Genomic DNA, 57671 nt, shown 5'->3' with positions numbered 1-57671 from the left:
TCTTCTAATTCAGCTTCTGTTACTTTAAAAGTATCATCCATATTATTTATAAGTAAAAATGCAGACAATTTATCATCCGAGATGGAAATACTGATGTAATAATCTAAAGGCATGTTCCTCTCAAGCATGGAATTCCACCCTTCAACTTTAGCAAGTTTATGTTATGTATCCTGGAATAGCTGATTCTTAAACCGGCTAAGTACGCCCTTTAAACGAAGAATCGCTTTCGAATGTAGTTGCGAAATGCGTGAAGGAGATAAACTCATAACTTCGGCGATTTCACTTAAAGAGAGTTCCTCGAAATAAAATAACGAAACCACAGTACGTTCCTTCTCTGTCAAACGTTCAATAGCTTTGGCAAGCGAGTCTTTCAAATAAAACTCATTCACTTGAAACTCCGGATTTTTCGCTTTTTCATCGATAAGCAATGAGAGCCGCGTTTCCGAATCTTCTTCTCGAATTGGATCATCGATCGAACACACTGTCGTAATAGAGATATCTTGAAGCATCTGTTGGAAATCCTGCTCACTGACCTGCAAGTATGCGCTAATCTCGGCATCAGTTACAGAACGAAGATACTGTTGTTCAAGCTTTTGATAAGCATCTTCAACCTTTTTGGCCTTTTCTCGAACTGAGCGCGGGACCCAATCTCCTTGCCTAAGGCCATCAATAATGGAGCCACGGATTCGCCAAGATGCGTAAGTTTCAAATTGTAGACCGCGTGCATAATCAAATTTCTCTACGGCATCAATAAGACCCATCACGCCATAGCTGGACAGGTCTTCTTTCGAGACGCTTTTAGGTAGTCCTATGGCGAGACGTCCTGAAACATAATCGACTAAAGGCAAGTAACTCTCAATCAATGCCTGCTTAGCGGGAACCCAGCCTTCCTCTTTCCACTGCTTCCATAAGTCGAAATTCGCTAGTTGTGATTGCTTTTGTTCGATCATGATTTACGTTTCACCATCCTTAGTCTTCTGACATTCGCCTTAAGGCACCAGCCAGTTGTTCAGGGTTCAGATTATTCTTGGTGACTAACTTAGGTGGATTCAGTGGTGAAAATTGCATGTCAGCTGATGACGGCGCATGATTATTGCCCAAGCTAGCTTTTAACAGTTCTCGCGTTTCTTCATCTTCGTCTGGAGTCGTCAGATCCAACGTTTGACCGACGGATGAATCTGATGTCAAATTCGTATGTTGTGGGTGGGCTACCGCGTGTTCAGCCCCAATCATCAGCCCTAGCACCCAGCGAAAACCAAAAGTAAGAATAAATAATATTAGAAAACTGTATACCGTTTTCAGACAGGAAGTTAGCAATAAATTATTGCCAATCGATAAGCCAAAAGTTAATAAACCTGCCAACCCTGCCACAATAAAATTTAGTCGAATGGTACCCATCATCATTAAATTTCTTTCACTCCTAATTGAACACTTCGAATGACTAGAATACCGGTTTCACTATTAAACTCTATCGTTCGGCCGTAATTCGCTCCCGTATCCTCCGCACGAATTGGAATTCTGTATTTATTCAACATTTCTTTACAGGATTCAACATTTCTCGGGCCAATTCTCATCGTATCATTATTTCCTGCGAATGCAAACATTTGGGCACCGCCGGCAAGCTTAGCCTCAAGCTTACTAACACTAGCTCCGAGCTGCTCCATTCGGGAGATTAACTCAGGAATGGCGGTGTCCGCATATTTCGCAATGTTTAACGAACCTTCCCGGGCGATTTCTGAGGATGGCAACATGACATGCGCCATTCCCGCTACTTTCGCGCGGCTATCATAAAGCGTAACCCCTACGCATGAGCCTAGACCTGTTGTTTTCAACACACCTGTCAGGTGAGCAACATTCAAGTCAGCCATGCCTACTTTAATCAAATTATCTTGGGTCATGAAGAATCTACTCCTAATGCCGAAAATATTTTGCCAAACGATTCCGGATCAGGAATTAGGAAGAAATGCCCTTGTACTTCACTTTCCCCTTCCAAAAATTTGGTGTCAATGAGGAGAGCCTGATCTCCCATTTGACCAAATTGCAATAAACCATAACTTAATATGGCACCTGCCATATCGATCGCTAATGCTGGGACTGTAGGCTGCATGTTCAAGTTAGTAAAATCAGCAAGAGAAGAAAGATAGGATCCGGCAAGAATATTGCCTATTTCGTTTAAAGCAGATAGCTCCAGCTCCGAATATTCTTCTTGATCCTCAATTTTCAAGCCAATCAGATCCCGCAGTATATTCTTGGCGGCATCCAAATTAAGGATAAAGAACATATTCCCTGGAGCGTCTCCTTCTACTCGTAAGAAAATGGCCAGAACAACCGTCTCAGCCCCGCCAACACTTTCACAAATTTCTTCAAAAGGAAGCATCCTGACTTTGGGTACAAGCATATCGATCGGTTTGTCCAATAGTGTAGATAGGGCGGTAGCCGCATGCCCCGCACCTATATTGCCAACTTCCTTGAGAACATCCATTTGAAAATCTGCCAACTGACTAAAAACGTCCACAAGTTAGTCCCCTAATCTTTCTAACTGTAAAATTTCGTCGCGATTTAAAACCTGCTCTAAATTAAGCAGCACTAGCAATCTTTCCTCACCAACACGAGCTATTCCATCCAGATATTTCGCTTTGATTCCGCCAACAATTTCAGGTGGAGTATCAATGTTATCCGTATCCAGATCAATCACGTCATTAGCTGAATCTACGATTAATCCCACTTCAAACTCGCCTGCTGACACGATGATAATTCGAGAAGCATCGGAAATCGCTTGCTCTTCAAGTCCAAAACGTGAGCGCAGATTGATAATCGGAATGACTACACCACGAAGATTAATCACACCTTTAACGAATTCAGGTGCTTTGGGGACACGTGTCATTGGCTGCATTCTTTCAATCGTTCTGACTTTCTCGACTTCCACGCCATACTCTTCCGATCCAAGTGCGAAGACGATTACTTTTTTTTCTTCTCCCATTGTAAGATCCTCCTTAAAATTATGTAGTTATTTAATCAATGCGTTTGGATCAATAATCAAAGCCACTTGCCCATCTCCAAGAATCGTAGCACCTGAGATCGCAAATAGTCCTGTTAAATACTTACCTAATGTTTTGAGAACAATCTCTTGTTGGCCGATAAATTCATCAACCATCAAAGCAACTTGCTTGTCCCCTTTGCGAACAACCACAATTTCGGTTTCCTCTTCCAGATCCTCATTGAAATCCGGCACTTCAAACAATGTGCTCAAAGATACGAGAGGAATAACGGATTTGCGGTAATCCACCATTTTGTTGCCATGGATGTTGCGAATTTGACTCTTCTGAATCGCAGAAGTTTCCACGATAGAGGATAACGGAATCGCATATTTCTCGCTGCCAAGCCGTACTAACATAGCCGAAATAATAGAAAGTGTAAGCGGAAGCTGAACAGAAAATTTACTTCCTATGCCGGGCTTCGAATCCACTTGCACATGTCCGCCAAGCATTTGAATTTTGGTTTTCACGACATCAAGTCCTACGCCGCGACCGGAAATATCAGAAATTTTTTCGGCAGTACTGAAGCCTGAGGCGAACAATAGGTTGTAAACTTCCTTATCCGTCAGCTTTGCAGCTTGCTCAGCAGTAACAAGTCCATTTTTCAGTGCTGTTTTTAATACTTTCTCTCTATAAATGCCTCTTCCATCTTCTTCAATTTCGATAAATACATGATTGCCGCTATGGAAGGCACGAAGTTGGATCGTTCCATGTTCGCTTTTCCCTACAGCTAAACGATCACTGATTGACTCAATACCATGATCTACTGCGTTACGCAGCAAGTGGACAAGCGGGTCGCCAATCTCATCGATAACAGTACGGTCTAACTCCGTCTCCGCACCTGTAATCACTAAATCTACTTTCTTATCTAGTGATTTCGCCAGATCTCTGATCATCCGCGGGAAACGGTTGAATACAGAGTCTACCGGCACCATGCGAAGTTTAAGCACAATATTTTGCAAGTCGCTGCTTACTCTAGACATGTGTTCGACGGTTTCTGTTAAATCATTGCGCTTAACTTCACTCGCCAGTTGTTCTAAACGTACACGGTCAATCAGCAACTCGCTAAAAAGATTCATTAATGCGTCAAGACGCTCAATATCAACGCGAATTGTACGGCTTGCAACAGGTGCTCCGCCAGCTGCCGGTTTAGCTGCTGCTGCCACTGGTTCTGCCGCAATCGGAGTACTCGCAACAGCAACAACCGGAGTTGGTGCCTCTACAGCTGCTACAGCAGCAGCGATTTCTTGCCTTGCTGCCTCAACTTCACTGCGAGGACGTGATAATTCTACTAATGACTCAGAATCAACTGTAATAATTACAGCAGATTCAATCTCTGAAACATTAAGAATTTCTTTTTCTAGGGTTGCGTGATCAACTTTCGATATAAAATAGAGCGAGAATGAGCGATCGAATTTCTCTTGCTCGATCTCTTGCACAGATGGCGTCGCTTTGACGATCTCACCCATTCTTTCCAATGCATCAAAAACCATATAGGCACGCGCGGCTTTTAGTACACAGTTCTCATTGACGTTAACTTCTACGTAGAAAACAAGAAAACCCGCATCAATGGATTGCTGAAGAATGGAAAATTGAAATTCGTCTACTTCAATGCCTTTAGCAGGTTCCTTAACTGCCGCAACAACGGTTGTTGAAGCTGTTTTGTATTCTCCAGTCACAATGGACCTCAGAGATACGACAATCGGAGTAACATCCGCTTTTCCTGTGCCACCTTGGATAATGTCTTCTACCATAGACTCTAAGGAGTCTAAACTTTTAAAAATACAGTCAAAAATGAAAGAATTCATTTCGATTTTACTGTTGCGAACCATATCCAAAACGTTTTCCATTTCATGCGTGAGAGATGCAATATCCTCAAATCCCATTGTTGCAGACATGCCCTTCAACGTATGTGCAGAACGAAAAATATTATGTACAATGCTAATATCTTGAGGGTTGCTTTCTAAACTTAGTAAGTTCTCATTCAAAGATTGCAAGTGTTCTTTCGACTCATCGATAAACATGGATAAATATTGACTAAGTTCCAAAACCACACACCTCCAATAGGATCTTTAAGTAACTTGCTTGCATTGTTCCATCAATCAAGGAAGTACACATTGCGTCAAGCGGGCAGCAATACCATGCTGCGGAAGTACATGCATAGCCGCTTGCATCTCTACGGCAGCCCGAGGCATGCCATAAACTACACACGTTTCTTCAGACTCCGCAATGGTTGTTTCCGCACCCGATTGCCTTAAAGAAAGCATTCCTCTGGCGCCATCGCTACCCATCCCCGTCATCAGGACGATGTGCCTCTTCAACTCATTCAGGCCAAGCAAGGACTCAAAGAGGGCATCCACCGAAGGACGGTGGCCAGAACGAGGATCTTCTTTTGTTAATTTAATTTTGTATGTATGATTAAAATCTTTGTATACAATCATATGCCAACCTCCCGGAGCAACATAAGCCGTTGCCGTTTTGAGAACATCCCCCTCTGCTGCTTCTACAACTTGAATCTGAGAGATGTCGTTCAAACGCTGAGCTAATGACTTCGTGAAATTAGGCGGCATATGTTGGACAATCAGGATTGGAGCAGGAAACCCTGCCGGGATATTGGAGATCACTTGGTGCAAGGCTCGTGGCCCGCCCGTAGAAGTTCCAATTGCAACAAGATGCTCAAATTTCGGTGAACACTCTGTAATTGTTTTTTTTGCATCTAATTGCTTCAGCGTACTGACTTTATTAACTTGAAGTGGTGTTAAATTACTTCTAGCTGCCACGGTTGGTTGCTGAATGGGCTGAAATGATCTCAACTTGGTTCGAACAGCCATTTGCAGCTTTTCGTGCAGCAGCTGCTTCACTTTATATAAGTCCAATGAGATCGAACCCGATGGCTTTCGAATAAAGTCGACAGCACCCCATTCAAGCGCTTTAATCGTTTCTGCGGCCCCTTCCTCAGTTAAAGAGCTTATCATGATAACCGGAGTTGGCTGCTCCGCCATAATCCGCTGCAGGGCATCCAACCCGTTCATCACAGGCATTTCTACATCCATTGTGACGGCATCAGGTCGTAAAAGCTTCACTTGCTCAATCGCTTCTTGTCCGTTTTTGGCTGTTCCAATGATGTTATACTGAGGATTATCTGAAATCAGATCGCTAATTATTTTTCGCATAAAGACGGAGTCATCTACAACTAGTATGTTATATTGTGCCATGGTGTTCCCCTCCCTTTATGAGCTAATTCGACATAACTCGCGAAATTCCTATTTCAAAAGTCGCATCATTTTATTCAAGAAACCCTTGACACCGGGTGAAGAAGTATCAACGACGTGATAACCTTTGATATAATCGACTACAAGCGACTGCAAGCTTCTAGCTGCGAGCGAGTTTGGGAAAGCAATGGTAAAGGGAACTTGCCTTTTGACAGCTTTTGACACAGAAGCATCATCTTCCACAAAGCCTAGTGTAGGAATCTGGATGCCTAAGAATTGTTTGGCCACCAAAGCGATTTTGTCCGCAGTTTGCTTGCCTTCTTTTCGATCCGTAACCCGGTTTATGATTAACTTAAAGGACACATCGTGGCCCATCGAATTAACCATTTTGATGATGGCATAAGCATCCGTAATGGAAGTTGGTTCTGGGGTCGTTACTACGAAAGTTTCCTCAGCCGCCAGAATGAATTTCAATGTTTCTTTTGACAAACCAGCACCTGTGTCAAAAATGATGAAATCCACATAACCGTTAAGCTGCATAACTTGCTCGGCAAAGTAATCCAGCTCGTCTTCCGTTAAACGAAGCAGATCGTTGAAACCAGAGCCGCCTGCAATGAAATCTAAATCATTCGAACCTTTTTGGATGATTTCCCAAATGGTTTTTTCCTTTTTCAACAAATGATACAAATTGTACTTAGAGGAAATGCCCATCAGCACATCAATATTGGCAAGCCCTAAGTCGGCATCAAAAACAAGAACCTTATAACCTTGGGACTGAAGCGCTAAAGCAAAGTTCAGCGTAACATTCGATTTCCCTACGCCGCCCTTTCCGCTAGTCACGGTAATAATCCTGGTCGTTTTTGTGCCTTTATCATTCTGAATTTGAACCAGGTTCCGTAACCCTTCTGCTTGATCCTTCATGCTCTAGGTTCCTCCAATAACAAATCAATGATTTGCCGCTCATCCAATTCCGTAATGTCATCCGGCACGCTCTGACCATTGGTCACATACGAGATCTGAAGGGAGAACTCATGAACAATATTAACAATAGCTCCGTAAGAATCCGTTTCATCCATTTTGGTGAAAATGACTTTATCCAGCTTAAATTTGTTAAAGTTGTTCGTAATTGCCTTCATATCTCTGTATTTCGTTGTTAAGCTAAGCACGAGGATCGTCTCGCTGCTGCCTTGTGTCTTGAGCAATGAATTGAGCTCCGAGACGTACATTTCATTACGAAAATTGCGACCGGCTGTATCCATGAAAATAACATCACAATCCGCTAAATTTTGAAATGCTTTTATTAAATCTTGCGGGGAAAACACAACTTCTAATGGAACGTTCAAAATGGTGGCATACGTTTTTAATTGTTCGATAGCCGCAATACGGTAAGTATCTGAAGTAATAAAACCAACCTTGCGTTGATATTTCAGTACTTGTTCAGCAGCCAACTTCGCAATCGTAGTTGTCTTACCGACTCCGGTCGGCCCCACAAAATGAACAACACGCGTATTCGGTGAAATTTTCTTGCCATGGTCGGACTGAAAAACTTGACCCAGCTTAGCTTTCACCAGTTGTAACGCACTTTCTTCTGTCACCGGCTCATCGGCTAGTTGAAAATCAGAGATAGTCTCATCCATAATTTGACGTATTAGCTTCGGGTCTACTTCTTGATCACTTAATCGCTGTTCAAGTTTTTGAAGAGGCTCAGGGAGCGCGAACACATCCGAAGCTTGTGTTAACTTCTTCATCATTTCTTTCATCTGTTTAAGTTCCTCAATAAGCTGCTCATCCTTTTGGTAGCTGATCTTATTAGGCGCATTAACCGATGCAGGTGTATAGGTTTGTTGCGGCGTTTGAGTAAAAGTTGATGGTGCATCTGCACTAAATTTTGCAGCAATAGGTTCATTTACTGCTGAAACATTCACGAGTACATCCGGAACTTCCGGAAAATCGGACTGATGAGGCTGAGACTTTGCGGCATACACGTGAGAAATCACTGGCTGCTGCTTCTGTTGCTGAAGTTGTGGTGTCACCTTGGGTGAAATCGGTGCTGCATTCGAATTCGTATTATCAATAGCAGCTATGACTTCTATCTTTTTCTTGCCAAACATACCAAGAAATCCGCCTGTGCGAATTTCTTTGGTGTTAAGAATCACTGCATCCTTCCCTAAATCAGTGCGAATTTTCTGCAACGCATCAGGCATGGAATCAACAACATATCTTTTTACTCTCATAAATTGACTACCCCCATGCTCTGAATTTCTACGCTAGGCTCTAGTTCGCTGTATGATAAAACGGGAATATCTTGCAGCGTTCTTTCAAGCAGTTGTCTTAAGTACATACGAATCGTTGGAGAGGTTAAAATAACAGGCTGTTGCCCGGATTGAATTAATTTGCTTACCTGTTCGCTTACGCGATGATAAATAATTTGGGATGAGGACGGGTCGAGCGCCAAATAACTTCCCTGATCGGACTGCTGTACGGAATCAGCAATTTTCTTTTCTACTGACGGGCCAACTGTAATGACTTTCAGTGAATCCCCCAGTGACGTGAATTGCTGCGTAATCTGTCTGGATAATGATTGTCTGACATATTCCGTCAAGATCTCAGGGTCTTTCGTGTAAGATCCATAATCGGCAAGTGTCTCTAGAATAGTAACCAAGTCGCGAACGGAGATTTTCTCCTTAAGCAGCTTAGCCAACACTTTTTGAACATCACCAATCGACAATACGGAAGGGATAAGATCATCCACAAGCGCAGGATAAGATTCACGAACATTGTCGATGAGCGCTTTCGTTTCTTGGCGTCCAAGAAGCTCATGTGTGTGTTTCTTAATAACTTCTGTAAGATGAGTAGCTACTACAGAAGGAGGATCAACAACCGTGTATCCGGATAACTCGGCTCGCTCTTTCGTCACTTCATCAATCCAGATGGCAGGCAATCCAAAAGCAGGCTCTGTTGTTTCAATACCAGAAATTGAATCATCATCAATTCCCGGGCTCATGGCCAGATAGTGATTAAGGAGTAGTTCGCCGCGTGCCACCGTATTGCCTTTAATTTTGATGATATACTCGTTCGGGCGCAGTTGAATATTGTCACGTATGCGAATGACTGGTACGACTACCCCTAATTCAAGTGCACATTGCCTACGAATTAATATAATCCGGTCAAGTAAATCTCCACCTTGCTGTGTATCCGCGAGTGGAATTAAGCCGTAACCAAATTCAAATTCAATTGGATCGACTTGCAGTAAGGAGATAACACTTTCGGGACTTCGAACTTCCTCGATTTGCTGCTCTTCCACCAATTGTTCTTCTTTGATGGCTTCTCGTTCCAAGTTCTTTTGCATTTTGTATCCGGCGAAAACCAACAATCCGGCAATCGGAAAAGTCGTAAACCAATGAATCGGTGTAAAAATCCCCAACATCACTAGCGTACCTGCAACAATATAAAGTAGTTTAGGTTGTGAAGTTAGCTGCTTGGTCACATCATGACCCAAGTTTCCTTCTGAAGACGCTCTTGTCACGATAATACCAGCTGCTGTTGAAATCAGTAGTGCTGGAATTTGTGAAACGAGTCCATCCCCAATCGTTAGAATTGAGAAGGTTTGTAGGGCTTCGGAGAAATCCATGCCTTTCATTGTCATCCCAATGATAAAGCCACCAATTAAATTGATGACCAAAATGACAATACCAGCAATAGCATCCCCTTTTACGAATTTGCTGGCACCATCCATGGCTCCGTAGAAATCTGCTTCTCGTTCAATCTTCTGCCTACGCTCCCTGGCTTGAACCTCATTAATCAACCCGGCATTTAAATCCGCGTCGATACTCATTTGTTTACCCGGCATCGCATCGAGCGTAAATCTAGCCGCAACCTCGGCAACGCGCTCAGAACCTTTGGTAATTACGATGAATTGAACTAAGACAAGGATAAGGAATACGACAAATCCTACGACGATATTTCCTTGCGCTACGAAAGAACCAAAAGTTCTGACCACGTCGCCTGCTTCTGCATGAGACAAAATATTTCGCGTTGTAGACACGTTTAGCGCTAACCGAAACAACGTAGTGATCAAAAGCAGAGAAGGGAAAATAGAAAATTGCAAAGCTTCTTGCGTGTTCATGGCAACCAAGATAATCATTAAAGCAATAGAGATATTAATTATTAGAAGAAAATCCAACAAAGGGATTGGAACTGGTACAATCATCATTAAAACAATAGCAATAATGCCTATAAGAACGAACAAATCCTTGACTCTCATTAGATTGTACCCCCCTTCTTATTAATTCGTTTTGCCCTTCATTTTATATACATACGCCAACACTTCTGCGACAGCTTGGAACAGCTCAGCCGGAATTGAGTCTCCTATTTCCACCTGTGCAAAGATCGCACGAGCAAGCGGTTTGTTTTCCATTGTAATAATACCGTTGTTCTTGGCAACTTCTTTGATTTTCAATGCGACGTAATCGGCGCCTTTTGCAATAACGGTAGGGGCTTGCATATTGGTGGAATCATACTTAAGAGCAACTGCAAAGTGAGTTGGATTCGTAATAATAACATCCGCTTTGGGAACTTCCTGCATCATTCGCTGCATCGCCATCTGGCGCTGCTTTGCACGGATCTTTCCTTTAATGAGGGGATCCCCCTCGCTTTTCTTGTACTCATCTTTAATGTCTTGCTTAGACATTTTAAGACTTTTCTCATACTCGTATTTTTGATAAATGTAGTCAAAAATAGCGAGTGCAATTAGAACTGCTCCTATTTTTATCCCCAACTTTAGAGTAAGAGAAGCGATAAACGAGAACGTACTTTCCAATGGAGAATGACCCAAACCCAACAATCTAGCCTTTTCTCCCATTAATGTCGTGTAAACAACATAACCGATAATTGTCATTTTCATTGTAGACTTAAGGAAATCCATCACAGTCCGTAATGAGAAAATACGTTTAAATCCTTCTATAGGATTAATCTTATTAAATTTCATCATCAAGGGCTCACCAATAAACATAAACCCGATTTGCGCGTAATTCCCAATAAACGCAATGATCACCACAAGAAGGAAGATTGGCCCTAATATAAAAAGCCCTTGCATGACCAAGTCTGCGAACAACACCTGAACATTGCTTGCCGTAACATCCATTGTTAGTTGATTCTCGTACACATTTCGAAAAATGTTGATCATCTTCTCTTTCATGTATCCGCCAAACATTAGAAACGACAAGAAAGAAAAGAGCAAAATCAGTGCCGCGGGTAAGTCCATACTTTTCGCAACTTGCCCTTTCTTGCGCGCATCCTGCCTTTTCTTCGCCGTAGCTGGCTCCGTCTTTTCCCCAGCAAACCATTGTAAATCAAGCTGCAAACGACGTTGTTGGGACACGGCTTTCCTCCTACTTAGGGAGATGGTTGCTGTGTTCCGCTAATGATTTGGAGCAACTTCTCCATGTTATCGAAAATGGTTGAGAACAAATATTGGAATTGTGAAATTAATTCCGGAAATAAAACAACGAGCAAGAAAAAGCCCAAAATCATTTTGAGTGGTGCACCGATAACAAAAATGTTAAATTGCGGAGCAACCCTCGTTAATAGCCCTAATCCTAAATCCGTTAGAAAAAGCGCCGCTACAATCGGTGCAGCAAGTTGAAACGAAAGATAAAACATTTTGGCCAAAGAATGAAACAAGAAATCAGAAATTTCACCGCTGTATATCCGAGCAAACAACTCGTTGTCCAACGGAACCCACTTATAACTATCCATGATCGCTCTAAGGAGGTAATGATGGCCGTCAAATGAAAGAAATAACAGAACGGCGATCATATATTTGAGGTTACCTAACATTGGCGCTGAAGCCCCTGTTAGTGGATCTATTACGCTTGCCATGCTGAAGCCAATTTGCATATCCATAAAAGAACCTGCGGTTTGAACGACCGTAAAAAAGAGATAGGCAAGAAAACCAAGCAAAATGCCGATCAGCATTTCACGAATAATCAAAAGAACATATTCACCATCCATGGGAATGGGCTTATCCAACCCCATGCTCGCAAAAATAAGGAAGGAGATGAATACGGAAAATCCGATCTTGAACATCATGGGCACGTTTCTAGAAGATAAAATCGGTACCACGACAAAGAATGATGTAATTCGACAAAAGATAAGCAAAAAAATAGGGATTGCCTGAAAAACTAATGTCATCGCGCTCACAACCTATCCAACGAATTTGTAAAGGTTGTTGAGTAAATTGAACGTAAAATCAACCAAAGTGTTCATGATCCACGGCCCAAAGATGAGGATAGACAACAGTACAGCAACGATTTTCGGAACAAAAGCTAGGGTTTGTTCTTGAATCTGTGTCGTCGCCTGAAAAATACTTATTATAAGACCTACGACAAGCCCAATGACAAGCATGGGAGCACTCGCTTTAAGCACCGTATAAACAGCCTCACCAGCAATTCGTATTACAAATTCCGAACCCATTTCAGAAACCTCCGATATCTTGATCCTCAACTATAGCTTAGGAGTAATGATCTCACCACAAGATACCAGCCATCTACCAAAATAAAAAGTAGAATCTTAAACGGCAATGAAATCATAACAGGTGGCAGCATCATCATCCCCATTGCCATCAAGGTACTGGAAACGACCATATCAATGACCAGGAACGGAATGAATATCATGAATCCCATTTGGAAAGCAGATTTCAACTCACTAATCGCATAAGCAGGAACTAATGAAGTTAGCGGAATATCTTCCACACCTGTAGGTGCCTTTGCCTTGGTGTAATCTAGAAATAACTTTAAATCCTTCTGACGCGTATGCTTGAACATAAACTTCTTCATTGGCAATGAAGCCTTCTCGAAAGCCTGGGTTTGATTAATTTCACCCTTCATGTAGGGTTGAAGAGCTACTTGATTCACTTCTCCTAAAGTTGGAGACATGATAAAGAAGGTTAAAAACAGAGCGAGTCCGATTAGAACCTGGTTAGGTGGCATCTGCTGGGTTCCTAGTGAAGTGCGGACGAAACCGAGCACGATGACGATTCGTGTAAAACTAGTCATTAGAATGAGAAAAGATGGTGCAAGACTCAAAACGGTTAACAGCAGCAATAGTGTGACTGTGTTAGATGACCCTCCGGCTGTCCCTCCAGTGCCAATGTTTACGTTTAAACCTGGAATCGGATTGTTAGGATCCGTCTCCGCAGCTGATGCTGTCAAAGAGAGTAGAAACACAGAAATCAACACAATGAGAAGTGTAAAAACTAGTTTATTTCGTTTCATTCATCATTCAACCGATCTTTTTGTTTTTGATCAGAAAGCCATTCTTCTACATTTCGATTACGATTAGATACACGCTGGAGCTTATCATGAAATACTTGCTGAAAGGCTGAATTTATTTCTACATCTTCTTCGATGTCTTTTTTTCTAGTTGGCAGTTTACTAATCCACTTGCTAACAGATGCGAATCCCATTCGATCATCCTGAGAAGAAATCAGAAGCTCAGTGATGTATGCTACTTCATCGGCGTCATTGATTTTATCCAACAGCTGGATGTTATCTCCGACGCCAACTACGAAGAGCGAATGTCCAATTTCAACGATTTGAATGGATTTATTTTGGCCTAGGGGAACTCCACCTAAAGATCGAATTGAGTTCCCAAACATTGTTCCTCTATTTTTCTTCGCTACGTACCTAATTAGAACATAGAAAAGAAGAATAATTAAAATCAAGAAGAATATGACCTTAAAAATCATACCAAACGTCCCCGTTGGATCGGTACTCGGATAATCCGTTGTTGGAAGTCCTTGTCCGGGTTCTGTTTCAGCAAAACCGACGGACCTTGTATACAACATTGCGGTTAAACCGAGTATGCCTGTTAGCAGTCTTTTCGAGCAGAGTCTTTTCATATCCACAATCCTTTCGGTGTATGTAAGACTCGACCGAACGAAGACGGCTTAACCTAGAGTCTTTTTAATAGCTTCAATAACACGGTCTGCTTGGAAAGGCTTCACGATAAAGTCCTTCGCACCAGCTTGAATGGCATCGATGACCATCGCTTGTTGTCCCATCGCTGAGCACATAATTACTTTCGCGCTTGGTTCAATCTTCTTAATTTCTTTCAAAGCTTGAATACCATCCATCTCTGGCATTGTAATATCCATTGTAATCAGATCCGGTTTCAACTCTTTGTATTTTTCGATAGCTTGTGCACCATCATTCGCTTCTCCACAAACCTCGTAACCATTTTTTGTCAAAATATCACGAATCATCATTCTCATAAAAGCTGCATCATCTACAATTAGAATACGGTTAGCCATGAATAAAGTCCCCCTAAGATTAAATTATTGTAACTTTTGAATTCGTTCCCACTGGTTCACAATGTCGGTTACACGAACTCCGAAGTTTTCATCGATGACAACGACTTCGCCCTTGGCAATCAGCTTATTGTTTACTAAGATGTCTACCGGTTCACCTGCCAGCTTATCCAATTCGATAATCGATCCCTGGGAGAGTTCCAAGATGTCTTTAATCACCTTGTGTGTTCTGCCTAATTCTACAGTTACCTTAAGTGGTATATCCAGTAGTAAATTCAGGTTCGTATCATCCGTTTGCCCTAATCCACCTGATTGCAAATTTCCAAACTGAACAGGTTGGACATTGACATTACGATTTGGCATCCCGCCATAAGAAGCAGGTGGCTGCTGGTACATAGGTTGCTGCGGCGGATACATCGGCTGCCCCATTGGCGGCTGCATGGGTGTTTGCATAGGCTGCTGGTACATAGGTTGTTCATACACAGGCTGCTGTTGTTGATACATTGGTTGCTCATACACAGGTTGAGCAGCTGCAGGGGGCGGTGTATGTACTTCCTGCATAGGTGCTGGTGTAGGCGCCGGCGTTTGTGCAGCAGGTGCAACTTCCATCGAAGAATCAGAATCGCCACCCATGAGGATCGATACCATTTCTTTGGCGAAAGGAACAGGTAATAATTGCATGATATTAGAATCAATAAGGTCGCCAATGATAAGTCGGAACGATATCTTTATAAATACGTCCTCGTCGGGTAGTTTTCCTTCTCCTTTCGACAAATTTAATATGTCGATTCCTGGAGGTGAGATATTGACAAATCGATTAAATATGGTAGACATCGATGTTGCCGAGGATCCCATCATTTGATTCATCGCTTCTTGCACGGCACTAATATGAATTTCGCTTAGATGTTCATCCCCGCCAGTACCGTCTCCACCCATCATTAAGTCAGCAATAACTTGGGCATCGCGCGTTTTGATCACTAACAGGTTAATGCCATCGAAGCCATCCACATAGTTTACATGTACAGCCACATGTGGTTTCGGGAATTGCTCTTGCAATTCATCTTTACTGATAATCGATACCTTTGGCGTCGTGATGTCGACTTTTTTACCAAGCAAGGTAGAAAGAGCTGTAGCTGCGCTGCCAAAAGTGATGTTACCAATTTCACCTAGTGCGTCTTGTTCTAAGGAAGATAAAAAATCTTCAACTTGAGGAGACCCATGAAAAGAAGAGGCTGAGCTATCGTCCGAAGACTGTCTCAATAAAGCATCGATCTCTTCCTGGGACAAATAATCTCTATTATTCGTCATAATCTTCTTCTCCTTCATTTACGATATCTGTAATTTGAACAGCCATCTTTCCTTTTAAGGTACCAGGGCTACCGAGATATTTCAGCTTCTCGCCCACTTTGACTTGAAGCGATTCTTCGACGGATTTTTGCAGTGGGATCACATCGCCGACCGTTAAGCCCAAGAAATCTCGAATGGAAATTTCGGACGAACCCAATTCTGCAATGAGGGGTAGCTTGGTTTTTTCCAAGCGGGATTGAAGTGCTTCCACTTCTTCAGGTGCTCTCGTCTTTTTCTGTGATACAAACCAATGGTGCACAGAAAGTCGAGGCATAATCGGTTCGATGACCACATGCGGTATGCATAAATTAATCATCCCTGTCGTATCACCAATTTTGGTACTCAATGAGATCAATGCGATCGTTTCATTGGGAGAAACAATCTGCATAAACTGTGGATTTGTTTCAAGTGCCTCTAATCTAGGCTGAATATCAATAACAGTTTTCCATGCTTCTTGCAGGCTGTCGAAAGCCCGGCTAAAAATACGTTCCATTACAATGGTTTCAATCTCAGTTAAAGCATTAATCTTCGTAGGCGTTGTACCTGCACCGCCTAACAAACGATCTAACATCGCAAAAGCAACATTGGGATGCACTTCAAGTACCATCCGACCCTCTAAAGGCTCCGCTTCAAAGATGTTCAAAATGGTCATTTTCGGGATCGAACGAATAAATTCATCGTAAGGCAATTGTTCAACCTGAACTACACTAATTTGTACAAACGTACGCAATTGCGCTGAGAAATAAGTGGTTAGGAACCGCGCAAAGTTTTCGTGAATTCGAGTCAAACTTCGAATATGGTCCTTGGAGAAGCGTACAGCTCTTTTAAAATCATAAGCCCTTACTTTCTTCTGCGTCTCTTCTTTTTTGAGTTCATCCGCATCCATTTCGCCAGAGGACAATGCCGCCAACAAGGCATCGATCTCATTTTGCGACAAAACATCAACCATTAGAGTCACCTCCTTTTAGCAAAATCAATAGCAGATTTATTGAAGCACTTTATCAGTTATCCAAATTTGCTTTATTTTACCTTCGTGCAGCAGTGGGTTTAATTTGTTCATTAACGTAGCCGTTAAACTATCCGACCCTTTGCTTCCTTCGATTTGATCCTTCGTTAAATCTCCAAGGGTTTGAACGATCGTCCCTTTCACCGCGGAGTCTAACAAACTGTCAAATTCCGTCTTGCCTTTTGAGTTTTCTAATTCAAATGCGAAACTAATTTTAATGAAATTTTGGCTGCCTGATAAATTGGTCAAAATATCTTTGATGATTGCCGTGTTCGCTTTCACCGCTTCAGCAGAAGGTGCTTTTGTCGGTTTCACACTTGCTACAGCATCTTGTGCTTTTGCCGCAGGATCTTTGGATTGATTACTTTTCTCCATAAAATTCCACAAAACGAATGCAGCGGTCAAAATTAATGTGATAGCAATTAAAATCGATACGATCAGTATGAAAATTTTATTCTTAAACAATTACGAACCCTCCGCATCCCTTGACATAATCGTCGCTCGTACTGAGCCAATTTCCTGCATGTAGGTCCGCACTAAGCCTACCACGACCTCTGCCTTCTCAAGAACTGTGATCTTCTTCCCTGTCGTCAAAGTAATCATGGTGTCTGGCGTCTCTTCAATCAACTCAATCAAAATAGCATTAAGGATGATGGCTTTACCGTTTAAACGAGTGAGAGAAATCATGCTTCTCCTCCTGCATCAGGATAAGGGGAGACTAGCTCCCCTCTGTCATTTCAATGAAAATTAACGTTTAAGATTTACGACCTCTTGAAGCACTTCATCCGAAGTTGTGATAATACGGGAGTTTGCTTGGAAACCACGCTGAGCGATAATCATCTCTGTGAACTCTCCAGTCAAATCTACGTTGGACATTTCTAGCTGTCCAGAAATCAGTGTTCCTGTTCCGGTTTCTGTGTTACCAGGAGCCCCAACCTCAATCGCACCCTCCGGATTAGCATTCGCTGTCATACGATACAGATTGCCGCCAATTTTCTCAAGACCAGACGGGTTAACAACTTTGATTACGCCAATTTTTTGGCCAGTTGCAACGGTAGCGCCTGTGGAATCAACACCGATGATATCACCGTTTTGAGAGATTGAGAACGATACGATATCATCCGGAATCACGATCGGACCAGCACCATCAGCTCCCATGACATGAAGGCCCTCAGCATTCACTAAGTTTCTAGTTGGGTCTAAAGTAAAGTTTCCGGATCTCGTCAAGTATGGAGCATCTGTTTGATCCGTAGTTCCTACTGCAAAAAATCCATCGCCATTAATACGTAAATCCGTAGGAACGTTCGTTGTCATCGCACTTCCAGCGGTATGTACGGTATCAATTGAAGCTACGCTTACACCTAAACCAACTTGCTGAGCATTCACGCCGCCACGGTTCTCATCAGCTGCACTTACGCCGGAAACAGTTTGGCTAAGAATGTCTTTAAACATAACGCGGCTTCCTTTAAATCCGATGGTGTTTACATTTGCGATATTATTACCGATAACATCTAATTTCGTTTGAAAACCACGCATACCTGAAACACCAGAGTATAAAGATCTTAACATCTTACTAGCCTCCTAATCGGATTAAAATAACGTAAACTATGAGCTGCTTCTTTCGCTCCACAGCTCCAGGCCTCCTACGCGGTCGAGCCCGTTTATGTAGATATAATGATTGCACTGTCGATCTGTGTGAAAACATGTTCATTCATCGCGTTCCCGTCAAGCGCCGTAACAACAGTTCGGTTAGGAACATTGACAATCAATGCATTTCCGCCTAAAACCATCAGTGCATCCTTAGCGCCTTTTGCTGCTACCTTATCGATCGCTTTGCTAAGACTATCCAGTTGCTCCGGCTTCAGTTGAATGCCTCGCTCTTTCAGCCTAACTTCTGCATGATGACTGAAACGAACAAATTGCTCCTGAAGAAGCTTTTGAAATGTCGGATTACCGGATGCAGATGTGGGTACCGGTTGCTGTACAGGTGTTCGTCTCGTAGACGCAGGAGAAACCGCATTAGGATAAAGCTGCCCTATGGATATTCTCTCTGTCATTTGGTTTCTCCGGCATCCTCAATCTTCTTGAGTTTGTCCAGAGAAATTTCCACTCCCTTCACATTGGCAAATTGATTGCCGTCCTTGAACGTGATGGAGTCAACAACGCCCGACTTTTCGACAGTAGCTCCGGTGGAGTCCGTCTCATCCCAAGTGATCGATTTTCCAATCAAACCTGAAACAAATCCCAAAGATTGACGCATGAGTTTCATCTCACCGGCCATATTGGTCAATTGTTCAACGGAAGTGAACTGTGCCATCTGGGCAATGAACTCTTTATCTTGTAAAGGTTGTGTTGGGTCTTGATTCTGAAGTTGCGTAATTAAGATTTTAAGAAAATCGTCTTTACCTAACGTATTGTTATCTTTGTCTTTCGTTTTGACATTTTTCCCAGCATTAATTAAATCTGTAACGTTACCTGTGATGGGGTTTGTATCCATACTTTCACCTCCAACTGCATCAAATGGACTCACATTTAGGCAGTTACGTCAAAGGAATTGCCATGTATGGCCGGTCTAACTTGTACGTTAGCATCAATTTCTTGCTCGAAATCAAGGGATTCAACCTCGAATCCGCCAGAATTGTTCTTACTTTGGCGTTGAGGCTGACCAAAAGCTTGCTGCTGACGTTGTTCTTGGAACATGCTGGATTGCATGTTTTGGCTTTGCGTGACTTCAAGCTTTTCAACTTGTAAACCTTGCGTTACAAGAGCTTGTCTCAACTGTGGCAGCTGATTCTCCAGCATCTGCTTAGCTGCTGCGGATTCGGCTGCAAACTGCGCAATAAGCTGGCCATCATGCATCGATATTTTCACATCGATATGCCCTAGATTTTTTGGAAACAACGATAACTTAGCTTCAGAGAGACCATCTGCAAGTGTGATTTTCATGTTTTTAAGAACATGCTCCGTCATTTCTTCAGCGAAATTAGCCGCATTCAGCGTTGGAACAACTGTTTTATCACCAATAGCCTGCTGCGATTGCTGAGTTCGCTGCAAATCAGCGATCGTAACCACTGAGTTAGTAACCGTTTCAGGTTCAGCTGGCAAATCCACAAGATTAGGCAGCGTATCTCCAGATGTAGAAGTAGCTTCTACCTGCGCGGTTAGGAAACCACTTTTCAGGGCAAGAATCTCTAATTTTGACTTTGCAGGTTGGGCGATCGTCACCGAGTTTGTCATATCAACGTTCTGATCTGATGTTTTTTTGCTGCTAAGCTTGTGATGAATTGGCTTATCTGTAGAAGTGACTTCTTTCTTACCTGTGTTAGCTGTATTCATCAAACCTTCCATTGTTTCAACAGCGCTCTCCGTTGTAGCAGCCTCCAAAGTTTGACCTTTCAAGTTCGTCATCAACTCCGGTAATAGTGGTTGGATGACGTTCTGTAGATCTTGATTCAGAAACTTCACAATTGGATTGTCAGGCTGCTGCTTTGACAGGGACGCTAATGCTAGCAGCGTATTTTGAGCTTGCAGGCTTGAAACATCAGTTGCTTGAAGCTTTAGCGTACTTGGAAGAGTAACCAATGTAGTTGATTGAGCTCCACTTAGCGTTTGTAGAAGTTGCTCTGCTTCTTCAAACCATTGCTGAACCTTTGGATCCTGCAATAATTGCTGAGCAAGCGCTGGATTACTGTTCATAGCCTCCAAGACGACTTCAGAAAGCGGCTGATCTTCTGGCTTTGCATCCTGCGTAGCAGTCCCTTGCAGAGGTGCTACCAAACTCTGAAGCATTTGCAACAGCATGTCCAGAGAAACTGCTGGATCTGCAGGATTCGTCTCAGTCTTAGTCGTGCTATCTTGAGATAATTGACCATCCAAGACTTGATTGAAACCATCCTTCGAAGTAGTTCCAGCCGATCCTGCCTTATTCGTCGAAGTAGAAGCAGAGTTTGCAGGTGTTGTCTGTATTTGTACATCCATTTTATTTGTTCACCTCCCTCCTAAGTCAAACGTCGGTTACTGAACAAGCTTAGCTGAAATTGCAGCAGCGATTTCCTTATTCGCATCGGACAAGGCCGACATGACTTTGGAACGGGAAGCATTATCCATGCCACTCAGAATGGCTAATACTTTATCGGGATTAGATTTATTCATTTCGATTAGCACGTTTGAAGCACTTTTGGGAGTCATGTTAGCAAATGTCTGGCCTAAATCCGACTTGCTGACAGATGTCGTCGCTTTTGCTGTGCTTGCTCCATTCGTTGCTAATCTTTCTTGTAAAGCGGCAATCTCTTTATCTCTTACAGGTGTAACGTCTTTAAGCCCCATGGAAGCTTCTGCTGCTTTCGTTGCATCCATTTTCTCCAGAATTGCCCCGCGGCTGTCTGCTTTCATCATGGAGAAGATCAGCACCATTTCTTTCGGTGTAAGTGCTTCAATGATTGGAGCCGCCTTGCTCGGTGTCATTTTTGCATACATATTGGCAAGCTGAGTTATTTGATTCGTGTACTCTTCTTCTGTTTGCGTCTTGTCTTTCAGCTTTTCCTCAAGTTCCGTTATCTTTGCGCTTGCATCTTTGAGTGATTGATCCTTCATCTCCGTTGTTGATTCAGCTTTCTGCAAAGCAGACTGAAGTTCCGCCAATTTGGCATTCAACTTCGTAATCTCATCATCCTTGGTTTTGATGCTTTGTTCAGGAGTTGTCTCTTTACCAGTTCCGCTTACAGCACTTTTTTCTTTCGGAGCAGGAACAATTGCTCCAATCACCGGAGTGTTATGCAACGCTTTCTGAATACTGCTCTTGATATCATAATCAAAGATCGACAGTAACACGAAAAGCAAGACAGCCGTAAACACAAAGGGGATGACAAACCATATCAGAAACCGCTCCAGCGCACTATAAGATGCACCTTCCATGCTTGTATCGGCCATCTCCTTGCTCCTCCTTTACCTTCCTCAATACGAGAGTCGTTTGAACCGGTTTGTTGCCATTTCATCCAGAGCGTCCTGCTCTTTTTTGGCGACAAAGGATTGAAATTGGCCGAATGCCTTTTCCCTAGCTTTCGACCACACCTTCTCATCGATCATTCTTTCCGAAAGATGTTCCTGCTTTTTGAGCACAACATGCTTCGCTTGCTGAACATCTTGATGTTTACGCGCAATTTGCTGATCGACATGGTTCATATATGTTTGCAACATAAGCATCTTCGAAATAGATACTGAATGGCTTGTAGCTGTCACCATTTCCTGGTGCAAGCTCTCTTTTTGTTCAAATAATCCATGTAAATTCGTTTCTTCGTTCCGTAATTGGCCCATTGCCTCAGATAATATCCATTCCGCCTGTGTTCGTTCATTGTTTTTCAAATCGACAATTTGCTGGAAAGAATAACGAAATTGCATTTAGGACCCTCATCCCTTATAAAATTCGTGAATCAATCGTTCTTGAGCTTCTTCATAGGTTAGTTTTTCACTCGTTTTTTGCTTGGTGAAGTCCCATATGGCTTCAATATGATCCATGGCAACATCAATATTTGGATTAGAACCTTTTTGGTACGCCCCGATATTGATAAGGTCTTCCGAATCTTTATATATAGAGAGAAGTCGCTTTAAGTGATCAGCTGCTTCCATGTGTTCAGAAGGCACAATTTCTTTCATTACACGGCTTACACTGGACAAAACATCAATGGCAGGATAATGGCCTTTATTGGCAATGCTGCGGTTTAAAACAATATGACCGTCGAGAATCCCTCGAACAGCATCAGCAATTGGCTCGTTCATATCATCACCGTCAACTAGCACCGTATAAAAAGCAGTAATGGACCCTTTCGGCCCGGTACCTGATCGTTCAAGTAGCCGTGGCAGCATAGCAAAGACCGAAGGCGTATAGCCTCGCGTCGCTGGAGGTTCCCCTACAGCAAGGCCAACTTCACGCTGTGCCATGGCAAAACGAGTGACGGAGTCCATCATCATCATCACATTAAGACCGCGATCACGAAAATACTCAGCAATGCTTGTAGCGATCATTGCTCCTTTGATACGGATAAGCGCAGGCTGATCAGATGTTGCAACGATAACGACTGATCTTGCTAGTCCTTCGGGACCCAGATCTCTTTCGATAAAGTCCAAGACCTCTCTGCCCCGCTCACCGATAAGTGCAATGACGTTAACATCTGCAGACGTATTACGGGCAATCATTCCCATCAGCGTACTTTTACCAACACCAGAACCTGCAAAAATACCAACGCGCTGACCTTTGCCAATTGTCAATAATCCATCAATGCATCGAACACCTACAGAGATTGGATTCAGCACTCTCGGCCGAGTTAGCGGATTGCCCGGCGCATTATTCGTAGAATATTGAGCCATTCTTGAAGGCAGGAACGAACCATCCAATGGTTGTCCCAATCCGTCCAGCACTTTACCAAGAAGTTCATGGCCTACTTGAACAGTAAGTGGTTTCCCTGTACCGACAACATCGCAACCAGGCCCAATAGAGTCCAAATCGCCTAAAGGCATCAGCACGACTTTATTACTGCGAAAACCAACGACTTCCGCTTTCAAAGGCTTATTGGATTTATGCGGGTAAATATAGCAGAGGTCGCCAATGCTCACATCCGGCCCTTCCGATTCAACCGTCAATCCAATCACTTGTGTGACTTTTCCATTAACACGAATGGGGTCGATGGCATGCAAATGTTCTTTGTACTTATCTACTTTTGGTAATGCGCTGCTCATGATCCTGTACCCTCGCTTTGAGTGGCCAACTGTTGCAGAGCTGATTTTATTTCTTTCAGCTGCGTATCGATGCGAGCATCAATACTTCCAAATGAAGAACGAATCACACATCCACGATCTTGCACCGTGGAATCAGGAATAATTTGCAATTCAGCCTGTGAATCAATAGAAGTTAGCAGCTCTTCACGCGCATCTTGAATGTAAGCGAATTGTGAAGGAGATACGCATAAAGCAATGATCCCTTTTTCGCGTCTGCGCGACAGAACGGTTTGAATAAGCTCAACAACCCATTCTGGATTTAAAGTTAACTGTTTGCCTATGATTTTCTCTGCAATGGATGTGCTTAGTTCGATTAAGAATGGCTCAGATTCCTGAATGATCTGCTGCTTAAGTTTGTAGGATTGCTCCAGAATACCTTGAGCTTCCGTTAGCATTTCACTGTATTCCTGTCTAAGCGCTTCTTCAGCTTGAGCAATTCCTTGTTGGTAGCCTTCTTCAAAACCAGCCTGCATGGATTGAGCGACATGTTCTTCATCTTCTGCACGGCGTGTTTGCCACCAACCATTAATTTCTTCCTGCGTTTGTTCACGGAGAGTCGTACATTCCTGCATAGCCTGATGAATCTGCTCATTGGCAAAAGCTTCAGCATCTTGAAGAATTTGATCTTTCAAATTCGTCGCTTCCGTTATTTCCTGCTGTTGTTCGGGAGTTAGCTGATCACTCGCATCAAGATCTCCATTCAAGTGAAATGGTGAGATCGTTTCAACCAATTTCTTATCATCCACAGCATAATAAGCAAATGATTTAATGATATTAGACAATAATATCGTCTCCTCCACCACGTGCAATGATGATTTCACCGGATTCCTCTAGGCGGCGGATTGTAGCAACAATTCTCGTTTGAGCTTCTTCAACGTCACGCAAACGAACAGGACCCATAAATTCCATTTCTTCCTTGAATGTCTCTGCCATCCGTTTGGACATATTTTTGAATAGCACATCACGCACTTCTTCGCTCGCAACTTTGAGTGCCAGTTGTAAATCAGCATTCTCAATATCACGAATAATTCGTTGTATAGAGCGATTATCAATATTAACGATATCTTCGAAGACAAACATCCGTTTCTTGATCTCTTCAGCCAATTCAGGATCTTGAATTTCCAGAGAATCAAGGATGGTACGCTCCGTCCCCCTGTCAACCCCATTCAAAATTTGAACGATAGACGCAATGCCTCCAGCATTTGTGTAATCCTGTGTAACAGTTGACGAAAGCTTTTGTTCCAATACACGTTCTACCTGACTGATCACTTCTGGAGAAGTGCTGTCCATCAAGGCAATACGTTTCGCAACATCCGCTTGTTTTTCTTGTGGCAACGAAGACAAGATAATAGACGCTTGATCCGCTTGTAAATAGGACAAGACTAACGCAATGGTTTGCGAATTTTCATTTTGAATAAAGTTAAGAATTTGAGCAGGATCCGCTTTTCTGGCAAAGTCAAAAGGTCTCACCTGCAATGTAGCTGTCAGACGGTTAATGATATCGAGTGCTTTCTGAGAACCAAGCGCTTTCTCCAAGATATCCTTAGCGTAAGCAATACCGCCTTGTGAAATAAATTCTTGTGCAAGACAGATCTGATGAAACTCAGAGAGAATCGCTTCTTTTTCGAAAGAATCTACTTTCCTTACATTTGCAATTTCCAGTGTTAACTGCTCAATCTCTTCTTCTCGTAAATGTTTAAATATTTGAGCAGACACCTCAGGGCCTAAACTGATCAAAAGAATGGCTGCCTTTTGTCGTCCGGTTAACCCGTTTACAGCAGCTTTGGCCATACAAGCGCACCTCTATTCGTCTACTAACCAAGTCCGAAGCAGATTAACAAAATCTTCTGGCCGCTTTTTCGCAAGAGTTTCTAACTGCTTACGCACTTGATTGTCATTAGTTACATTTTCAATATCAATCGTTGGAAGTTCCGCTTTATTTGCTGCAATGTTCAGATCTTGTTCCATTAATTGTTGTGCAGCTTTTCTACGTTTTCTAATTGCAAAACCAGCAATCGCACCAATCGCAAGCGCCGCTAGAGCTAGTCCAGCATAAGTTAAGTACGTTGTTGTTTTCGAAGCAAATGTATCAGCTGGCCGTGCAAAAGTATGAGCAAGAACTGTAACTTTTTTCTGCAATTCATCGTCAGTATATGTAACCTTATTATCTGCGAGTGCAGTCCTAACAATATTTACCAAAGCGGTTTGCACAGCAGTTTTTGTCTCTGCAGTTAAAGAAGTCGGATCATCTTTAACCGGTGGTTCAATTCCGACATTAATGCTTAAATCTTTTACTACATACGGTGTTGCCACAATGTCATTCGTAATCCGATTCACTTCGTAGTTTACTGTCTTAGTGTTTTTCTCTGTATTCGATTTACCGGAATTTGATGATCCTGGGTAACCGGGCACATCCGTCGTACCAGTACCAGGAACACCGCCTGTATCTGCTCCGTTATTTTGATAAGACTCGGATGCTTCTTGCAGGGAAATTTCCAGTCCTTTTTGATCTACTTGATTTGGCGCGGAGACGAGCTGTTCTTTACTCTTCTTCTGATCAAAGTTCATGGTAGAGAAAACACTCACATTTACTTTGTCGCGACCAAACATCGTTCCGAGCATGTTCATAATATTTTTCTGCAAATCTTTTTGAAACTTATCGTTAATATCCGACTGGCTTGTCACTAAGCTCGAGGAGGACTGTCCGCCTGATTTGGAAGAAACTAAGCTTTGTCCATACTGATCTGAGATCGTGATATTCTCCACAGGCAGATTTTTGATACTGTGTGAAACCAAGTTATAGATGGTATCAATTTTACCTTGATCCAGTGTGTAACCTTGTTTCATTTGAAGAACAACGGATGCTGTTGCTTTCTCTTCCTGCTGTTGCAAGAAGGGACCATCCTCAGGAAGTGAAATTAGAACCTTCGACCCGGATATGGCTTGATTCGAGTTAATAAGCTGCTGCAACTCGCCTTGAATCGCATTTAAGTATTTTACTTTAAACTCGTTATCTGTGATACCAAATGAACTACTGTTGCTAAAAGCACCGAATCCTAGAGAACCATTTTTGTTCAAACCTTGTGACTCTACACCGAGTTTCACATTCGCTACTTCATTTGTAGGTACTTCGATGCTTTTACCATCAGCACTAAGTTTGTATGGAATTTTAGCTGTATCCAGGTAACCTTTGATCGCAGCCGCGTCGCTTGGCTGAAGTTCGGTAAATGCTAAGGAATATTCCGTCTTAGATAAATTAACACTGATAATTGCAGCCGTAAGAATCAAAAGGGCAACCGTTGCGATAAATGTTATTTTTGTTGTTCTACTATATCGATTCCAATACTGTTTTACTTTTTCCCAGTACTGGAGGAGATTCTCGTTCACTCCGTCACCCCATCGAACCAAAGTTTTAGCAGCATTTGGTTAATTACAGCTGCATTCTCATCATTTCTTGGTAAGCTTCAAGGACTTTATTTCTAACTTGCACCGTAAGTTCCAGACCTAATGATGCTTTTTCGGAAGCAATCGTGAGCTGATGAACGTCTGAAAGCTCTCCTTTAATGAAACTTTGATTCAACTGATCAACTTGTTGTTGTTGGGCATTTAAATTCGTCAGCGCTTCATTCAGAAAGGAGCCGAATTGTTTGCCCAGGTCAGCAGCACCTTCACCGGAGTTGTCTTTGGGTTGAACCGAGCTCATGATATTTATTGGACTATAGCTGATTTTGTCAATCATGCTGCAACCTCCCGATTAATTATCTACCGATCTCTAATGCCTTTGTAATCATGGATTTACTTGCATTAAGCGCTGTAACGTTAGCTTCATAAGATCTTGTCGCTGAAATCATATCAACCATCTCTTTAAGCACATCAACATTGGGCATGTAAACAAATCCATTTGCATCTGCATCAGGATGTGTAGGGTTATATACTTGTTTAAGCGGCGACTGATCCTCGAAGATTTTGTTAACTCGTACTCCTTCGCCTGTTCCATCAGCCATAGCCGATTGCAAAGACTGTGCGAAACTCGGTTGTGATTTTGTTTCAAATGCAACTAACTTCCTCGTGTAGGGTACCCATTTCCCGTCTACAAACTTGGCACGTGTTGTATCCGCATTAGCAATATTCGATGAGACGACATCCATTCTTAAACGTTGCGCAGTCAGTGCTGATGAGCTGATATCAAATCCGTTAGTGAGCCTCATTTGTTATTACTTCCCCCCTAATACTGTGCGCATTTTTTTAAATTCACTGTTCATTTGCTGAATCATTGTATTGTATTTCAGTTGGTTTTTAGCCATTAAAGACATTTCATAGTCCATATCAACATTGTTCATGTTGTTGTTAATCGCTGTCGATTCATCGGTTTTAATTTCTGAATTCGGTAAATTTGTCGATTTGCCTATAAAGAAATGCTTAGGGTTTGTCCGATAACCTTCTATAGAGGGCGTTGATGAATTCATTTCACCTTGCAATAACTCTTCAAACAAAACGTCTGAACGCTTAAAGTAAGGTGTGTCCACATTGGCAACGTTGTTCGCCACCACTTTTTGTCTGAGAGTCGAAGCATCAAGCGAACGCTCCATCAAGTTCCAACTGGGTTTGTCCAACAAAGACATGCACGTTACCCCCTTTCAATAGAGTATTCGACACTATACTTCCACACAGAAAGTATGTATTCCTTCTTATTTCGACATTATTTTCACAAAACAAATAGAAAAAGTTTCCTGTTGTAGAATTTTGTAAGTTCATTGCCTTCCTAATCATCTAAGATATTCGCTTAAGTTACAATAAGAAAAAAGCCCTATCTTTTTTAGCAGACAGGGCTTTTTAATCGTGCCAAGTTATAGTTTCGTTTTTATCTGTTCGATGCTTTGTATTAATTGCTCATTTAAAATTCGAATATAAGTGCCCTTCATACCCAGCGAACGTGTCTCTATAACTCCGGCACTCTCCAGCTTACGAAGTGCATTCACGATTACAGAACGCGTAATCCCAACGCGATCAGCAATTTTACTCGCAACCAAAAGCCCTTCTTTGCCATCCAATTCCTCGAAAATATGCTCTACAGCTTCCATTTCACTAAAGGATAAAGAGCCTATCGCTACTTGAACGACAGCTTTACTTCTTGCTTCTTCTTCGATCTCTTCCGCTCTTTCTCTCAAGATCTCCATAGCGATTACTGTCGAACCATATTCAGCTAATATTAAGTCATCATCAATAAACAGACTTTCATTACGACTTAAGATTAATGTCCCTAACCGGTCACCACCACCGATAATAGGAACTAGCGTCGTATGTGTGTAAGGGAACATGTCTTTCATTTGTTCTGTATAGTAATAATAGGGGCTGCTCGGTTCCGACGTCGACGTCGTTTCCTCTATCTTCAATAGAAGATTGTTGGATTCAGACGGAAATCTGCGTTCAAGCAAAATCGCCTGATTCATTTCAGATGAAACAGGATCATTGGTCGTAGCATAGCCTAGAATCTTCCCTTTACGACTGACGACATAGATATTCGCAATAACAATATCACGAAGAACTTCAGCCATATCCATAAAGCTAACCGCATTCCCTGCTTCCTTTTGCAGCAATCGATTTAGCCTTCTTGTTTTGTTTAATAAACTCATGTAACTGCCTCCTACTTACGTAACCCTGCAATCGCTCATTATAAAATGTATTGACTCAAATCTCTATTCTGAACAATACCGCTCAGTTTTTCGCGCACATATTCCGGATTGATGATGAAAGATTCCAATGTAAGTTCAGGGGCCTCAAAGGAAAGATCCTCAAGCAATTTCTCCAAGATTGTATGCAAGCGACGTGCTCCGATATTTTCCGTGTTCTGATTGACCTCGACCGCAATTCGAGCAATTTCATGAATAGCTTCCTCAGCAAATTCAACGGTTATACCTTCTGTTTGCAACAACGCCGTGTACTGTTTCGTCAGCGCATTTTTGGGCTCCTGCAAAATAGAAACAAAATCTTCAAGCGTTAAATCACTCAGTTCTACCCGAATCGGAAAACGCCCTTGAAGCTCTGGAATTAAATCCGAAGGTTTTGCAATATGGAAAGCTCCTGCACCAATAAATAAAACATAATCGGTTTTCACAGGTCCATATTTGGTTACAACGGTAGAACCTTCTACGATCGGGAGGATGTCGCGCTGTACGCCTTCACGTGAAATATCCGGACCATTTCCGCCGCGGGAACTGCTTGCTACTTTGTCGATTTCATCAATAAAAATGATGCCTGACTGCTCAGCGCGGTGAATGGATTCTTGGATAACATCGTCCATGTCAATCAATTTCTGTGCTTCCTCTTGCGTCAGAACTTTTCTTGCTTCTTTCACGGGAAGCTTGCGTTTCTTCATCTTTTTCGGCATCAAGCTGCCAAACATCTCCTGCATATTCATGCCGGCTTGCTCGTTGCCTTGCCCTGCCAACATATCCAGCATGGAAGGCGATGAATCTTCGACCTCTATCTCGACAATCTCGTTTTCTAATTTACCACTAGTCAATTGTTCAGCGATTTGTGCCCTTTTTGACGAAAGATTTGGATCCGGCGCACTCTCTTCCTGCTCGGGTTGATTTTGGCCCCCAAACAACATTTCAAACGGATTACGCTGCGATTTGGTGCGTGATGGACTTGGAGCCAGCAAAGAAACAATTCGCTCATTGGCTAATTTCTCTGCACGGTCTTTGACTGCTTCCATGCGTTCCGATTTAACCATACGAATAGAGGTTTCAATTAAATCCCTTACCATCGATTCGACGTCACGGCCAACGTAACCTACCTCTGTAAATTTGGTTGCCTCCACTTTAATAAAAGGGGCTCCAACCAATTTTGCCAGTCTGCGTGCAATCTCAGTCTTACCTACGCCTGTTGGTCCAATCATCAGAATGTTTTTGGGAACAATCTCATCCCGCATGGCTTCATCCACCAGATTTCTCCGATAACGATTCCGCAAAGCAATAGCAACCGATTTTTTCGCTTTCTTCTGACCTACAATGTATCGATCTAATTCCTGTACAATTTGTTTAGGTGTTAGGGAGCTGTTTGCCATTCGGGTACCCTCCTAAAAAAGTGCGTAATCAATTCTGATTTACTCGATTTCTTCGACAATAATATTATGATTCGTGAACACGCAAATTTCAGCAGCTGTTGTAAGAGCAGCATGAGCAATCTCTTTGGCACTTAGCGATGGTGCATGCCGATGTAATGCTCTACCCGCCGCCAATGCGAAACTGCCGCCAGAACCAATCGCCAGAATGCCATCATCCGGTTCAATAATTTCCCCATTGCCTGAGAGAAGCAATAAACCCGTAGCATCCATAACAATCATCATTGCTTCTAATCGACGTAATACGCGGTCTTGCCGCCAATCCTTCGTGAGTTCGACTGCAGCACGTTGTAAATTACCATGGTGTTCTTCGAGCTTGCCTTCAAACTTTTCAAAAAGGGTAATCGCATCAGCTACTGATCCTGCAAAACCTGCGATCACTTTCCCTCTATGTAAACGCCTCACCTTTTTGGCACTACTCTTCATAATCATACTGTTGCCAAATGTAACCTGGCCATCTCCGGCAATTGCACCTTTACCTTGATGACGAATGGCAAAAATAGTTGTCGCATGGAATTGCGCCTGACTGGCATCCATCTCTTCTCACTCCTCCAATGGAATCTTACACCGGAAAACAAAAACTTGACTTGGTTTCGACCTAATAAAAAGAGATAAACCTCTAGCGAGGTCAATTTCACAATTAAGACCGCATCTAGAGGTAAATGTATGAGAAAACGAATGAATAATAATTCAAAACATAATTATAGTAACACAGTGAATAGTGTGATTACAACCTATTCAGCAATTGTTTTCGAAAAATTCTGAATACTCTCTATTGCACGATTAGCCAGCTTCTCGTATTTTTCTTTTTTGTTCCGAATCCGTTCCGGAAGTTGTGGGAGCAATCCGAAATTGGCATTCATCGGTTGAAAATGTTTAAAGTCAGCTGTCGTAATGTAATGCGCCATGCTGCCTAATGTTGTTTCCTCCGGGAGCACCAAGCATGATTGCCCTTTTGCCAATCGGCCGGCATTAAGTCCAGCGATTAAACCGGATGCAGCAGATTCCACATAACCTTCAACACCTGTCATTTGTCCTGCAAAAAACAGATTCTCACGACGCTTGTATTGATACGTCGGTTCAAGAAGCTTCGGCGAATTAATAAATGTATTACGATGCATCACGCCATATCGAACGAATTCCGCTTCTTCCAAACCAGGAATCAAAGAGAGAACACGTTTTTGCTCGCCCCACTTCAAATGGGTTTGGAAACCAACCAAATTGTACAAGGTTCCCGCGGCGTTATCTTGACGAAGCTGTACGACGGCATGCGGCAGTTTTCCGGTGTGCGGGTTAATTAATCCAACCGGCTTCATTGGCCCGAATAACACTGTCTGTTTACCACGCTTAGCCATGACCTCTAATGGCATACATCCTTCGAAGTAGATCTCTTTTTCAAATTCCTTAAGTTCAGCTACCTCAGCCGTAATTAAGGCTTCATAGAAAACGTTAAATTCCTCTTCCGTCATTGGGCAATTGAGATAAGCAGCCTCACCTTTGTCGTAACGAGAAGCCAGGTAAACTTTGTTCATATCAATGGAATCTTTCTCTACAATCGGTGCTGCCGCATCGTAGAAGTATAAGTATTCCTCACCCATTAGCTCTTTCAGCCCCGCAGACAAATCAGGGGAAGTTAACGGACCCGAGGCTACCACAGTAATGCCTTCCGGCAAAACCTGTACTTCCTCGTTGATGACTTCAATGAGCGGATGGTTCCGCAGCGTTTGGGTAACGGCTTGGGAGAACCCATCACGGTCAACGGCTAAGGCTCCACCTGCCGGTACGGCGTGTTGGTCAGCGCAGGAGAGAATCAAAGAATCCATTCTTCTCATCTCTTCTTTCAGTACGCCAACTGCATTCGTCAAGCCATTGGATCTAAGGGAGTTGCTGCACACCAATTCCGCGAATTGATCTGTAATGTGAGCTGGTGTTTTACGGACATTACGCATTTCGTATAAAGTAACAGGCACACCTTGACGTGCAATCTGCCAAGCTGCTTCACTTCCAGCGAGTCCTGCACCGATGACTGTTACTCTTGGATATTCTGGCAAAATCGGACACCTCTAATCTTTCATATCTTCGTTCTGATCTTCGTTTACTTCTTCTTTATGGTCGCAATTCGTACATTGAATGCTGAGGCCGTTCTTACTTCTTTTCTCGATCATCATCGAACTGCAAACCGGACAAGGCTTGTTAACCGGCTTATCCCATGAGACAAAATCACAAGTAGGATATTGATCACAGCCGTAAAACACTCTGCCCTTCTTACTTCTGCGCTCTACAATCTTGCCTGCATGGCAGCTTGGGCACGTGACACCGATATCTTTGATGATCGGCTTCGTATTCCGGCATTCCGGGAATCCTGAACATGCGAGGAATTTGCCGAAGCGTCCCATTTTATAAACAAGGTGTCTGCCGCATTTCTCGCAAATTTCATCAGATACTTCATCCTGAATTTCAATTTCCTTCATTTCTTCTTCGGCAAATTCAAGCCGTTTCTCAAAGGACGTATAGAAAGTATCCAGAACTCTTACCCAATCCTCTTTGCCCTCTTCTACAAAATCAAGTTCCTCTTCCATATGGGCTGTGAACTCAATATCGAGAATTTCAGGGAAGAATTCTTGCATCAATTGAATAACAAGCTCGCCCAACTCGGTAGGAACGAATTTTTTCTCTTCGATCGCAACGTAACCGCGCTTCTGAATCGTCTCCAGCGTCGGTGCATACGTACTTGGTCGGCCGATGCCCATTTCCTCGAGAGCTCTCACTAAACGGGCTTCCGTATACCGTGGAGGCGGTTGAGTAAAGTGTTGTTTGGGGTCAATGCTTTGTTTTTCCAAAACATCGCCTTTCGATAATGGCGGAAGCAATTTGTCCTCTTCCGTCGTTCCATCATCATTGCTTTCAACATAAACCTTCATAAAGCCCGCAAACTTCATTTTGGAGCCATTCGCCCGGAATACCGTGTCACCTGCGGTCAAATCGATGGTCATTGTATCCAAGATGGCGGATGACATTTGACTGGCAACAAAACGATCCCATACGAGTTTGTAAAGCCGATATTGGTCTCTGCTGAGGAATTCTTTCAATTGTTCAGGTTCGCGAAGCACGGAGGTAGGCCTGATACCTTCATGCGCGTCTTGTGCATTTGCATTCTTTTTCGTGTACACACGAGGTGTTTCCGGATAAAATGCTGCACCATATTTCGTTATAATAAACTCTCTGGCTTCTTCCTGGGCAACAGGTGAAATCCGTGTTGAATCCGTACGCATGTACGTTATTAAACCAACCGTACCTTCTTTTCCTAAGTCTATTCCTTCATATAACTGCTGCGCCACAGACATCGTCTTGGACGCCCGGAAGTTCAATTTACGTGCCGCTTCTTGCTGCATGGAGCTCGTAATGAAAGGTGGAGACGGGTTACGCCCGCGCTCTTTCTCTTTCACTTCTTTCACGGTAAACTTCCCATTGCCCATTGCGGCCAAAACTTCGTTAACATCCTCTTGCGAATGCAGTTCCTTTTTCTCGCCGTTCATGCTGTGGTACTTCGCTTCGAATCCCGCTTTTCCCGCATCCAACAGTGCTGTAATGGACCAGTACTCTTCAGGCTCAAAAGCTTTGATCTCATTCTCTCGATCTTGAATCAGTTTAACCGCAACGGACTGTACACGGCCTGCCGATAAACCTTTCTTCACTTTTTTCCAAAGTAAAGGGCTGATTTTATAACCTACAAGTCGATCCAATATCCGTCTAGCCTGTTGAGCGTTAACAAGATCCTGATTGATGCGACGAGGTGTTTTGAATGCGTCCTTCACAGCATCCTTCGTAATCTCATTAAATACAACACGGCATAGCTCATCTGAACCAACATCCAAATAATGTGCTAAATGCCAGGCAATCGCTTCACCCTCACGATCCGGGTCAGCCGCCAGATATATTTTTTTCACTTTTTTACTAGCATCTTTTAATTCTTTTAATATAGAACCTTTACCACGGATAGTTATGTATTTAGGCTCAAAGTTACGATCTACTTCTACGCCAATTTGGCTTTTCGGAAGGTCGCGAATATGACCCATCGAGGCTTTTACGATAAATTTGCTGCCTAAATACTTGCCGATGGTTTTGGCTTTAGCTGGTGACTCAACAATGACTAATGAATCTGCCATGATCGTCCTTCCTCCCCTCTTAATTTCAAGGTTAAGTCTATTGGCGAGAAGAAAAACTTCTTGAATAGCCTATGCTTGGATGTAGGTAGAACCTGGAAGCTGTTTAATCGCCTTTTTCAATAGTAAAGATAACAGAACTGCATGCAAATGTCCAAACGTAAATTGTCCGTCCTCCATGAGGGCATCAATTGAAATGGGTTCATTCGACAACTTACGGAAAATTTCGCCTTCCTCTTCCGAAAGTGAAAATAATGTCAACGGCTTATTTAGAGCACGTTTTTCATCTGAACTTATCATATAGTTGTAGTCGTCTACAATCTCTTCCACACGTGTAACTAATTTCGCGCCATCCTTTAAAAGCCTATGAACGCCGCTGCTTACACGCGAGTGAATGGGTCCTGGAATAGCGAACACATCCCGTGACTCATCGAGAGCAAACTCTACCGTTATCAGCGATCCGCTGTCCTCGGCTGCCTCAACGACCGTAATGCCTAATGACAATCCCGCAATAATGCGGTTCCGCTGCGGAAACATGCCAGGCTTCATCCCTGTACCAATCGGGTATTCAGAAATGATAACTCCTTCTTGCTCAATATTTCGAAATAATAAAGCATTCTCACGCGGATAAATCTGATTGATAGCGCAACCAAGAACAGCTACCGTCTTTGACTTTCCTTGTAAGGCGCCGATATGAGCTTTGCTGTCAATTCCTCTTGCCAGACCGCTCACAATACCGAATCCAGCACGTGAAAGCGCTGCTGCCCATTCCTCTGCAATCTTTTTCCCATAAGGCGTTGGCGTACGGGTTCCAACCATTCCCAGGAGTCGTCCATTCAGTATGGCTGATTTGCCTTTCACATATAAAACCCAAGGGGGCTGCGCAATTTCTTTCAATATTTGAGGGTATTCCTCATCCAAAATCGTAAGGATTTGAATGGATTGCTTCATATATAAATGAAGCTTTTCCTCAATGAAGGCATGAGTAAATTGGGATGCAATTCGCTCAGCTACGGAGGCACGAATACCTTGAGCCGAGATTTCCGCTGCGGAGAGCTCAAATAAAACTTGCAGGTCTGGAAACCGGTTAACGAGCTGAAGCATGGTTTTCCAGCCGACCCCTTCAAGTTCATGAAGGCCAAATAAAATGATTCGATTATCCATTAGTATATACACTCCTTACTCGAATGACAAATCTTTGCAAAGCTAGAAAAACAAAAAACCTTCCAAATCCCTGTTTAAGGGAGTTGGAAGGTTGCTTACCTTCAAAAAGGCGAGACTATTTTTTTGTGATAACTTTGTCAAGCATACCTTTTTCTTCAAGTACGCTAACAAGCGTTGATCCCATTTCAGATGGCGTAGCCGCTACGCGGATTCCGCATCTTTCCATCGTTGCAACTTTCTCAGCTGCCGTACCTTTACCACCGGAAATAATCGCACCGGCATGGCCCATACGTTTTCCTGGAGGCGCAGTTTTACCGCCGATGAAACCAACTACCGGTTTCGTCATGTTGGCAGCAACCCACTCAGCCGCTTCTTCTTCTGCTGTTCCACCGATCTCACCGATCATGATGACAGCATAAGTGTCCGGATCTTCATTGAAACGTTTGAGGATATCGATAAACTCGGAACCTTTAACAGGGTCTCCACCGATACCAACAGCGGAGGATTGTCCAATACCGCGAGTTGTCAATTGGTGAACCGCTTCGTAAGTTAGTGTTCCGGAACGGGAAACAACACCTACGTGACCTGGTGTATGGATGTAACCTGGCATAATACCGATTTTGCACTCGCCTGGCGTGATAACGCCTGGGCAGTTTGGTCCGATTAGAACGGTTCTCTTGCCTTCCATGTAACGTTTCACGTTAACCATGTCAAGTACAGGAATACCTTCAGTGATACAGATAACGAGATCAAGATCAGCGTCAACCGCTTCGATAATGGACTCTGCTGCAAAAGCAGGTGGTACATAAATAACGGATGCTGTTGCACCAGTTGCATTTTTAGCTTCGATAACTGTGTTAAATACCGGAAGTTGAACAAGCTCACCGTTTTCCAGTGTGATGTCTACTTTTGTTCCGCCTTTACCTGGGGTTACGCCACCAACCATTTGTGTGCCGTATTCAAGACCGCCTTTGGTATGAAACAAACCCGTAGCGCCGGTAATCCCTTGAGTAATGACTTTTGTATGTTTATTGACCAAAATACTCATGATCTTTTGTTCACATCCCCTATATTATTTAAAACCGCACGGGTTTAATTTATTTCACAAGTGCAACGATTTTTTGAGCGCCGTCTGCCATGGAGTCAGCAGCAACAATGTTCAAGCCGGATTCGTTAAGAATCTTTTTACCAAGTTCCACGTTTGTTCCTTCAAGACGAACAACAAGCGGACGGGATAGACCTAGTTCTCTAGCTGCAGCAACAACGCCATCAGCAATTACGTCACAACGCATGATTCCGCCGAAGATGTTAACGAAAATCCCTTTAACTTGCTCATCGGACAAAATGATTTTGAATGCTTCTGTAACTTTCTCTTTCGTAGCACCGCCCCCTACGTCAAGGAAGTTAGCAGGGTCTCCGCCGTAGTGCTTGATGATGTCCATAGTAGCCATCGCAAGTCCTGCGCCGTTAACCATACAACCGATATTGCCGTCAAGAGCAATGTAGCTCAAATCATATTTGGAAGCTTGAATTTCTTTCGCATCTTCCTCTTCAAGATCGCGAAGTTCAACGATATCTTTGTGACGGAAAAGAGCGTTAGAATCAAAGTTCAATTTAGCGTCAAGAGCCATAACGTCGCCGGAACCTGTAACAACCAATGGGTTGATTTCAGCGATGGAGCAGTCTTTTTCTACGAACGCTTTGTAAAGCGCAAGCATGAATTTAACCGCTTTGTTAACAAGCTCGTTAGGAATGTTGATTGAGTAGGCAAGTCTACGAGCTTGGAAAGATTGCAGACCGATCGCAGGATCTACAACTTCTTTGAAAATTTTCTCAGGAGAATGCTCAGCAACCTCCTCAATTTCCGTACCGCCTTCTTCAGAAGCCATCATAACGACGCTACCTGTCGCACGGTCAACAACAACACCAACATAATATTCTTTTTTAATGTCACAACCTTCTTCGATCAAAAGGCGTTTAACTTCTTTACCTTCAGGACCTGTTTGGTGAGTGACAAGCACTTTGCCAAGAATTTCGCTAGCATATGTACGAACTTCGTCGAGGTTTTTAGCTACCTTAACGCCGCCTGCTTTACCGCGACCTCCGGCATGAATTTGCGCCTTAACTACGACGACGGATGTTCCGAGTTCTTTTGCAGCTGCAACAGCTTCATCTACGGTGAAAGCAACTTTCCCGTTAGGAACGCTGACTCCGTACTGTCTCAGGACTTCTTTGCCTTGGTACTCATGGATATTCATTTCCTAAAATCCTCCTATCAGTATGGACTTTCTATACGTGCTATACAGGGGAAAAAGTGTAATTTCCTATGTGTGTTGTGCACGAAATAAATCTTGCTGCCGGAATTAGTATCACACTTCTTCACAAGCCCTAACCATTGTATCACTAATTTTCGACAGTTTCCTTATTTTTTTCGTTAATCCATTCAAATTTTCCTTTCACGCTGAAAAACTTTAGCTATCACTTACGACCATCAAACGCCTACATTTGTGTTTAAATGACAAAAATGTTCATAAAAAAGACGTATTTTTCAAAACTTGAAAAATACGTCTACCTCTTTATTTGTCAATAATGCGGCGTTGTCGGAGTATTCATTCGGGGTTCGCGCTCCGCTTGTTTGATAAATCTCATCTCATTACCAGTAAAGCTGCAAACTAGACATTGAATCATCGGTTCTTCTTCAGGAATCGCATCAGGGTCATTGAATTCCGTTATATTGCCGGATAGTGCATCTTTCAGAAACGGCTGCGCATAGCTGGTAATTACACTGAATTTAATACGATTAGAACGGCAGTTTGGACAAAAATACGGCTTCTCCTGCATATCATCACCTCATCTTCCAGTATGTGCATATAGACTTTATTTAAAACGTAAAAAAACCATTTATGGATTGCGTAAATTTTCCATTTTCTATACAATAGAGGAAATAAAACGGATCAATAAGGAAGCACCTTTTATCCTCATGAACAGTAGCTGAACCTGCTGCTCTACTAAGGAGAGGAAGGTGTTTATTGTATGTACGGCAAAGTCTGGAGCGCTTGTTTGCAAGGAATTGAAGGAAAAACAATCGAAGTAGAGGTTGATATCTCCAGCGGTTTACCTCAAATGAACTTAGTGGGACTTCCGGATTCCGCCATACGTGAATCTGTGGAGAGAGTTCGTACGTCTATCAAAAATTGCGGATATACGTTTCCTATGGATCGAATCACGGTGAATCTAGCACCGGCAGACTTGCGCAAAGAGGGCTCCTCTTTCGATTTGGCGATTGCGGTTGCTATTTTACTAACGACAGGTCAGGTTAACAGTGAATTTTTACACAAGACCTTATTTCTAGGCGAATTAGCATTGGACGGATCACTTCGGCCTGTTCCCGGCGTGTTATCCATGACGCATGCAGCAAAAAAGTTAGGCATCAACAGAGTCTGTGTCCCTCTCTCCAATGCCTCTGAAGCGGCACTAATTGACGGCATGGAAGTTTGCGGGATAACCAATCTCTCCGATTTTAGAAATTGGAATCGGCAATCTCATCACGAGTATCTATTAAATAGTAATACGAGCAGTCAGAATGGATTTTCGACAATTTCCTTAATAACTCAACAGGATATCGAAGATTATGCCGATGTCAACGGGCAGCACCAAGTCAAACGAGCGATGATGATAGCTGCTGCAGGCATGCATAATATCTTATTAATTGGCCCTCCCGGAACCGGAAAAACCATGTTGGTAAAGCGCATGCCTTCCATTTTACCCCCCATGTCGGATCACGAAGCACTGGAAGTCACCAAAATCTACAGCGCCTCTGGCAAGCTCATAGATCGTTCCTCGCTAATGCGCACTCGATCATTTCGAGCTCCGCACCACACCATATCGGCTGATACATATACTAAAGGGGTAGCGAATATGCTATATTAATAGAGAGATATTACTATAATACTATAGAAGGATTTGGTCGTCATACAAAGAGTCGTACTTTTATCAAGGGTATCAACTGACAGCGAAGACCAACTTAACTCCCTAGAGACGCAGCAAATACAATTCCATGAGTTTGTAAAGGAAAACAATCTGTCTATCGCACCGATGGGGATTACATGTAAGAGAAAAGGCGACCACGAATATACAACAAACGGAATATTTGCGGAGGAAGGCCTCTCTGGGAAATCCATGAAACGCCGCGAAGCAACAAAGTACTTACTTTCTATCGCACATATGAAACAGTTCGATACAGTGATCGTAAAAAACGTGCCTCGTTTCGGACGTAATGCTAAAGAAATAGCTGAAAACTTAGAATTATTAGAGCAACACGGAGTCGGCGTATTCTTTCAAGATTTAAAAGTAAACAGTATGGATCGAAGCAAAAACTTTATGATTGGCTTGTTTGCTCAACTTGCTGAAGAAGAATCAAATGCTAAATCGATTTCTGTACAAGTAGGTATTAGACGAGCACAAAAAGATGGGAAGTTCACTTCTGCTACCCCGTATGGTTACAACCTAGAGAATGGGTATTTATACTTAAATGAAGAAGAAGCTTTAATCGTTCGCTTCATTTATTACTTGTATCATGACCAAGGATTTGGAACAGGTAAAATAGCTAGATTTTTGAATGAAAATAATGTACCTACAAAAAAGAATACTAAGTGGTCTCAGATACAGATTTCAAGATTCTTAGAAAACCCAATTTACACAGGGTTACAAATACAGCACGTAACTCAAATACGTAATTTCAAAACGGAACAGCGAGACGATATATCCCAAGATGAATGGATTAAACATCAATTCGAACGTTTACGAATAATTGATGATGAAACCTTTCGCTTAGTTCAAATTGAGAAGCAAGAACGCCTAGAAAAGTTTGGTCATTTAGAATATATTGACAAAAAGTATGTAGAAGACGATGGAATGACCATAAGGATTCAAACTAAGAAGAGGTTGTTACGCGGGACTGGAAGGCACAGTAACCAACATCTACTATCTAACCTTTTATACTGTGGTAATTGCGGTAACTCCCTAAAGAGGAAAAAGCGACATGGAAAACATAATGATTTAGGTTATGAATGGAGTTGTCGAATAAATGATATGTATGGAAGTTCAAAATGTGCATATCGAAATGCGTTTCCTGAGGAGTACATTATTGATGAAGTAAAATTTAATATTGAAGAATACAGGAAATTATTCGAACAAGCAGAAGAACATTACCTTAACAGGTATATTGATGTATACAAAAATAAAACTAATGGAATTGGCTCATTAGAGGATATTCGAAGTAAAATAGATATTCTTGAAAATGAACGCGAATCAAATTTTCAATTGTTTAATGCAAAATTTATTAATATGGATGAGTATGGGAAGCGTAATATTAAAATTCAGTCCAAAATAGACGAGCTTCAAGTCTCAATAAATAAGTTGAAAACAATTGAAGTCGAGATAGAAAATATCCGCCTTAGAAATAAGAGCTTCGTCAATTTGTTGTTGGAAATTGATTTTGATAATATGAACAATGCAATGTTACGTCGATTGATTGATAAAGTTGAAATCAAAACTTACGAGGCTGGCGAAATTGTAGATAGTCATACAAATGAACCCATACATCAACAACCTACTAAAATGATTAGAGTGATTTGGAAGTACATGGATACAAACCTTGATCAAATGACAATTGACTATTTCAACAGTTTGGGGTAAAAGCATAATGTGTCATAGTAAGAACTTTACCTACTTTACTTCTGACTATGACACATTTACCCCCCTCTCTTTAACACTCCTAGATGATCCTCACCTCTTTGTTCTTCAATGAAGGGAAGTTATAGGACGCCCTAACATTCTCCTACGAACAGGCTACTTTTAGCAATGCTTACTTGTGTTTTGTTAAGAATTGGTCTCTTAGCAGTTAATTTACCCCCATACATCAAATTTAATGGGTTGTTACTATGGAAATACAATGTTTTCGGATCTGATGGATCTAAACTATTATCAAAAAACAAAGCATGCCCTATCTCGTGTGCCAAGATCCACTTATTCTGCGGATGTAAGGCATCGGTATTGAGAAAAATGAAAATATATCTTCGACCATTTGCATTTATACCTCTTTTTATATAAGTACATCCTAGAGTTACACCATTTGGATTTGAGCCTGTAAAACGAGCAGTAGAGATTAGCACATTGATACTATAGTCATAGCTCTGATCATATAGATTATACGTAAGAATATTAGTCATAGCCCTATACATATCATCACTAGGATATTTATCACAAACTAAGCTGGTTAGAGTGGGAGTAGTATTTAAGTCATTAATGCCATAGACCTTAAAACCTATACCATACCTTCTCCATATTTGCTCAGCATCACTCAATCTATTACTAGCTAAGTTATAATAAAGCTTTCTTTGCTTTTCATCTAAATTCGATATGAAGTAAAGACCGATTTTAATACAATTTGTTATAGGAGGGGTTGCATTAATACTACGCCTAGGATTTATGCGTGTTTTTCTTATAGGGGCTAAGTGCCTTTGATTCCACCATATTTTACTTATGTCGTTCATTTTACATCTCCTTTACATGTCGCTGATGGTTGTATCCTATTGTGTGACATACAATCACGCAACTGACATGAGCCATGCTGTACAACAATTATGCTGCTGCGGAGAAACTTAATGCTATATGTAAAAGCGAGCTTTCCTTCAAAAGAAGGAGACAATGGCCGATCCCCAATTTTAAATACTCTATTCCTCTTTCCTACCCATAGCAACTCTCAACAGATTAGCCACACGATGAGTCTCATTCTGCACATCTACATTCCCATCCATGTCATGCCAATACTTCCCCATAATAGCCAGGATAAAATCCACGTCTTCATTTCTCATATTTAACACCTCATCATTTGATGGTCTCTTACCACTCAACAAGTCATTAATACTAAATCCAAACGTCATTTCTAAGTGTGGGTAGTCAATTAATGTTCCAGTCCAATCTCCACCCCAAGCAAATCCTAACCCCTTACCAATCTCAGCTACTCTTATCCATTTGCCATTTACAGTCCACAATACGGTATTACCGTCATCAGCAAGTATGGCATAGTCTAATGCCAATCCATAATTATGATAGCTATAACCAGCCTTTGCGTTAGTTACAATGATTCCTGAAGTAGTTCGTCCTTGAGCATACAAAGCTGCTTGCTCTTCCATTGTCCGTAACCCTTGAACGACGACAATGTTAATGCCTTCACTATATGCGGCTATAATCAATTGTCTTGCTTTCTGAGCTACGACTGGATGTAATTTACTAACTCTTGTTTCACTCTTTGATAGTACCTGAGCAATGTTCATAACGACCCACTCTTACCAGAGAACAAAGCCTTAATTGTATTGGACTCAATGGTAATTCCAAATACAGCACCAGAAACTAATGCAACAATTCCTGCCCAAAAATCCAATTCAGCATCAGGAATCATAACTAATCCATAGTGGGAAAAAATCTTATTTAAAATTCCAAGGCAGAACACAGCAAGCGAAAAATAGCGGATAAACTTTGTTTTATCAATGTTCATTTTTTTGATCTCCCCTTAATTTAAATTTGTACATAAAAAACAGGGCAAACCTCAGCATAAACAGCCTGAAATTCACCCTAAAAATTAACTCTCTAAAACAAAAAAGCCACTCCATTTTTGGTGGAGTGGAATCAGAATTTTTTTAAATGTTGCTTAATACGCAAGTGCTAATCTTTTTTGTGACGCTTCCGTACGTCTCACGGCCTCATTGTAAATACGGTCAAATTTAGCCATTGCGATTCGTCGTTGACCAGAAGGTTTTCGCTCATCTTGAATGATCTGGAGTAACTTTTGCAACTCAGACTTTTCTTGTATGGTTAATTGAGGTTGCATAATAATCATCTCCTTTCAAATCAACATTATACAGCAAATGTATGGAAAAATCTATTCAATTACTGCCCCTCATCAGAGCTAGCCGCAGCTGCCTCACTTCTCGCGTTTCCTACTGCTGCCGATGCAAGTTTGCTAGCCCTATCTTTAGACCCTTGTTTTAAATGTTCATCTTGTTTTGATTGAATATATGATAACCCTGCAAATCCTGCCAATAAAGAAGTGGAAATAACAACAAAGTCCGATGGAGTGTTAACAATAGCAAGACTACATTTTGCAATTATTCCAGTTCCAATTCCAATTAACATGTCCCCAAGGAAGCCTAAGTCTATTAGAACTCCCTCCTTTTCCTGACTTTTATGAAATCTTAGACCAAACAAAAAAAGAAAGAAATCTAAAACTATATAAAGCCATCGTAAGGGTTTTAACCAAAAATTTATGTCTTCTAGATATGGACCCATCTCATATGTTATTGAAACTGTAGGCATTTGTATTACTCCATTTTTTCGATAATGACCTATTACTGCACCGATGAGACTCATAACAATCGGGAGTCTAAATGTATCTAAAAACCCATTCCACGTAGTAATATCTATTGTTTCCACAAATTCCACTCCTAGTAAGTTGTTAATCTAGTAATTTCCTTATTATACCATGACCTAGGAATATTGAACCAGTAGTAACAGCTAGAATTAATGTGTTACTCTACAACCATCAAACCTTTGCAATATTTGATAATTCTACAGTTTGACCAGCGAGGAGATGGGTGGAGTCAGATAAATATTGAATCTTCCCATCAGTAATAAAACTGTGGCATACATTACTTCAATGCAACCACAATTGCAACAAATACAGCTGCAATAGCCGGTAGTAAGCCTAACCACACTGGCAAGTTATTTTTGTTAGATTGTTTATCTGCCTTCAAACTTGCAATATCGCGGTCACGAATCTCAAGCTTACTCTCCAAGATATCCTTGGTTACATAAGTCTCTTCCCGCATCATGACAATTTTCTTCAAGTCATAAATCAATTCTTTAATAGTTACAAGCTCAGTTTCTAAACGTGTTTCTAGTCTCATAATTCTTTCTTCAGTTGTTAGTTCATTTCCCACTTTTAAGCCTCCATTTCAATAAAAAAAGACACCCCCAGAAAGAGGTGTCATGTGACTATTCTCAACCTTTGAGAATAAGTTCTTTAAACCAAACATTTAGATCTTCAGTTTTCATATCATTCAATTCGGAATGATTTAAAATTAATGTTTGCATAAAAGACCTGATAAAAGAATCTAACCTCATTGATAACTGTTCGATATGTTCACTGTTTCTATGTCTTTTTGATAAATTTGATCCATGAACATACTTCGAACGAACGTCGTAGGATTCTTTAATAAGATTATAATTTTCTACTCTTTTATCTAAATCGCCCCCAACTAATTTTGCCGCTCTCTCTGAAACCTGGTGACTTAACTCTAAATCAACTTCCAAAATAGACTCTAATGCACCTATATAAGAGGCAATTTTTACAGGTAGAAACGATTGGCTTCTTGCTACTTGAATAAAACGCAAGGCTCTTGAAAATCTACCCATTTCACTATACTGCGTGCGAGCATCATTATTTCGGAATGACGCTTCTACACTAATTGCTGAAACATCGCCCACTTCTCGTATCTCCTCTTTACTTTGAGTTAAGTAAGCAGAGATTCTAATGAGCCAAGATACCGCTTCTTGAACTTCATCTTTTTTGAGTATTGTCTCTAAATACTTACCTGATGAAAGTGAATTATACATATTTTTTCTTTTTGAAAAGATGGATTGATTAGCATAGTCACTCAGAAAGGTTACCACCAGGTTTACACTGTTATCCTTAACAAACCAAAAAGATAGAAGAAGCCCCTGCACGATCCCCCAAAATTTTTCATGTGCATAGTCGAGATTATCAACAGTGCATTGTTCTGATAAAGTCTTAGTATCACTAACTCTAAATACAAAAGATGATTTCAATAACGATTGTGTTTCAATCGATCCAACATTCTCTATGAATCCTGGGTGAAAGAACTCCTTTGAAATGATTTCAGCATCTGAGTTTGATAAATAAATATCATCACCAATTGAGTAAAATCCTTGATCTTCTTCAGAAGGAATATTTAGATGTAATAAGCCGCCTACAATTTTGATAGTCAAACAAAACACCTCTTTACAGTTTGTACCAAAATTGTACTTCAAAGCTTGTTCATTTGCTAGTATTAGTCGGCTTATGAAACCACTCCGATGCAATAGTTATTGTTCCAGATATAGGATCTATTTTAACCAAGTCAGCCCCTCCTTTTTATCGCTTCACATATTCCGAAATTTTATCAATAGTTAGGCTGTCCAAAGACTTGTTGTATTTTCCCCAGAAGCAGAGTGCCTGTACGCTTCTTACCGTATGTGTTCGGATGAAGACCATCATTATTGAAGTACGTCCCCTGATTAACTTTATTTACCCCAAGTTCCTTATACAAATCTAGAAAAGGTAATGAATAGAAATTAGCGATAGCCTCTACCGCATCTCTCATTGTTTTCATACCTGTTCGCTCAGTACTCCCTGAACCATCTGTCCAAGCTCTTGGAGGGGAGATGCAAATAATGACCATTTTAGGATTCTTATTTAGTAATCCCTCAATAAGGGTCTGATAAGCGCCGTAGTAAGTATTTGTATCAAAGGTTGACCCAACAAGTTGAATCGTTCCTAACTGCGTAATTCCTGCAGTGACTTGCCCTTCGTCGTTTGTCCCACCCATGATTGTAGTGAGTTCAGTTGTAGATGGAACGTTAGCCACATCAGTCCACATACCACCAGCCCCAGACATCCTGCGACCATTGACTCCTAAATTAGTAACCACTGGGATGTTGATATATTCGCTTACCAAATCCCAAGCCCCACCAATAGTAATGCTGTCTCCTATCTTTACCCACTCGCCAATGGAAAGATCCCGTCTTCCATAGATAAGTCCACCTCTAACTCCAATTTGCTCTGCAGGATAAGATAATGAAATCACATTAGTTTGGAGTATGCTAAATACCAATAAACCACTATATGAAGATCCAATTGTTGTCTGAGGAACTACTTCAATTGTTCCGTTCCGCACACAAACGAATTGAGGATTGTTACTTGTTGTAAAATTAATTGATCCTGCATTTAGTGTTAGACTAGCATTGTAACTTGTGAATAAATTCCAAGTAGTCCAAGAAATCGTTAGTGCAGTAAAGTCAACTTTAAATCTAACATTCCCGCCAATAATCAAGTTCGAGGTAGATACTGTGCCACTAACTTGAGTCACCTTTAATGGCTGACCTTTGAAAAGCAGATCAGTACCATTATCAGTTATTTGTTCTAAAGTAGTCTTATTTGCTAATGTATCCTGACCAAATGGAACACCACCAAATGTTGGAATTCCGTTTGCTTCACTAATTTTATCAAGTGTGGCTTTATTGGGAGGATTGTAGCTACTACTAGAAGATGATTTTTCCCACATATGTAACCTCCCTCTTATTTAAGTGCATTGTAATTTTGTGTTAGTTCCGCTGTTGTCAAAGCACGATTATAGTAGCCCATGTTTTTAAATGTAACTCCAACCTGAGATACACCTGCGAATAACAGTGGTGATGTACTTGTGTCTATATAGAAATCAGCAGCTACATTAGTAGACTGAAGTAATACATTGTTTACGTACATTTTAATACTTGTGGAATCACGCATGAAAACAACATGATAAGGTACACTGTGATCAGTATAAGCAGTTGGTGATGTTGTGGCTTGTGGGAAATTGGCTGATCCTGTACCATTCCCATTTTTACCTGTGAGAGTGCCACTAAATTTACTATCGAATGATAGTTGAAAGTGTATTGCGTTCGGTGATAACCTACTGAAAATATTTACGGCTGAATTAGATGCAGATATAGGTTGAACGGTTGCGAAAGCTGTGAATTGATCTGCATTATGAAAATAATTATCTGGATTGGCAATTGTTTGGTTAAGAGTGGGATTGTCCTGATACAGTATTAAAGAGGAATCATTTACCTTACCTGTAACTCCCGCTGTTGTTGCTTGAACTGTCACAGCCGTTGACCTATTACCTGCTCCATCAATCGCAACAATTCTAAACGTATATGCAGTACTCGCGGTCAACCCTGTGAAGTTATAACTAGTCGATGATGCATTAATAACAGCACTTGCGACAGTGAAGTTAGTTCCATCAGTTGAGTACGCAGCTTCTTGAACTGAAACGTCCCCAGAACTGGAAAGCGTCCACGATGTTGATACACTATTGGCTGTTGGTGTTCCTGCCGTTAATCCTGTTACTGGATTTGGTGGAGTAGTATCAGCTGCTGAAGAAGTAGTTACCGTGGTGCTAGTCCCTGAAGCTACGTTACCTGCTGCATCTTTGGCCTTAACTGTAAAAGTGTATTGCGTTGCCGCTGTAAGCCCTGTGACGCTGTACGTTATTCCAGTAACAGTTGTCACCAAACTTGCACCATTATAGATGTCATAACCTGTTACAGCGACATTATCCGTGGCTGCTGTCCAAGTAAGCGTGACCCCTGTTTGTGTCAATGCACTTGTAGTCAGATTGGTCACATTACTTGGAGCTGTTGTATCAGCAGGAATAGCAAGTGTTGTTGCATTCACACTTGTACCACTCGCAGCATTTCCACTTCCGTCTTTAGCCTTCACTACAAATGTATAAGCTGTAGAAGCAGTCAATCCGTTAACGTTATAAGTGACTCCTGTCACGTTAGCCAAGAATGTCGATCCATTATACACATCATATGATGCCACATCACTCGATACAGATGTTGTCCAATTCAAAGTTAATCCCGTTTGTGTAATATTAGCTGTTGTTAAATTGGTTACATTTGCTGGAGGTGTGGTATCAGCACTAGATGGAGTTGTTACTGTAGTTTGTGTTCCCGATGCAATGTTATTTACTGCATCTTTAGCTTTCACAATGAATGTATACTGTGTGGCCTGTGTCAGACCTGTAACATTATAATTTGTACCTGTTACCGAACCTAGTAAAGTTGTACCGCGGTAAACATCGTAACCTGTACAATCTGAAGAAGCTGAAGCAACCCAAGTCAAAGTAACACCTGTTGCTGTGAGGTTTGAAGTAGTAAGATTAGTCACATTATCAGGAGCAGTAGTATCTACTGGAGGAGTGACTACTACACTACCAAATGCATATCTGCCATAGTGTCACTATTACAACTACTGTAGCCTTCCAAGCCTACTAGTAAAGGTAGGTAACTCATCTTCAAACACTGCACCTGCATAAACTTTATATGTATTACCAGCACCCTCACCGTCATTAATAGTAAAGGTCAGGTCGGCATTTCCGTCATTGCTAATTGTTAAACCGTCCATTGACTTAGAAAAGACCTTAGTTATAGTAGACGATCCGCTAAAAGGGTCTTTTGCAACAAGTCTCGTAACTTGCGTTCTATAGGCACCATTTGTACCTTGTACTACTTCCCAGTCTTCAATATCATCGTTCCAATATTGTGGAGCAGGCTGATTTTTTGCTTTCTTTAATGCTTTTGAAGGATCATATACCATTCATCTACACTCCTTTCTTCGTTCTTGATTCGAAATTTATAATTATGTATCCTTCGCTAGGGAACGTCTCTTCACTACCATCTTCATAAGTCACAACAAACTCAGCTTTCATTGTTCCAACTGTTGTTGTCTCTTCAGGCTCAAATACGTATGTAACTACTCCATTTGGAGCATCGAGAATAATTGCATCACTATCCACTAGCACAGTTCCATCATTGTACTTTGACATAACAAATTTGACCGTAGCGTCTGTTAAATCAACTACATCACCCTTTGGACTAATTAATACAGCTCGTGGTGCTCTCCTTGTGTCATTACATTTAAAATTTAATGCCACTTACTCCACCTCTTTTTTATCAGCTACAACTTGAGCTGGTGAGACAAACTGATAGATTGTTTCTACTTCAATAATTGAGAGGTCTATTGAATTCTTTACAGGCTCAAGTACAATACTATTGTCCATAGATTAATCTCCTTAAAATAAATAAAAGCCCCCAATTATAGGGAGCTTTACATTGTGATATCTGTTCGTTTTGCGATGATTTCAGCCTTAACGAGATTCGTGTCTACTTCAGATAAATTATAACTTGCCACAATATCTGTCATATCGCCTTCGCCACTGTCGTAACGAGTAATACATGCGTTCGCCATAATACGAACCTTATAAGCTACCATAGCCATTGTTAAATACCTCCCGATATGATATCCGCTGCAAACATTTCTAAATCTGTCATTCTAGACTTTAGGTCAGTGTTTTCAGCTTCAAGTTGTGTAATTCTAATTTGGTCTGGTGTAGGTTGAGGATCATTAGGTAAAGTCCCGAACGTAAATTCAATCTGTTTGTTATCTAAATTTACCTTATAGCCAATTGCATTCATAAACTCGTTACGAAGTTCCCCATATTCCAGTGTGATAACCCCAATGGCATTAGGATTTTTCCCTACTAAACCATCGTAAATCTCAAAATCTTGCTCAACTGTTGTTTTCACAACTTCGCCTTGCATTTCACTTGTTATAACCAATACATTCCCAGTAGCTAATTCGTAATAAATTTTTCTGCCAACAAACATAGTTTCCTCTCCTTTTATCCGTATGCAATCCAGTTTAATGTTGAATTAGATTGTATAACTGGAAGCCTAAATCCTGTTGCATTAACATATGCTGAGTTTTGAAAACGCACATAATAAGTTTGTACACCGCTTAAATGCGCCATTATATTACAAACAATGGCAGGATTTTGATTTAGATTGGAGCCTTCTAAGTACAGAGTGACTGCCCCTTGTTTATAAAGAAGAATCACTTTAGGTTGAAAAGTTAAGCCGCTAACTGTACAACTATAAAGTCCCTGATTCGTCATATCATTTGTGTCATAGTTACTTGGATTGTTGCCCGAAGTGACTGTACCACTTGCAACCAGGCCCGTATATGTACCAGAAACTCCAAAAATAGAAAGTCCAGCTCTAATGTTAGCAGCCACTAAATTTACATCGCCATATACCACACCTGAGCCTGAATGCTTACCTCCAACTACAGTTTGATTAAAGGTAGTAGGGGTATAGTTTACAGTTCCTCTGTCTACCATAGTCCCAGTAATTTTCGAGTTAACATAAGCTGTCTTCCCAGCTAACATATCTCCTGCTACAGCTGTTGCATCTGAGCTAAAATCGCATTGATTTTTGCTGCCAATTGTGCGAAGGTATCAGTTCCGCTCGCGGCTTGATTTTTGCCAGTAATAGCGGCAGCAACCGTATTTTTCCCACTACTGACAGAGGACTTTAAACTGTCTATCTCAGCCTGAACCGTTGTGCTTCCAGTGGCGGTAATTTCTGTAGCCGCATGACCATGAGCAGAAGGTGGAAAGGTTGTCGGCTTTCCTGTGATATTAGTCCATGTTATAGCAGGAATTGCACTAACTGCTGCTGTTACAAAAGCTGTTGAAGCTGCCTGAGTTGTATTTGTTCCCGCTGTTGCTGTTGGTACTTTGGGGGTTCCCGTGAAATCTGGTGAGGCTAGAGGAGCTTTAGTAGCTAATGCAGCATCAATAATATCCATATTACTATTGATAACATCAATATCTGCTGTATCAGTGGCTTTCGTCGGTTTTACTAAATTATAATTAGGAGTATTTGTAGCCATCTATTTACCTACCTTTCTTAAAAAATGTTGCCTTGCATAACTTGATCCCATGTATAAGCAGACAATTGATTCCAAGTCTTAGTCGCAGCTTGATTCCAACGATTGTATTTGAGTACATAATTAATGCTTAAATGTGCGGGAACGATGCTCCGCAAATTCTGTTTTAAATCATCGATATTCGTTGGAATCCCTGTTATATCCGTAAACGTTATCGTGACAGTTCCATTGTCAAAGCCTAAGTCAATTGTTCCACCAGTAAATGCATTTGCCACGTTTTTTATTAGAGCCGCATTCACAGTTCCAATACCTCTTGATTTAGATATAATGACTTCTCTACGCTCTTGGAAAGTCTTAGACGTATCTGTCGTAATACCTAGTTGTTTTTCGTAAATTTCCAGTCCCCAAGTCGCGGTGTTAACAGATAAATTACTAATGATATCATCGATACTGTCTTGTCTTTGATTGATAAGTTCTGCGTCAGCAGTGAATATCTCTTTATAAACATTACTTGTACGCTGGAATAACTGGAGGCGATTTAGTAAATCTTGTGCAGTTATTGTCATGTTACAGTCACCGTACCCAGAACAGGAACTTCATTAGTTGCAATAACGATATTCGATGTACCTCCATTAACGGTTAACGAATTATAGTTATCAACACCTTCCGCATCCAAAATTGCTGAGCCAATTTTTGCATATGAAGCTGAGTCCTTAATGAATGTAATTTCCTTTAGATATGCAGTAATTGTATCCCTGATATTCGTTGTTACTGTCGCTAAGGTATAGCCAATTCTTAAATCGACGTCGACAACGATATTAATGTTCTTAGCTACTGCTGATTCAACAGTCAAAACGGTTCCTATTGGTGCTTGACCTAAGCCAATTCCTGTTGTACTTGAATCAATAAACGTCTTTACGTTATTAACTACTGTTGGACTGGCAGGTTGTTTATCTGAATTGATGATTACTAATTTGACAGTATTTGCACCATTCCAAGATGGCAGTACTTTCACGTCACCAACACCTGATACGGACTTTGCCCAGTTCGAGAATGCCCCTTGATTAGCACTTGTTGCAGGATTACGTAAAAACTCATAATACCTTTTGATCAAGTCGCTATCGGATTCAGCGTTAAAACCGTCTGTAGTTGCATTCGGATTTGTTACAGCCGTAAACCCTGTAAGGGTGATAGGAAATAATGTGATTGTTCCACCTGCGACAACACCCGAACTTCCTCCAACAACAGCTTCAATTGCAACGTTCCCACTTGTTGTAATTGCTTTTGTTTCTGTTGCCTTAAATCTAATTCCCGAACTTGTCTCAAATAAATCACCAATATTGATGATTCCTGTACCCGCCACTGTAACTGAACCTTTAGCTGCTACAGCACTGTCTCTTGTCAATCCAGTACGCTCATTAACTCTAGTTTCCAACTCTAGTCCTGTTAGGTTATCAATTAGCATTTTATTCCTTGTTTCTTCTATGCTTGTGTCAATCAATGCTAATTTTTCTGCTACTGGTGCTAAAGCATCATATATGGGAGAGCCATCGCGTTTATCATATTTAGCGTCAACAAGCGATAAGAGCAAAGTTAAAATTTCATCTTTTGTTGCCAATTATATCGTCACCTCTGTCATTCCATAGATACTGTTAACCACAAAACTAACAATTAAAATATCTCCATCTTGCTCAAAGTCAAAGTTATCAAAGCTTGTTATTGTCTCATTTTGTAGTAAGCACTCACTAATCATACGTTCCATTTCGGCTTGCTTATAACCCACATGAAACGTTGTTCCGATAATCGTAAAATGGTCAGAACCGTAGTTTGTTCCCTCATAGATCAAAGCATTCTTTGCTGTCATTAGCGCTTTTTTAATCCAGATTTTTAAATAGTCTAGTCCAAATACTTCAACTAATTTACCGTCTCTTAGTTTAAAGTCGCCTAGATCAAAGTCCCAGTCAAATGTTACGTGTACCGTTTTTGATTCTATGGCCTGTTGATCTGTTTCAACATTAAATTCCAATTGTGCTATTTGCGGAAGACTCATTTTAAACACTTCCTCTATAAAACATCGATTAAATAAAACATCTTGTAATTACCATCCGGTATAACCATCACCTTATCACCAATTGATAAGTCTATTTTCCACGTCAGTGTCTCGCTGATAATGCTTCCACTTGTATTCATATATCTATTTGGTATGAGATGGCCTGTCGAATATAATTTAGGCAGAAACAGTTTGTCAGACTTGATGAGAATCCCATCTCCCCATTTAATGGTTAGAGGATTTGTTTCTACTACTTCACCGATTTGTGGTGCTGTCGATGGTGGGTTCATATTTTGTTTGTACATCTCAACAATTTTATCTGCTAAGCGGTCTATGTTATTCATTATTTCACTTCCTCAGGATACACAAGCTCTAACGACATAGTGTGTATTTGGTTCGATACTTCATGCTTACATGTTTTAATCATAAATGTATCATTCATGCCTGTTATAGGTTCGTCAACCACGAACAATCTACCAGCTTTAAACGATGCATCACCCATCAATTTAATAGTGTTTGATTCGTGTATCTTGCCAAGTCTTTTCAACAATATCCTCGCGACTTCTCTTGATTTCGCTGAATCTTCTACATCAATTTTTACCGTTTCCTCAAGTAATCCATAGTGACTAATCAATTCTGAATCTTGTTCAATTGCTGTCGTGACATACGAAGCCTTCTCTTTCTCCTTATGGTCAAGTTCAACAACAACTTTGATTCGATTCCGCATATCTTCAATTGATCTAGTACGTTCTGCGCTTAATGGATTGGAAAGTACATCAACAGACTCAAGATTATCGGCAAGCGTAAACGTACCCTTTATAATCAAATCTTCCAATGGTTCTATGTACAATTTACCTTGACGTAACTCTGCCACATACCGTTTTCCTGTCTTCTTTCCTTCCGCATTAATAATTTCATCAATTATATGAGCAGGAGATTTTTGGACATAAATCTGTTCAACAATTGAGCGCATCGTAGCAATACCACCGATTGGCATTTTAAAGTCATTCAGTACTTTCTTGATAGCTTCATGAGCCACAATGCCATTAAACTGATAAACACTTGTTGATCTACCCAAGTACCAAGCGTAATCATAGGCAGTGTACTTAATTGCTGATCGCCCCGACTTGCTTTCTCTCACAACGATTCCTCGGTTTACTTCCTGATCGTCCTTCATGTAAACCACCACATCGCCTACGTCAACAGGATTAACGGGGAAGAATGGTGTATCGCTCCAAATAATCTCAAACTCCATCACTGACATAAGGGAAAGATTAGAGTCCCATGAAAAGCTGCCCACAATTGGACTAATATCATACGACTTTTCGCCATCGTTTTTTATCAATAATATTTTAAACATCACTGTGACTACCTGTTAGTTGATACAAACGGGAACTCTGTCATTTCAAGAGTATAGTTGGTATCCCCATCCTGTTTTTTATTGCATTCAAATTTATCAATTGTAACGGCGAGGTTGACGTTCTTTTTCCCAGACTCGACTATTACGAGGCGAATAGGATACCGTCTATCCCGCCATTGTTCAATTTTATTAACGTAACTCTCACCAAACATTGACTTATTTTGATCAAATGGATAATTCTTACCTTCGGCAGGAAAGAATGAGGAAATTGATATTTCTTTTAGTCCTCTTGTACCAATTATCTTTAGTGTCTGTTGCAAACCTTTAGTCTGCTCGTTATCAAATGGACTTGAAATGTCATAGCTCGGAGGAGATACGGGAAGTTGTATAACTTCCTCATTGTTGTTAATCGAGATAAATATTTGTATCACTATTTCACCCCTTTATGTCGTTCCATATAATTGTCGATCAATCCGGCCAAATAACGAATCTGCAATATCTTCCGCACTCATTGCTTCTTTGAGTGCTTTCGTATTCTTACCTGTTGCTCCTGTATTATCTGAAGTTGCTAGAGTATTATCATTAAGAGCAGAAACTAACTTGTCATCGCTTGCTTGCTTCTTCTTGTCTCTCTCAGCTTGGGCTTTCTTAGTTTGTGCCATTATACTATCATCACTAAACTTGGCTCCGCTAAAGTCTACTTTAGGTAGTAGATTAAACTCACTATCCCACTTCGGTTTTTCAGCATTAGCTAAAGCTCCACTAAAATCCACCTTCCCAATTCCGCCAAAGGATAGTTCGGAGAGATTCAAATCTAAACCAGCTTTGCTTGCAAGTTTATTTGCGCCGCTTATTAAGAAATTAATTCCAATTAGAGACTTATCGACCATTGAGTTAACGAGACCAATAAAGGAATTAACACCTACTTGACCTGCGCTGATGATCCCGTTCCATATAGATTTACCAGCAAACTCAATAGAATCCCATGCAAATTTATAAACTCTAAGCATGAAGTTTGCGAACTCTAAATATTTATTAACACCCCACTGCGCTGCATCTACAACCGTATTCCATGTATTCATCCCAACAAGTTTGACTTGTTTCCAGTTATTAATCAGATATGTCCCAGCAACGATTGCAAGGCCAATCAACGTCACAATAACACCTATTGGGTTTGCGCTCATTGCTGCATTCAATCCTAATTGTGCTGCTGTCTGTACCCATAAAGCCGCTGCATATGCCAAAGTGTAAGCTCTAACTCCAATTACAATCGCTTTATAGGCCACAAAAGCTCCAACAATCCCATAGACAATAGGGCTAATCGTACTCCAGTTGTTGACAACAAAACTTCCAACTTCCCAAATAGCCGTTCCAACCTCTTTAGCTTTGTTGTACACATTCAATAGTGCGGAAGAGGCTCTGTTTCCCCATTCCTGTAAACTTCCATCTTTACTCATTTGCTTAATCGTGTTTTGTACGCCTTGTAAGTCGTTTTTGATCGTGTTGAACAAAGGGAGAGAGATGCTGGCTAAGCCAATGCTCATACTTTCCTTCATATTGGCTATCGTATAATCCCAAGTGTCCGACATTTTCTCCATCGAACCTGCGAACCGTTCATCTAGTCCTTTTACTAAGGCAGGAATTGCATCATTAGCAAGTAATTCACCTTGCTCCCCCATTTTCATGAGTTCAGCAGTTGATTTGCCCATTTGTTTAGAGAGTAACTGCCAAGCAGGAATACCACGCTCAGCTAACTGATTCATCTCCTCTGCACTAACCTTACCTTTTGAATTAATCTGGCCAAGAGCAAGTGCAATACCTTCCAACTGATCAGTATTACCCCCTGTAGCCGCAACTGCGTTACCTAGACTGTGCATGATAGGTATAACCTGATTTCCTGCAAAGCCCATCCCCAACAGTTTCTTTGCTGAGTTTTGCAATCCAACAAAATCAAATGGTGACTCTAAAGCTAATGCCTGTAAGTCAGAAACCATTTTCTTAGCTTTATCGCCTGACTGAAGTAAGATTTCAAATGACATAGCAGACTTTTCCAGCTCTGCGTTTGTCTTCAATCCAAGCCCAACCGAAGCTGTTCCTAAAGCTCCGAGAGAAGCAGATGCAATTTTTGCACCTGTACTGATGCTTGACCAAGTTTCGTTTGCTGTAGTACGTAATTCTCTTAAATTTCTTCGATAATCGAGAGTGCCCCTATTGATCCTCGCCAATGTACTTGTAACCGTTTCGCGAAGTGTCATTCGGGTTTCTACGGTTCTTGTCATTGTTTCACCTCGCTTTTAACCAAAAAAAGAGAACGGATTATTTATCCGCTCCCCATCTCTTTGCTTCTTCTTCATAGTAAAGCATCATTGAAACCTTAAAAAAGTGTTTGGTTAAGTCATCCATTGATAACAAATCAGACAGCGGTTGTCCACGATTAATAAAATGGTGGATCATATACAGTTCGCTGTCTGATTGGATTAGTTTTTTAGTTCATCTTCAACCTTTTGTACACC

General features: G+C 41.4%; 68 protein-coding genes and 1 pseudogene (2 of these 69 running past the window's edge). 2 read left to right on the top strand and 67 right to left on the bottom strand.

Annotation, left to right across the window (positions count from 1 at the left end):
- The 43 genes from AC3WTJ_RS23270 to AC3WTJ_RS23060 form a co-directional block, all read right to left on the bottom strand.
- On the bottom strand, positions 1 to 128 hold the 5' portion of the coding sequence (locus tag AC3WTJ_RS23270; protein WP_492523850.1) for a flagellar assembly protein A. 1282 nt of this gene lie to the left of the window's left edge; 128 of the gene's 1410 nt are visible here — the first part of the coding sequence; the start codon lies at positions 126 to 128; the stop codon falls past the left edge of the window.
- Positions 129 to 161: 33 nt separating this feature from the next.
- Positions 162 to 950, bottom strand: coding sequence for a FliA/WhiG family RNA polymerase sigma factor (locus AC3WTJ_RS23265; RefSeq protein ID WP_127451031.1), 789 nt, complete (start codon positions 948 to 950; stop codon positions 162 to 164).
- 19 nt (positions 951 to 969) lie between these two features.
- Positions 970 to 1404 carry a hypothetical protein gene (locus AC3WTJ_RS23260; RefSeq protein ID WP_492523849.1) on the bottom strand — a complete coding sequence of 145 codons (435 nt, stop codon included), beginning with the start codon at positions 1402 to 1404 and terminating at the stop codon, positions 970 to 972.
- Complete coding sequence (locus AC3WTJ_RS23255; protein WP_407867739.1) at positions 1404 to 1898, bottom strand: chemotaxis protein CheD; 495 nt, start codon at positions 1896 to 1898, stop codon at positions 1404 to 1406. The genes AC3WTJ_RS23260 and AC3WTJ_RS23255 overlap by 1 nt, the downstream gene beginning before the upstream one ends.
- Complete coding sequence (locus tag AC3WTJ_RS23250) at positions 1895 to 2482, bottom strand: chemotaxis protein CheC (protein ID WP_157322246.1); 588 nt, start codon at positions 2480 to 2482, stop codon at positions 1895 to 1897. Before AC3WTJ_RS23250 ends, AC3WTJ_RS23255 begins: the two co-directional genes overlap by 4 nt.
- A 36-nt stretch (positions 2483 to 2518) precedes the next feature.
- Positions 2519 to 2980, bottom strand: coding sequence for a chemotaxis protein CheW (locus AC3WTJ_RS23245; protein ID WP_157321214.1), 462 nt, complete (start codon positions 2978 to 2980; stop codon positions 2519 to 2521).
- Positions 2981 to 3007: 27 nt separating this feature from the next.
- Entirely contained in the window at positions 3008 to 5083 is a 2076-nt protein-coding gene (locus AC3WTJ_RS23240; RefSeq protein ID WP_492523848.1) for a chemotaxis protein CheW, read from the bottom strand.
- 54 nt (positions 5084 to 5137) lie between these two features.
- A complete protein-coding gene (locus tag AC3WTJ_RS23235; RefSeq protein ID WP_492523847.1) occupies positions 5138 to 6250 on the bottom strand; it encodes a protein-glutamate methylesterase/protein-glutamine glutaminase in 1113 nt (370 codons plus the stop codon).
- Positions 6251 to 6298: 48 nt separating this feature from the next.
- Positions 6299 to 7168, bottom strand: coding sequence for a MinD/ParA family protein (locus AC3WTJ_RS23230; RefSeq protein ID WP_407867743.1), 870 nt, complete (start codon positions 7166 to 7168; stop codon positions 6299 to 6301).
- Positions 7165 to 8481: a flagellar biosynthesis GTPase FlhF gene (gene flhF, locus AC3WTJ_RS23225; protein WP_492523846.1), complete on the bottom strand. Its 1317-nt coding sequence runs from the start codon at positions 8479 to 8481 to the stop codon at positions 7165 to 7167. Before flhF ends, AC3WTJ_RS23230 begins: the two co-directional genes overlap by 4 nt.
- Positions 8478 to 10511 carry a flagellar biosynthesis protein FlhA gene (gene flhA, locus AC3WTJ_RS23220; RefSeq protein ID WP_492523845.1) on the bottom strand — a complete coding sequence of 678 codons (2034 nt, stop codon included), beginning with the start codon at positions 10509 to 10511 and terminating at the stop codon, positions 8478 to 8480. The genes flhF and flhA overlap by 4 nt, the downstream gene beginning before the upstream one ends.
- 21 nt (positions 10512 to 10532) lie before the next feature.
- Complete coding sequence (gene flhB, locus AC3WTJ_RS23215) at positions 10533 to 11627, bottom strand: flagellar biosynthesis protein FlhB (RefSeq protein ID WP_492523844.1); 1095 nt, start codon at positions 11625 to 11627, stop codon at positions 10533 to 10535.
- 14 nt (positions 11628 to 11641) lie between these two features.
- On the bottom strand, positions 11642 to 12439 hold the full coding sequence (fliR, locus tag AC3WTJ_RS23210) for a flagellar biosynthetic protein FliR (protein ID WP_492523843.1): 798 nt from the start codon (positions 12437 to 12439) through the stop codon (positions 11642 to 11644).
- A 12-nt stretch (positions 12440 to 12451) separates the two neighbouring features.
- Positions 12452 to 12721 (bottom strand): flagellar biosynthesis protein FliQ, encoded by a 270-nt coding sequence (gene fliQ, locus AC3WTJ_RS23205; protein WP_127451055.1) that lies wholly within the window; start codon positions 12719 to 12721, stop codon positions 12452 to 12454.
- Positions 12722 to 12747: 26 nt separating this feature from the next.
- Complete coding sequence (gene fliP, locus AC3WTJ_RS23200) at positions 12748 to 13521, bottom strand: flagellar type III secretion system pore protein FliP (RefSeq protein WP_157321232.1); 774 nt, start codon at positions 13519 to 13521, stop codon at positions 12748 to 12750.
- Positions 13518 to 14147, bottom strand: coding sequence for a flagellar biosynthetic protein FliO (locus tag AC3WTJ_RS23195; protein WP_492523842.1), 630 nt, complete (start codon positions 14145 to 14147; stop codon positions 13518 to 13520). Before AC3WTJ_RS23195 ends, fliP begins: the two co-directional genes overlap by 4 nt.
- Positions 14148 to 14195: 48 nt before the next feature.
- Positions 14196 to 14558: a response regulator gene (locus AC3WTJ_RS23190; RefSeq protein WP_127451060.1), complete on the bottom strand. Its 363-nt coding sequence runs from the start codon at positions 14556 to 14558 to the stop codon at positions 14196 to 14198.
- Positions 14559 to 14582: 24 nt separating this feature from the next.
- On the bottom strand, positions 14583 to 15863 hold the full coding sequence (fliY, locus tag AC3WTJ_RS23185) for a flagellar motor switch phosphatase FliY (RefSeq protein WP_492523841.1): 1281 nt from the start codon (positions 15861 to 15863) through the stop codon (positions 14583 to 14585).
- Positions 15853 to 16851, bottom strand: a complete 999-nt coding sequence (gene fliM, locus AC3WTJ_RS23180) for a flagellar motor switch protein FliM (RefSeq protein WP_127451064.1) — start codon at positions 16849 to 16851, stop codon at positions 15853 to 15855. The genes fliY and fliM overlap by 11 nt, the downstream gene beginning before the upstream one ends.
- 36 nt (positions 16852 to 16887) lie before the next feature.
- The gene (locus AC3WTJ_RS23175; protein WP_492523840.1) at positions 16888 to 17373 is read right to left on the bottom strand and encodes a flagellar basal body-associated FliL family protein; all 486 of its coding nucleotides are present in this window, start codon (positions 17371 to 17373) and stop codon (positions 16888 to 16890) included.
- Positions 17374 to 17595 (bottom strand): flagellar FlbD family protein, encoded by a 222-nt coding sequence (locus tag AC3WTJ_RS23170; protein WP_407867750.1) that lies wholly within the window; start codon positions 17593 to 17595, stop codon positions 17374 to 17376.
- Between the two features lie 60 nt (positions 17596 to 17655).
- Positions 17656 to 18477: a flagellar basal body rod protein FlgG gene (flgG, locus tag AC3WTJ_RS23165; protein ID WP_492523839.1), complete on the bottom strand. Its 822-nt coding sequence runs from the start codon at positions 18475 to 18477 to the stop codon at positions 17656 to 17658.
- Between the two features lie 92 nt (positions 18478 to 18569).
- Positions 18570 to 18965: a TIGR02530 family flagellar biosynthesis protein gene (locus tag AC3WTJ_RS23160; protein WP_492523838.1), complete on the bottom strand. Its 396-nt coding sequence runs from the start codon at positions 18963 to 18965 to the stop codon at positions 18570 to 18572.
- Entirely contained in the window at positions 18962 to 19405 is a 444-nt protein-coding gene (locus AC3WTJ_RS23155) for a flagellar hook capping FlgD N-terminal domain-containing protein (RefSeq protein WP_492523837.1), read from the bottom strand. The genes AC3WTJ_RS23160 and AC3WTJ_RS23155 overlap by 4 nt, the downstream gene beginning before the upstream one ends.
- A 35-nt stretch (positions 19406 to 19440) precedes the next feature.
- Positions 19441 to 20886, bottom strand: coding sequence for a flagellar hook-length control protein FliK (locus AC3WTJ_RS23150; RefSeq protein WP_492523836.1), 1446 nt, complete (start codon positions 20884 to 20886; stop codon positions 19441 to 19443).
- A gap of 36 nt (positions 20887 to 20922) precedes the next feature.
- Entirely contained in the window at positions 20923 to 21837 is a 915-nt protein-coding gene (locus AC3WTJ_RS23145; RefSeq protein WP_492523835.1) for a MotE family protein, read from the bottom strand.
- 24 nt (positions 21838 to 21861) lie between these two features.
- Entirely contained in the window at positions 21862 to 22305 is a 444-nt protein-coding gene (gene fliJ, locus AC3WTJ_RS23140) for a flagellar export protein FliJ (RefSeq protein ID WP_127451080.1), read from the bottom strand.
- 9 nt (positions 22306 to 22314) lie between these two features.
- The gene (fliI, locus tag AC3WTJ_RS23135; protein ID WP_127451082.1) at positions 22315 to 23640 is read right to left on the bottom strand and encodes a flagellar protein export ATPase FliI; all 1326 of its coding nucleotides are present in this window, start codon (positions 23638 to 23640) and stop codon (positions 22315 to 22317) included.
- Positions 23637 to 24461 carry a FliH/SctL family protein gene (locus AC3WTJ_RS23130; RefSeq protein ID WP_492523834.1) on the bottom strand — a complete coding sequence of 275 codons (825 nt, stop codon included), beginning with the start codon at positions 24459 to 24461 and terminating at the stop codon, positions 23637 to 23639. Before AC3WTJ_RS23130 ends, fliI begins: the two co-directional genes overlap by 4 nt.
- Positions 24454 to 25470: a flagellar motor switch protein FliG gene (fliG, locus tag AC3WTJ_RS23125; RefSeq protein ID WP_127451086.1), complete on the bottom strand. Its 1017-nt coding sequence runs from the start codon at positions 25468 to 25470 to the stop codon at positions 24454 to 24456. The genes AC3WTJ_RS23130 and fliG overlap by 8 nt, the downstream gene beginning before the upstream one ends.
- A 12-nt stretch (positions 25471 to 25482) precedes the next feature.
- Positions 25483 to 27066, bottom strand: a complete 1584-nt coding sequence (gene fliF / locus AC3WTJ_RS23120) for a flagellar basal-body MS-ring/collar protein FliF (RefSeq protein WP_492523833.1) — start codon at positions 27064 to 27066, stop codon at positions 25483 to 25485.
- 43 nt (positions 27067 to 27109) lie between these two features.
- Entirely contained in the window at positions 27110 to 27418 is a 309-nt protein-coding gene (gene fliE / locus AC3WTJ_RS23115; RefSeq protein ID WP_492523832.1) for a flagellar hook-basal body complex protein FliE, read from the bottom strand.
- Between the two features lie 19 nt (positions 27419 to 27437).
- On the bottom strand, positions 27438 to 27887 hold the full coding sequence (gene flgC / locus AC3WTJ_RS23110) for a flagellar basal body rod protein FlgC (protein WP_127451092.1): 450 nt from the start codon (positions 27885 to 27887) through the stop codon (positions 27438 to 27440).
- Between the two features lie 6 nt (positions 27888 to 27893).
- Positions 27894 to 28301 carry a flagellar basal body rod protein FlgB gene (flgB, locus tag AC3WTJ_RS23105; RefSeq protein ID WP_127451094.1) on the bottom strand — a complete coding sequence of 136 codons (408 nt, stop codon included), beginning with the start codon at positions 28299 to 28301 and terminating at the stop codon, positions 27894 to 27896.
- Positions 28302 to 28526: 225 nt separating this feature from the next.
- On the bottom strand, positions 28527 to 29312 hold the full coding sequence (gene codY / locus AC3WTJ_RS23100) for a GTP-sensing pleiotropic transcriptional regulator CodY (protein ID WP_127451096.1): 786 nt from the start codon (positions 29310 to 29312) through the stop codon (positions 28527 to 28529).
- 38 nt (positions 29313 to 29350) lie between these two features.
- Complete coding sequence (gene hslU / locus AC3WTJ_RS23095) at positions 29351 to 30748, bottom strand: ATP-dependent protease ATPase subunit HslU (RefSeq protein ID WP_127451098.1); 1398 nt, start codon at positions 30746 to 30748, stop codon at positions 29351 to 29353.
- Positions 30749 to 30787: 39 nt separating this feature from the next.
- On the bottom strand, positions 30788 to 31342 hold the full coding sequence (hslV, locus tag AC3WTJ_RS23090) for an ATP-dependent protease subunit HslV (RefSeq protein WP_127451100.1): 555 nt from the start codon (positions 31340 to 31342) through the stop codon (positions 30788 to 30790).
- A 197-nt stretch (positions 31343 to 31539) separates the two neighbouring features.
- Positions 31540 to 32856: an FADH(2)-oxidizing methylenetetrahydrofolate--tRNA-(uracil(54)-C(5))-methyltransferase TrmFO gene (gene trmFO / locus AC3WTJ_RS23085; RefSeq protein ID WP_492523831.1), complete on the bottom strand. Its 1317-nt coding sequence runs from the start codon at positions 32854 to 32856 to the stop codon at positions 31540 to 31542.
- Positions 32857 to 32868: 12 nt separating this feature from the next.
- Entirely contained in the window at positions 32869 to 34971 is a 2103-nt protein-coding gene (gene topA / locus AC3WTJ_RS23080; protein ID WP_157321263.1) for a type I DNA topoisomerase, read from the bottom strand.
- A 69-nt stretch (positions 34972 to 35040) separates the two neighbouring features.
- The gene (dprA, locus tag AC3WTJ_RS23075) at positions 35041 to 36132 is read right to left on the bottom strand and encodes a DNA-processing protein DprA (protein ID WP_492523830.1); all 1092 of its coding nucleotides are present in this window, start codon (positions 36130 to 36132) and stop codon (positions 35041 to 35043) included.
- A gap of 115 nt (positions 36133 to 36247) precedes the next feature.
- The gene (gene sucD / locus AC3WTJ_RS23070; RefSeq protein ID WP_127451108.1) at positions 36248 to 37180 is read right to left on the bottom strand and encodes a succinate--CoA ligase subunit alpha; all 933 of its coding nucleotides are present in this window, start codon (positions 37178 to 37180) and stop codon (positions 36248 to 36250) included.
- Between the two features lie 49 nt (positions 37181 to 37229).
- Positions 37230 to 38390, bottom strand: coding sequence for an ADP-forming succinate--CoA ligase subunit beta (gene sucC, locus AC3WTJ_RS23065; protein ID WP_157321269.1), 1161 nt, complete (start codon positions 38388 to 38390; stop codon positions 37230 to 37232).
- A 325-nt stretch (positions 38391 to 38715) separates the two neighbouring features.
- Complete coding sequence (locus tag AC3WTJ_RS23060; RefSeq protein WP_127451112.1) at positions 38716 to 38973, bottom strand: hypothetical protein; 258 nt, start codon at positions 38971 to 38973, stop codon at positions 38716 to 38718.
- Between the two features lie 192 nt (positions 38974 to 39165).
- Here AC3WTJ_RS23060 and AC3WTJ_RS23055 point away from each other — a divergent pair.
- Both AC3WTJ_RS23055 and AC3WTJ_RS23050 read left to right on the top strand, forming a co-directional pair.
- Positions 39166 to 40023 (top strand): annotated as a pseudogene (locus tag AC3WTJ_RS23055) (YifB family Mg chelatase-like AAA ATPase); the annotation flags it as partial.
- Positions 40024 to 40095: 72 nt separating this feature from the next.
- Entirely contained in the window at positions 40096 to 41829 is a 1734-nt protein-coding gene (locus AC3WTJ_RS23050) for a recombinase family protein (RefSeq protein WP_492523829.1), read from the top strand.
- Positions 41830 to 41960: 131 nt separating this feature from the next.
- Here AC3WTJ_RS23050 and AC3WTJ_RS23045 read toward each other — a convergent pair whose 3' ends face one another.
- The 24 genes from AC3WTJ_RS23045 to AC3WTJ_RS22930 all read right to left on the bottom strand — a co-directional run.
- Entirely contained in the window at positions 41961 to 42686 is a 726-nt protein-coding gene (locus AC3WTJ_RS23045; RefSeq protein ID WP_492523828.1) for a zinc-dependent metalloprotease family protein, read from the bottom strand.
- 180 nt (positions 42687 to 42866) lie between these two features.
- Positions 42867 to 43469, bottom strand: coding sequence for a M15 family metallopeptidase (locus tag AC3WTJ_RS23040; protein WP_492523827.1), 603 nt, complete (start codon positions 43467 to 43469; stop codon positions 42867 to 42869).
- Complete coding sequence (locus AC3WTJ_RS23035) at positions 43466 to 43690, bottom strand: hypothetical protein (protein ID WP_492523826.1); 225 nt, start codon at positions 43688 to 43690, stop codon at positions 43466 to 43468. The genes AC3WTJ_RS23040 and AC3WTJ_RS23035 overlap by 4 nt, the downstream gene beginning before the upstream one ends.
- A 153-nt stretch (positions 43691 to 43843) precedes the next feature.
- Positions 43844 to 44023 (bottom strand): hypothetical protein, encoded by a 180-nt coding sequence (locus AC3WTJ_RS23030; RefSeq protein WP_492523825.1) that lies wholly within the window; start codon positions 44021 to 44023, stop codon positions 43844 to 43846.
- Positions 44024 to 44082: 59 nt separating this feature from the next.
- Positions 44083 to 44625: a hypothetical protein gene (locus AC3WTJ_RS23025; protein ID WP_492523824.1), complete on the bottom strand. Its 543-nt coding sequence runs from the start codon at positions 44623 to 44625 to the stop codon at positions 44083 to 44085.
- Between the two features lie 215 nt (positions 44626 to 44840).
- A complete protein-coding gene (locus AC3WTJ_RS23020) occupies positions 44841 to 45131 on the bottom strand; it encodes a hypothetical protein (RefSeq protein ID WP_492523823.1) in 291 nt (96 codons plus the stop codon).
- Between the two features lie 61 nt (positions 45132 to 45192).
- Positions 45193 to 46200 (bottom strand): hypothetical protein, encoded by a 1008-nt coding sequence (locus tag AC3WTJ_RS23015; RefSeq protein WP_492523822.1) that lies wholly within the window; start codon positions 46198 to 46200, stop codon positions 45193 to 45195.
- 173 nt (positions 46201 to 46373) lie between these two features.
- Complete coding sequence (locus AC3WTJ_RS23010; RefSeq protein ID WP_492523821.1) at positions 46374 to 47534, bottom strand: SGNH/GDSL hydrolase family protein; 1161 nt, start codon at positions 47532 to 47534, stop codon at positions 46374 to 46376.
- Between the two features lie 14 nt (positions 47535 to 47548).
- Positions 47549 to 49186: a fibronectin type III domain-containing protein gene (locus tag AC3WTJ_RS23005; RefSeq protein WP_492523820.1), complete on the bottom strand. Its 1638-nt coding sequence runs from the start codon at positions 49184 to 49186 to the stop codon at positions 47549 to 47551.
- Between the two features lie 81 nt (positions 49187 to 49267).
- The gene (locus tag AC3WTJ_RS23000; protein WP_492523819.1) at positions 49268 to 49615 is read right to left on the bottom strand and encodes a hypothetical protein; all 348 of its coding nucleotides are present in this window, start codon (positions 49613 to 49615) and stop codon (positions 49268 to 49270) included.
- Between the two features lie 4 nt (positions 49616 to 49619).
- Positions 49620 to 49952 (bottom strand): BppU family phage baseplate upper protein, encoded by a 333-nt coding sequence (locus AC3WTJ_RS22995; protein WP_492523818.1) that lies wholly within the window; start codon positions 49950 to 49952, stop codon positions 49620 to 49622.
- Positions 49953 to 50078, bottom strand: coding sequence for a hypothetical protein (locus tag AC3WTJ_RS22990; protein WP_492523817.1), 126 nt, complete (start codon positions 50076 to 50078; stop codon positions 49953 to 49955).
- Positions 50079 to 50125: 47 nt separating this feature from the next.
- The gene (locus AC3WTJ_RS22985; protein ID WP_492523816.1) at positions 50126 to 50296 is read right to left on the bottom strand and encodes a hypothetical protein; all 171 of its coding nucleotides are present in this window, start codon (positions 50294 to 50296) and stop codon (positions 50126 to 50128) included.
- Positions 50297 to 50298: 2 nt separating this feature from the next.
- Positions 50299 to 50685, bottom strand: a complete 387-nt coding sequence (locus AC3WTJ_RS22980) for a hypothetical protein (protein ID WP_492523815.1) — start codon at positions 50683 to 50685, stop codon at positions 50299 to 50301.
- A 14-nt stretch (positions 50686 to 50699) separates the two neighbouring features.
- Positions 50700 to 51245, bottom strand: a complete 546-nt coding sequence (locus tag AC3WTJ_RS22975) for a hypothetical protein (protein WP_492523814.1) — start codon at positions 51243 to 51245, stop codon at positions 50700 to 50702.
- Positions 51246 to 51253: 8 nt separating this feature from the next.
- Entirely contained in the window at positions 51254 to 51751 is a 498-nt protein-coding gene (locus tag AC3WTJ_RS22970; RefSeq protein ID WP_492523813.1) for a hypothetical protein, read from the bottom strand.
- Positions 51752 to 51768: 17 nt separating this feature from the next.
- Positions 51769 to 52314 carry a putative phage tail protein gene (locus AC3WTJ_RS22965; protein ID WP_492523812.1) on the bottom strand — a complete coding sequence of 182 codons (546 nt, stop codon included), beginning with the start codon at positions 52312 to 52314 and terminating at the stop codon, positions 51769 to 51771.
- A complete protein-coding gene (locus AC3WTJ_RS22960) occupies positions 52311 to 53366 on the bottom strand; it encodes a baseplate J/gp47 family protein (RefSeq protein WP_492523811.1) in 1056 nt (351 codons plus the stop codon). The genes AC3WTJ_RS22965 and AC3WTJ_RS22960 overlap by 4 nt, the downstream gene beginning before the upstream one ends.
- A complete protein-coding gene (locus AC3WTJ_RS22955) occupies positions 53367 to 53798 on the bottom strand; it encodes a DUF2634 domain-containing protein (protein WP_492523810.1) in 432 nt (143 codons plus the stop codon). It lies immediately after the preceding gene.
- A 14-nt stretch (positions 53799 to 53812) separates the two neighbouring features.
- The gene (locus AC3WTJ_RS22950; RefSeq protein ID WP_492523809.1) at positions 53813 to 54142 is read right to left on the bottom strand and encodes a DUF2577 family protein; all 330 of its coding nucleotides are present in this window, start codon (positions 54140 to 54142) and stop codon (positions 53813 to 53815) included.
- Positions 54142 to 55158: an XkdQ/YqbQ family protein gene (locus AC3WTJ_RS22945; RefSeq protein WP_492523808.1), complete on the bottom strand. Its 1017-nt coding sequence runs from the start codon at positions 55156 to 55158 to the stop codon at positions 54142 to 54144. Before AC3WTJ_RS22945 ends, AC3WTJ_RS22950 begins: the two co-directional genes overlap by 1 nt.
- Positions 55159 to 55166: 8 nt before the next feature.
- On the bottom strand, positions 55167 to 55589 hold the full coding sequence (locus AC3WTJ_RS22940) for a hypothetical protein (RefSeq protein WP_492523807.1): 423 nt from the start codon (positions 55587 to 55589) through the stop codon (positions 55167 to 55169).
- A gap of 12 nt (positions 55590 to 55601) precedes the next feature.
- Positions 55602 to 57437, bottom strand: coding sequence for a tape measure protein (locus AC3WTJ_RS22935; RefSeq protein ID WP_492523806.1), 1836 nt, complete (start codon positions 57435 to 57437; stop codon positions 55602 to 55604).
- A 198-nt stretch (positions 57438 to 57635) separates the two neighbouring features.
- On the bottom strand, positions 57636 to 57671 hold the end of the coding sequence (locus AC3WTJ_RS22930) for a phage tail assembly chaperone (RefSeq protein WP_492523805.1). The gene runs 357 nt beyond the window's last position; only the last 36 of its 393 coding nucleotides appear in the window; its start codon lies off the right edge, out of view; its stop codon occupies positions 57636 to 57638.

The sequence above is a fragment of the Paenibacillus sp. FW101-FHT12H11 genome, assembly GCF_058790355.1.
This window is presented reverse-complemented; position numbering and strand designations above follow the sequence as displayed.

Coding starts and splice junctions, on each gene's coding strand:
- AC3WTJ_RS23265 (WP_127451031.1), bottom strand. CDS start 950: ATGATCGAACAAAAGCAATCACAACTAGCGAATTTCGACTTATGGAAG.
- AC3WTJ_RS23260 (WP_492523849.1), bottom strand. CDS start 1,404: ATGATGATGGGTACCATTCGACTAAATTTTATTGTGGCAGGGTTGGCA.
- AC3WTJ_RS23255 (WP_407867739.1), bottom strand. CDS start 1,898: ATGACCCAAGATAATTTGATTAAAGTAGGCATGGCTGACTTGAATGTT.
- AC3WTJ_RS23250 (WP_157322246.1), bottom strand. CDS start 2,482: ATGGATGTTCTCAAGGAAGTTGGCAATATAGGTGCGGGGCATGCGGCT.
- AC3WTJ_RS23245 (WP_157321214.1), bottom strand. CDS start 2,980: ATGGGAGAAGAAAAAAAAGTAATCGTCTTCGCACTTGGATCGGAAGAG.
- AC3WTJ_RS23235 (WP_492523847.1), bottom strand. CDS start 6,250: ATGGCACAATATAACATACTAGTTGTAGATGACTCCGTCTTTATGCGA.
- AC3WTJ_RS23230 (WP_407867743.1), bottom strand. CDS start 7,168: ATGAAGGATCAAGCAGAAGGGTTACGGAACCTGGTTCAAATTCAGAAT.
- flhF (WP_492523846.1), bottom strand. CDS start 8,481: ATGAGAGTAAAAAGATATGTTGTTGATTCCATGCCTGATGCGTTGCAG.
- flhA (WP_492523845.1), bottom strand. CDS start 10,511: ATGAGAGTCAAGGATTTGTTCGTTCTTATAGGCATTATTGCTATTGTT.
- fliR (WP_492523843.1), bottom strand. CDS start 12,439: ATGACATTAGTTTTTCAGGCAATCCCTATTTTTTTGCTTATCTTTTGT.
- fliQ (WP_127451055.1), bottom strand. CDS start 12,721: ATGGGTTCGGAATTTGTAATACGAATTGCTGGTGAGGCTGTTTATACG.
- fliP (WP_157321232.1), bottom strand. CDS start 13,521: ATGAAACGAAATAAACTAGTTTTTACACTTCTCATTGTGTTGATTTCT.
- AC3WTJ_RS23195 (WP_492523842.1), bottom strand. CDS start 14,147: ATGAAAAGACTCTGCTCGAAAAGACTGCTAACAGGCATACTCGGTTTA.
- AC3WTJ_RS23190 (WP_127451060.1), bottom strand. CDS start 14,558: ATGGCTAACCGTATTCTAATTGTAGATGATGCAGCTTTTATGAGAATG.
- fliY (WP_492523841.1), bottom strand. CDS start 15,863: ATGACGAATAATAGAGATTATTTGTCCCAGGAAGAGATCGATGCTTTA.
- fliM (WP_127451064.1), bottom strand. CDS start 16,851: ATGGTTGATGTTTTGTCGCAAAATGAGATCGATGCCTTGTTGGCGGCA.
- AC3WTJ_RS23170 (WP_407867750.1), bottom strand. CDS start 17,595: ATGATTTCTCTCACTCGTTTAAACGGTAAAGCCATCATCCTTAATGCT.
- flgG (WP_492523839.1), bottom strand. CDS start 18,477: ATGTTAAGATCTTTATACTCTGGTGTTTCAGGTATGCGTGGTTTTCAA.
- AC3WTJ_RS23160 (WP_492523838.1), bottom strand. CDS start 18,965: ATGACAGAGAGAATATCCATAGGGCAGCTTTATCCTAATGCGGTTTCT.
- AC3WTJ_RS23155 (WP_492523837.1), bottom strand. CDS start 19,405: ATGGATACAAACCCCATCACAGGTAACGTTACAGATTTAATTAATGCT.
- AC3WTJ_RS23150 (WP_492523836.1), bottom strand. CDS start 20,886: ATGGATGTACAAATACAGACAACACCTGCAAACTCTGCTTCTACTTCG.
- AC3WTJ_RS23145 (WP_492523835.1), bottom strand. CDS start 21,837: ATGGCCGATACAAGCATGGAAGGTGCATCTTATAGTGCGCTGGAGCGG.
- fliJ (WP_127451080.1), bottom strand. CDS start 22,305: ATGCAATTTCGTTATTCTTTCCAGCAAATTGTCGATTTGAAAAACAAT.
- fliI (WP_127451082.1), bottom strand. CDS start 23,640: ATGAGCAGCGCATTACCAAAAGTAGATAAGTACAAAGAACATTTGCAT.
- fliG (WP_127451086.1), bottom strand. CDS start 25,470: ATGGCCAAAGCTGCTGTAAACGGGTTAACCGGACGACAAAAGGCAGCC.
- fliE (WP_492523832.1), bottom strand. CDS start 27,418: ATGATTGACAAAATCAGCTATAGTCCAATAAATATCATGAGCTCGGTT.
- flgC (WP_127451092.1), bottom strand. CDS start 27,887: ATGAGGCTCACTAACGGATTTGATATCAGCTCATCAGCACTGACTGCG.
- flgB (WP_127451094.1), bottom strand. CDS start 28,301: ATGTCTTTGTTGGACAAACCCAGTTGGAACTTGATGGAGCGTTCGCTT.
- codY (WP_127451096.1), bottom strand. CDS start 29,312: ATGAGTTTATTAAACAAAACAAGAAGGCTAAATCGATTGCTGCAAAAG.
- hslU (WP_127451098.1), bottom strand. CDS start 30,748: ATGGCAAACAGCTCCCTAACACCTAAACAAATTGTACAGGAATTAGAT.
- hslV (WP_127451100.1), bottom strand. CDS start 31,342: ATGGATGCCAGTCAGGCGCAATTCCATGCGACAACTATTTTTGCCATT.
- topA (WP_157321263.1), bottom strand. CDS start 34,971: ATGGCAGATTCATTAGTCATTGTTGAGTCACCAGCTAAAGCCAAAACC.
- dprA (WP_492523830.1), bottom strand. CDS start 36,132: ATGGATAATCGAATCATTTTATTTGGCCTTCATGAACTTGAAGGGGTC.
- sucD (WP_127451108.1), bottom strand. CDS start 37,180: ATGAGTATTTTGGTCAATAAACATACAAAAGTCATTACTCAAGGGATT.
- sucC (WP_157321269.1), bottom strand. CDS start 38,390: ATGAATATCCATGAGTACCAAGGCAAAGAAGTCCTGAGACAGTACGGA.
- AC3WTJ_RS23060 (WP_127451112.1), bottom strand. CDS start 38,973: ATGCAGGAGAAGCCGTATTTTTGTCCAAACTGCCGTTCTAATCGTATT.
- AC3WTJ_RS23045 (WP_492523828.1), bottom strand. CDS start 42,686: ATGAACGACATAAGTAAAATATGGTGGAATCAAAGGCACTTAGCCCCT.
- AC3WTJ_RS23040 (WP_492523827.1), bottom strand. CDS start 43,469: ATGAACATTGCTCAGGTACTATCAAAGAGTGAAACAAGAGTTAGTAAA.
- AC3WTJ_RS23035 (WP_492523826.1), bottom strand. CDS start 43,690: ATGAACATTGATAAAACAAAGTTTATCCGCTATTTTTCGCTTGCTGTG.
- AC3WTJ_RS23030 (WP_492523825.1), bottom strand. CDS start 44,023: ATGCAACCTCAATTAACCATACAAGAAAAGTCTGAGTTGCAAAAGTTA.
- AC3WTJ_RS23010 (WP_492523821.1), bottom strand. CDS start 47,534: ATGTGGGAAAAATCATCTTCTAGTAGTAGCTACAATCCTCCCAATAAA.
- AC3WTJ_RS23000 (WP_492523819.1), bottom strand. CDS start 49,615: ATGGTATATGATCCTTCAAAAGCATTAAAGAAAGCAAAAAATCAGCCT.
- AC3WTJ_RS22990 (WP_492523817.1), bottom strand. CDS start 50,078: ATGGACAATAGTATTGTACTTGAGCCTGTAAAGAATTCAATAGACCTC.
- AC3WTJ_RS22985 (WP_492523816.1), bottom strand. CDS start 50,296: ATGGCTATGGTAGCTTATAAGGTTCGTATTATGGCGAACGCATGTATT.
- AC3WTJ_RS22980 (WP_492523815.1), bottom strand. CDS start 50,685: ATGTTTGTTGGCAGAAAAATTTATTACGAATTAGCTACTGGGAATGTA.
- AC3WTJ_RS22975 (WP_492523814.1), bottom strand. CDS start 51,245: ATGTTAGCTGGGAAGACAGCTTATGTTAACTCGAAAATTACTGGGACT.
- AC3WTJ_RS22970 (WP_492523813.1), bottom strand. CDS start 51,751: ATGGCTACAAATACTCCTAATTATAATTTAGTAAAACCGACGAAAGCC.
- AC3WTJ_RS22965 (WP_492523812.1), bottom strand. CDS start 52,314: ATGACAATAACTGCACAAGATTTACTAAATCGCCTCCAGTTATTCCAG.
- AC3WTJ_RS22955 (WP_492523810.1), bottom strand. CDS start 53,798: ATGAGTCTTCCGCAAATAGCACAATTGGAATTTAATGTTGAAACAGAT.
- AC3WTJ_RS22950 (WP_492523809.1), bottom strand. CDS start 54,142: ATGAATAACATAGACCGCTTAGCAGATAAAATTGTTGAGATGTACAAA.
- AC3WTJ_RS22945 (WP_492523808.1), bottom strand. CDS start 55,158: ATGTTTAAAATATTATTGATAAAAAACGATGGCGAAAAGTCGTATGAT.
- AC3WTJ_RS22935 (WP_492523806.1), bottom strand. CDS start 57,437: ATGACAAGAACCGTAGAAACCCGAATGACACTTCGCGAAACGGTTACA.